Annotated in this window: 56 protein-coding genes, 1 tRNA gene and 1 pseudogene (2 of these 58 running past the window's edge); 24 read left to right on the forward strand and 34 right to left on the reverse strand. The window is 38.0% G+C overall.

Annotation, left to right across the window (positions count from 1 at the left end):
* Positions 1–473, reverse strand: the 5' portion of a protein-coding gene (locus tag LDM93_RS02520) for a M14 family metallopeptidase (protein WP_223890447.1). It extends 559 nt beyond the left edge of the window; only the first 473 of its 1,032 coding nucleotides appear in the window; its start codon is at positions 471–473; its stop codon lies off the left edge, out of view.
* Positions 474–1,895, reverse strand: a complete 1,422-nt coding sequence (locus LDM93_RS02525) for a hypothetical protein (protein ID WP_223890448.1) — start codon at positions 1,893–1,895, stop codon at positions 474–476.
* A gap of 426 nt (positions 1,896–2,321) precedes the next feature.
* Here LDM93_RS02525 and LDM93_RS02530 point away from each other — a divergent pair, with 426 nt between their 5' ends.
* The 3 genes from LDM93_RS02530 (at position 2,322) to LDM93_RS02540 (ending at position 5,276) form a co-directional block, all read left to right on the forward strand.
* Positions 2,322–3,881, forward strand: coding sequence for an EAL domain-containing protein (locus LDM93_RS02530; RefSeq protein ID WP_223890449.1), 1,560 nt, complete (start codon positions 2,322–2,324; stop codon positions 3,879–3,881).
* Positions 3,874–4,626 (forward strand): diguanylate cyclase domain-containing protein, encoded by a 753-nt coding sequence (locus LDM93_RS02535; protein ID WP_223890450.1) that lies wholly within the window; start codon positions 3,874–3,876, stop codon positions 4,624–4,626. The genes LDM93_RS02530 and LDM93_RS02535 overlap by 8 nt, the downstream gene beginning before the upstream one ends.
* A gap of 221 nt (positions 4,627–4,847) precedes the next feature.
* Entirely contained in the window at positions 4,848–5,276 is a 429-nt protein-coding gene (locus tag LDM93_RS02540) for a globin domain-containing protein (protein ID WP_223890452.1), read from the forward strand.
* 113 nt (positions 5,277–5,389) lie between these two features.
* Here LDM93_RS02540 and LDM93_RS02545 read toward each other — a convergent pair whose 3' ends face one another.
* From LDM93_RS02545 to LDM93_RS02565, 5 genes and pseudogenes are all read right to left on the reverse strand, one after another.
* Positions 5,390–6,130: a DUF4395 domain-containing protein gene (locus LDM93_RS02545; protein ID WP_223890453.1), complete on the reverse strand. Its 741-nt coding sequence runs from the start codon at positions 6,128–6,130 to the stop codon at positions 5,390–5,392.
* Positions 6,131–6,194: 64 nt separating this feature from the next.
* Positions 6,195–7,448: an arsenic transporter gene (locus LDM93_RS02550; RefSeq protein ID WP_223890454.1), complete on the reverse strand. Its 1,254-nt coding sequence runs from the start codon at positions 7,446–7,448 to the stop codon at positions 6,195–6,197.
* Positions 7,439–7,705, reverse strand: coding sequence for a hypothetical protein (locus LDM93_RS02555; RefSeq protein ID WP_223890455.1), 267 nt, complete (start codon positions 7,703–7,705; stop codon positions 7,439–7,441). The genes LDM93_RS02550 and LDM93_RS02555 overlap by 10 nt, the downstream gene beginning before the upstream one ends.
* Positions 7,702–8,103, reverse strand: coding sequence for an arsenate reductase ArsC (locus tag LDM93_RS02560; RefSeq protein WP_223891021.1), 402 nt, complete (start codon positions 8,101–8,103; stop codon positions 7,702–7,704). Before LDM93_RS02560 ends, LDM93_RS02555 begins: the two co-directional genes overlap by 4 nt.
* A pseudogene (locus LDM93_RS02565) lies at positions 8,101–8,409 on the reverse strand (ArsR/SmtB family transcription factor); the annotation flags it as partial. The pseudogene LDM93_RS02565 and the gene LDM93_RS02560, both read right to left, overlap by 3 nt.
* Before the next feature lie 132 nt (positions 8,410–8,541).
* Between LDM93_RS02565 and LDM93_RS02570 the strand changes: the two are divergent.
* The 3 genes from LDM93_RS02570 to LDM93_RS02580 all read left to right on the forward strand — a co-directional run bounded on the left by LDM93_RS02570 (position 8,542) and on the right by LDM93_RS02580 (position 12,586).
* Positions 8,542–9,627, forward strand: a complete 1,086-nt coding sequence (locus tag LDM93_RS02570) for an SO_0444 family Cu/Zn efflux transporter (protein WP_223890456.1) — start codon at positions 8,542–8,544, stop codon at positions 9,625–9,627.
* 219 nt (positions 9,628–9,846) lie between these two features.
* On the forward strand, positions 9,847–10,611 hold the full coding sequence (locus LDM93_RS02575) for a hypothetical protein (RefSeq protein ID WP_223890457.1): 765 nt from the start codon (positions 9,847–9,849) through the stop codon (positions 10,609–10,611).
* Positions 10,601–12,586, forward strand: a complete 1,986-nt coding sequence (locus LDM93_RS02580; RefSeq protein WP_223890459.1) for a bifunctional diguanylate cyclase/phosphodiesterase — start codon at positions 10,601–10,603, stop codon at positions 12,584–12,586. The genes LDM93_RS02575 and LDM93_RS02580 overlap by 11 nt, the downstream gene beginning before the upstream one ends.
* 19 nt (positions 12,587–12,605) lie before the next feature.
* On the opposite strand, the gene LDM93_RS02585 is transcribed toward LDM93_RS02580, so the two are convergent.
* The 4 genes from LDM93_RS02585 to LDM93_RS02600 are packed head-to-tail and all read right to left on the reverse strand — an operon-like array spanning position 12,606 to position 15,249.
* Positions 12,606–12,791: a hypothetical protein gene (locus tag LDM93_RS02585; protein WP_223890461.1), complete on the reverse strand. Its 186-nt coding sequence runs from the start codon at positions 12,789–12,791 to the stop codon at positions 12,606–12,608.
* Between the two features lies 1 nt (position 12,792).
* Entirely contained in the window at positions 12,793–13,593 is an 801-nt protein-coding gene (locus tag LDM93_RS02590; protein WP_223890463.1) for a metal ABC transporter permease, read from the reverse strand.
* On the reverse strand, positions 13,590–14,378 hold the full coding sequence (locus tag LDM93_RS02595; protein WP_223890464.1) for a metal ABC transporter ATP-binding protein: 789 nt from the start codon (positions 14,376–14,378) through the stop codon (positions 13,590–13,592). Before LDM93_RS02595 ends, LDM93_RS02590 begins: the two co-directional genes overlap by 4 nt.
* A gap of 1 nt (position 14,379) precedes the next feature.
* The gene (locus LDM93_RS02600; RefSeq protein ID WP_223890465.1) at positions 14,380–15,249 is read right to left on the reverse strand and encodes a metal ABC transporter solute-binding protein, Zn/Mn family; all 870 of its coding nucleotides are present in this window, start codon (positions 15,247–15,249) and stop codon (positions 14,380–14,382) included.
* A gap of 119 nt (positions 15,250–15,368) precedes the next feature.
* On the opposite strand from LDM93_RS02600, the gene LDM93_RS02605 reads away from it, so the two are divergent.
* Positions 15,369–15,860 (forward strand): hypothetical protein, encoded by a 492-nt coding sequence (locus tag LDM93_RS02605; protein WP_223890466.1) that lies wholly within the window; start codon positions 15,369–15,371, stop codon positions 15,858–15,860.
* Between the two features lie 147 nt (positions 15,861–16,007).
* On the opposite strand, the gene LDM93_RS02610 is transcribed toward LDM93_RS02605, so the two are convergent.
* Positions 16,008–17,075 (reverse strand): dipeptide epimerase, encoded by a 1,068-nt coding sequence (locus tag LDM93_RS02610; protein ID WP_223890467.1) that lies wholly within the window; start codon positions 17,073–17,075, stop codon positions 16,008–16,010.
* Positions 17,076–17,130: 55 nt separating this feature from the next.
* A complete protein-coding gene (locus LDM93_RS02615; RefSeq protein ID WP_223890468.1) occupies positions 17,131–18,294 on the reverse strand; it encodes a DUF819 domain-containing protein in 1,164 nt (387 codons plus the stop codon).
* A gap of 170 nt (positions 18,295–18,464) precedes the next feature.
* On the opposite strand from LDM93_RS02615, the gene LDM93_RS02620 reads away from it, so the two are divergent.
* Positions 18,465–19,115, forward strand: coding sequence for an Hsp20/alpha crystallin family protein (locus tag LDM93_RS02620; RefSeq protein ID WP_223890469.1), 651 nt, complete (start codon positions 18,465–18,467; stop codon positions 19,113–19,115).
* Positions 19,116–19,119: 4 nt separating this feature from the next.
* On the opposite strand, the gene LDM93_RS02625 is transcribed toward LDM93_RS02620, so the two are convergent.
* The gene (locus LDM93_RS02625) at positions 19,120–19,899 is read right to left on the reverse strand and encodes a patatin-like phospholipase family protein (RefSeq protein ID WP_223890470.1); all 780 of its coding nucleotides are present in this window, start codon (positions 19,897–19,899) and stop codon (positions 19,120–19,122) included.
* Positions 19,900–20,096: 197 nt separating this feature from the next.
* On the opposite strand from LDM93_RS02625, the gene LDM93_RS02630 reads away from it, so the two are divergent.
* Positions 20,097–21,446, forward strand: a complete 1,350-nt coding sequence (locus tag LDM93_RS02630) for a phospholipase D-like domain-containing protein (protein ID WP_223891022.1) — start codon at positions 20,097–20,099, stop codon at positions 21,444–21,446.
* Positions 21,447–21,482: 36 nt separating this feature from the next.
* On the opposite strand, the gene LDM93_RS02635 is transcribed toward LDM93_RS02630, so the two are convergent.
* From LDM93_RS02635 to LDM93_RS02685, 11 genes are all read right to left on the reverse strand, one after another.
* A complete protein-coding gene (locus tag LDM93_RS02635) occupies positions 21,483–22,781 on the reverse strand; it encodes a DEAD/DEAH box helicase (RefSeq protein ID WP_223890472.1) in 1,299 nt (432 codons plus the stop codon).
* A 178-nt stretch (positions 22,782–22,959) separates the two neighbouring features.
* Positions 22,960–23,154, reverse strand: coding sequence for a lipopolysaccharide assembly protein LapA domain-containing protein (locus LDM93_RS02640; RefSeq protein ID WP_223890473.1), 195 nt, complete (start codon positions 23,152–23,154; stop codon positions 22,960–22,962).
* 210 nt (positions 23,155–23,364) lie between these two features.
* Positions 23,365–24,225 carry an RluA family pseudouridine synthase gene (locus LDM93_RS02645; RefSeq protein ID WP_223890474.1) on the reverse strand — a complete coding sequence of 287 codons (861 nt, stop codon included), beginning with the start codon at positions 24,223–24,225 and terminating at the stop codon, positions 23,365–23,367.
* Between the two features lie 14 nt (positions 24,226–24,239).
* Entirely contained in the window at positions 24,240–25,223 is a 984-nt protein-coding gene (locus LDM93_RS02650) for a hypothetical protein (RefSeq protein WP_223890475.1), read from the reverse strand.
* Between the two features lie 66 nt (positions 25,224–25,289).
* Positions 25,290–25,778: a GNAT family N-acetyltransferase gene (locus LDM93_RS02655; protein ID WP_223890476.1), complete on the reverse strand. Its 489-nt coding sequence runs from the start codon at positions 25,776–25,778 to the stop codon at positions 25,290–25,292.
* 44 nt (positions 25,779–25,822) lie between these two features.
* A complete protein-coding gene (locus tag LDM93_RS02660; RefSeq protein ID WP_223890477.1) occupies positions 25,823–28,639 on the reverse strand; it encodes a helicase-related protein in 2,817 nt (938 codons plus the stop codon).
* Positions 28,640–28,721: 82 nt separating this feature from the next.
* Positions 28,722–29,039, reverse strand: coding sequence for a hypothetical protein (locus LDM93_RS02665; RefSeq protein ID WP_223890478.1), 318 nt, complete (start codon positions 29,037–29,039; stop codon positions 28,722–28,724).
* A gap of 153 nt (positions 29,040–29,192) precedes the next feature.
* Complete coding sequence (locus LDM93_RS02670; RefSeq protein WP_223890479.1) at positions 29,193–29,807, reverse strand: hypothetical protein; 615 nt, start codon at positions 29,805–29,807, stop codon at positions 29,193–29,195.
* A 114-nt stretch (positions 29,808–29,921) separates the two neighbouring features.
* Positions 29,922–29,997: transfer RNA gene (locus LDM93_RS02675), tRNA-Arg, on the reverse strand.
* Positions 29,998–30,194: 197 nt separating this feature from the next.
* A complete protein-coding gene (locus tag LDM93_RS02680; protein WP_223890480.1) occupies positions 30,195–31,109 on the reverse strand; it encodes a cation diffusion facilitator family transporter in 915 nt (304 codons plus the stop codon).
* A 9-nt stretch (positions 31,110–31,118) separates the two neighbouring features.
* Positions 31,119–31,493, reverse strand: a complete 375-nt coding sequence (locus tag LDM93_RS02685; protein WP_223890481.1) for an ankyrin repeat domain-containing protein — start codon at positions 31,491–31,493, stop codon at positions 31,119–31,121.
* Positions 31,494–31,776: 283 nt separating this feature from the next.
* Here LDM93_RS02685 and LDM93_RS02690 point away from each other — a divergent pair, with 283 nt between their 5' ends.
* From LDM93_RS02690 to LDM93_RS02700, 3 genes are read left to right on the forward strand one after another with little or no spacing between them, the layout of a single operon-like run.
* Positions 31,777–33,096 carry a DEAD/DEAH box helicase gene (locus tag LDM93_RS02690; protein WP_223890482.1) on the forward strand — a complete coding sequence of 440 codons (1,320 nt, stop codon included), beginning with the start codon at positions 31,777–31,779 and terminating at the stop codon, positions 33,094–33,096.
* Between the two features lie 5 nt (positions 33,097–33,101).
* Entirely contained in the window at positions 33,102–33,422 is a 321-nt protein-coding gene (locus LDM93_RS02695; protein WP_223890483.1) for a DUF6172 family protein, read from the forward strand.
* Positions 33,423–33,470: 48 nt separating this feature from the next.
* Positions 33,471–33,614, forward strand: a complete 144-nt coding sequence (locus tag LDM93_RS02700) for an entericidin EcnAB (RefSeq protein ID WP_223890484.1) — start codon at positions 33,471–33,473, stop codon at positions 33,612–33,614.
* A 51-nt stretch (positions 33,615–33,665) separates the two neighbouring features.
* Here the strand turns inward: LDM93_RS02700 and LDM93_RS02705 are convergent, their stop codons facing one another.
* Positions 33,666–35,360, reverse strand: a complete 1,695-nt coding sequence (locus tag LDM93_RS02705) for a cytochrome c family protein (RefSeq protein WP_223890486.1) — start codon at positions 35,358–35,360, stop codon at positions 33,666–33,668.
* 185 nt (positions 35,361–35,545) lie between these two features.
* On the reverse strand, positions 35,546–36,688 hold the full coding sequence (locus LDM93_RS02710) for a type IV pilus twitching motility protein PilT (protein ID WP_223890487.1): 1,143 nt from the start codon (positions 36,686–36,688) through the stop codon (positions 35,546–35,548).
* A gap of 134 nt (positions 36,689–36,822) precedes the next feature.
* Between LDM93_RS02710 and LDM93_RS02715 the strand changes: the two genes are divergently transcribed.
* A complete protein-coding gene (locus LDM93_RS02715; RefSeq protein WP_223890488.1) occupies positions 36,823–37,248 on the forward strand; it encodes a hypothetical protein in 426 nt (141 codons plus the stop codon).
* Between the two features lie 33 nt (positions 37,249–37,281).
* On the opposite strand, the gene LDM93_RS02720 is transcribed toward LDM93_RS02715, so the two are convergent.
* Entirely contained in the window at positions 37,282–38,307 is a 1,026-nt protein-coding gene (locus LDM93_RS02720) for an aldo/keto reductase (RefSeq protein WP_223890489.1), read from the reverse strand.
* A 185-nt stretch (positions 38,308–38,492) separates the two neighbouring features.
* On the opposite strand from LDM93_RS02720, the gene LDM93_RS02725 reads away from it, so the two are divergent.
* From LDM93_RS02725 to LDM93_RS02745, 5 genes are all read left to right on the forward strand, one after another.
* Positions 38,493–41,501 (forward strand): hypothetical protein, encoded by a 3,009-nt coding sequence (locus LDM93_RS02725; protein ID WP_223890490.1) that lies wholly within the window; start codon positions 38,493–38,495, stop codon positions 41,499–41,501.
* Positions 41,502–42,197: 696 nt separating this feature from the next.
* Positions 42,198–42,467, forward strand: coding sequence for a hypothetical protein (locus tag LDM93_RS02730; protein WP_223890491.1), 270 nt, complete (start codon positions 42,198–42,200; stop codon positions 42,465–42,467).
* Between the two features lie 115 nt (positions 42,468–42,582).
* Positions 42,583–43,725: a hypothetical protein gene (locus LDM93_RS02735; protein WP_223890492.1), complete on the forward strand. Its 1,143-nt coding sequence runs from the start codon at positions 42,583–42,585 to the stop codon at positions 43,723–43,725.
* Complete coding sequence (locus LDM93_RS02740; RefSeq protein WP_223890493.1) at positions 43,725–44,840, forward strand: nucleotidyltransferase family protein; 1,116 nt, start codon at positions 43,725–43,727, stop codon at positions 44,838–44,840. The genes LDM93_RS02735 and LDM93_RS02740 overlap by 1 nt, the downstream gene beginning before the upstream one ends.
* 191 nt (positions 44,841–45,031) lie before the next feature.
* A complete protein-coding gene (locus LDM93_RS02745; protein ID WP_223890494.1) occupies positions 45,032–45,799 on the forward strand; it encodes a hypothetical protein in 768 nt (255 codons plus the stop codon).
* Here LDM93_RS02745 and LDM93_RS02750 read toward each other — a convergent pair.
* Positions 45,792–46,931, reverse strand: coding sequence for a diguanylate cyclase (locus tag LDM93_RS02750; protein ID WP_223890495.1), 1,140 nt, complete (start codon positions 46,929–46,931; stop codon positions 45,792–45,794). The two genes, LDM93_RS02745 and LDM93_RS02750, sit on opposite strands and share 8 nt — an antisense overlap.
* A gap of 125 nt (positions 46,932–47,056) precedes the next feature.
* Between LDM93_RS02750 and LDM93_RS02755 the strand changes: the two genes are divergently transcribed.
* The 4 genes from LDM93_RS02755 to LDM93_RS02770 all read left to right on the forward strand — a co-directional run bounded on the left by LDM93_RS02755 (position 47,057) and on the right by LDM93_RS02770 (position 50,156).
* Positions 47,057–47,497 (forward strand): hypothetical protein, encoded by a 441-nt coding sequence (locus LDM93_RS02755; RefSeq protein WP_223890496.1) that lies wholly within the window; start codon positions 47,057–47,059, stop codon positions 47,495–47,497.
* A 739-nt stretch (positions 47,498–48,236) separates the two neighbouring features.
* Positions 48,237–48,890: a TetR/AcrR family transcriptional regulator gene (locus tag LDM93_RS02760; protein ID WP_223890497.1), complete on the forward strand. Its 654-nt coding sequence runs from the start codon at positions 48,237–48,239 to the stop codon at positions 48,888–48,890.
* Between the two features lie 29 nt (positions 48,891–48,919).
* A complete protein-coding gene (locus LDM93_RS02765; RefSeq protein WP_223890498.1) occupies positions 48,920–49,528 on the forward strand; it encodes a class I SAM-dependent methyltransferase in 609 nt (202 codons plus the stop codon).
* 16 nt (positions 49,529–49,544) lie between these two features.
* A complete protein-coding gene (locus LDM93_RS02770) occupies positions 49,545–50,156 on the forward strand; it encodes a DUF2238 domain-containing protein (RefSeq protein WP_223890499.1) in 612 nt (203 codons plus the stop codon).
* A 38-nt stretch (positions 50,157–50,194) separates the two neighbouring features.
* Here LDM93_RS02770 and LDM93_RS02775 read toward each other — a convergent pair whose 3' ends face one another.
* The 5 genes from LDM93_RS02775 to LDM93_RS02795 form a co-directional block, all read right to left on the reverse strand.
* Complete coding sequence (locus tag LDM93_RS02775) at positions 50,195–51,706, reverse strand: cache domain-containing protein (RefSeq protein ID WP_223890500.1); 1,512 nt, start codon at positions 51,704–51,706, stop codon at positions 50,195–50,197.
* 608 nt (positions 51,707–52,314) lie between these two features.
* On the reverse strand, positions 52,315–52,890 hold the full coding sequence (locus tag LDM93_RS02780) for a DUF3365 domain-containing protein (RefSeq protein ID WP_223890501.1): 576 nt from the start codon (positions 52,888–52,890) through the stop codon (positions 52,315–52,317).
* 38 nt (positions 52,891–52,928) lie between these two features.
* Positions 52,929–53,864 (reverse strand): methyltransferase domain-containing protein, encoded by a 936-nt coding sequence (locus tag LDM93_RS02785; RefSeq protein WP_223890502.1) that lies wholly within the window; start codon positions 53,862–53,864, stop codon positions 52,929–52,931.
* A 228-nt stretch (positions 53,865–54,092) separates the two neighbouring features.
* The gene (locus tag LDM93_RS02790; RefSeq protein WP_223890503.1) at positions 54,093–54,386 is read right to left on the reverse strand and encodes an EF-hand domain-containing protein; all 294 of its coding nucleotides are present in this window, start codon (positions 54,384–54,386) and stop codon (positions 54,093–54,095) included.
* A gap of 205 nt (positions 54,387–54,591) precedes the next feature.
* Positions 54,592–55,263, reverse strand: a complete 672-nt coding sequence (locus LDM93_RS02795) for an EF-hand domain-containing protein (RefSeq protein ID WP_223890504.1) — start codon at positions 55,261–55,263, stop codon at positions 54,592–54,594.
* Positions 55,264–55,594: 331 nt separating this feature from the next.
* On the opposite strand from LDM93_RS02795, the gene LDM93_RS02800 reads away from it, so the two are divergent.
* Both LDM93_RS02800 and LDM93_RS02805 read left to right on the forward strand, forming a co-directional pair.
* Positions 55,595–56,827, forward strand: a complete 1,233-nt coding sequence (locus tag LDM93_RS02800; protein ID WP_223890505.1) for an NAD(P)/FAD-dependent oxidoreductase — start codon at positions 55,595–55,597, stop codon at positions 56,825–56,827.
* 78 nt (positions 56,828–56,905) lie between these two features.
* Positions 56,906–57,671, forward strand: the beginning of a protein-coding gene (locus LDM93_RS02805; RefSeq protein ID WP_223890506.1) for a SulP family inorganic anion transporter. 818 nt of this gene lie beyond the right edge of the window; only the first 766 of its 1,584 coding nucleotides appear in the window; it begins with the start codon at positions 56,906–56,908; its stop codon lies off the right edge, out of view.

Genomic DNA, 57,671 nt, shown 5'->3' on the forward strand with positions numbered 1-57,671 from the left:
TTGTTTTTCTCATTGACTACAGAAATACAGCCGTAAGGTGGATTTTTTCCTGTATTATTGTGCAGATCAAGGGCTGCGAAGAGTTCATCTTCTGTGATCTTCTGCATCACTTGTGCAATAAGTTTTGATGTAGGTGCACCTGGTTCCGGTGTGCCCGGCCATGCACGGTTAAAGTCCAGTTCATGGTCAAGTCTTCGAAGACCTTGTGACGCGGCTTCGACATTTCCCACAAAAAGCCAGATCGATCTTGGAAGTGCAAATCCCTGTGTATCTTTGTACTTTTTGAGTATCTCCTGCATGATCATCAGTCCACTGAACTCATTTCCATGAAGCAGTATAGATATGAACAGTGCAGGACCTTTATCACCTTTAAGATGTACAAGTGTCGGTCGATCAAACACCTTTTTGATATCTCGATAGGAGATATCCAAAAATGCATCGGGTAGTTCATTCACAATGTCCAAATGGTTCATCTATAGACTCCACTCATGTACAGGGATATTTTGCACAGAATTTTTCATATAATCCTCCATAAGTTTTGGTATGCTGTTAAATCTTTTAAAGTGTGCTAGCTGCCATGAAGCACCATTTTGTCCGCTCAAAGTTCTCTGTTTTATGATATTCAGATAGGTATCGACGTTCTCTATGCCTAAAGCATCAAGCCCCATTGTAGTGATCGCCAGTCCCTCATTTAATATCCACTCTTTTAAAGAGACTTTCTGAGCATTTTCAGGTTCATGAAATAGCGTTTGTAATCCGTATTTTGCTACAGTGTAGAAATCATTTTTGAGTGTTTCAAAAGGTATTTTTTGAAGGTTGATCTTTGACTTAACCAAGCCATGGATGAGACCAGTAAAAAACCATAGATTTGCTTCTGTATCTATCAGTGTGGGGCCAGAAGGGAGTACACGCAGTTCAAGTCTGAGTGTATGTTTACCATCCTTGTCCTTCCCTAAAATAGGACGGATCCATCTCCATATCGTACCGTTGTGAAGATTGAAATGGTGCAGGTCACTTTCAGGTTGGTTCTTTACATCGGCAAAAATAATTTTAAACATTTTATTTTGTTCAAACAGGTCCAGCCAAGAGTTTATGTAACCATGTGCAAAATGGACTCTTCTCTCTTCACCATGTTCTCTTCGCTCTTTGTCTCTTGTATCGACAGATTGTTCAAAGATAGTGATACGAGATTCATGCCAGGCCCTTTTCCCCAGTACCAAAGGAGAATTCGCTCCAAATCCAACCAGTATCACAGAGGCAAGCAGTGCAGCATGATAATATTCGACTGATTGCTCAAAAGGAACCTGTAAGTGGATCTGCAGAGAGGTCCCGAGTGCTTCGAACATCACATCATCTTTCTGTAAAGAGACTTCATCCTCTCCATGAAAGAGAACCTTGACACTTTCATGTCTTAACTCTTTCATACGCTGGGACACCAGTGTATAGCGATGCATATCAGACTGGTAGAGTTCTTTGTTGAAATGCTCAAGTTTTAGACTGGGGAGTACCCCAAAAAGTCCGATTTTCGCATCGAACTTTTTGGCAGAGTGTTGGGCTTGTTTCAAAAGTGAGAGAAGATCACTGTTCAATGCTTCAGGTGCTTCAGCATCAAGCTTAAAAACATGTCCATTGATCTCCATGTCATACTTTGCAAGCTCATTGGTGAAAAGAGGGGAATCTATATCTTCAAGTATTTTTTTATTGATCGGATTGGGTTGATTGTCATTGGTGAGTATGCATATTTCAAGTTCATACCCTATGCGGTACGCATTTGAAAAAACTTCGCAGCCTTTTTCAAAGAGTTTTTTTACATATGCAAACTCAGCATCCAGTGCTTTTTGAAAGGCTATAAAATCTTTCTCCGTAAATTCTCTTTCGCTTATCTCACTACCCATCGGAAACCTTGTGGTGGATTAACTACTATAAGTATAACAGAAACAATTCGAATGGAGTAGGGAAGGATGAAAAATACTTTTCTCTTTCATTCTTTTTCCGACACTTGAAAATGAAAACTTCAATAAATAGTAAGCAGCTGTGACTACAAAAAAATAACATACAATCGATATGATACACAGAGTGAATATTTATTAATATAAAATAAATTTAATTTGTAGTAACTTTACTAATATTCTTGAATATTTATAAATATTAAATATGATATATCTCCCGTATATAGGGGAATATATAAGAGTTATACAAAAGTTACTACAAATGCTTGACATATGTAGTAACTTTTGTGTACAATAGATGTATAAGGTTTAGATATTCCAGTTTGGAAAACGCTCTAAGAAGAAAAAGTTTGATGGAGATCGGAGGAAAAGATGCCAATCAGAACTATCACTGACAAGCACTATAAAGGTGTCAGTGAACTCTATCGTAAATCCGATGGTCAGGTTACAGGTTACTACGTGACCTATAGAGATACTGATGGCAAACCGATCAAGAAAAGAGTAGAGGCTCAGACCAGAGATGAAGCTTTACAGAAACTGATGGAAATTAAACATCAAGTGGACTTAGACAAAAAAGGAAAGAATATGGGTGCAACTCTTCCTCAACCAGAACATAAAATATTGGCCAATGAAAATAATAAAAAGCCATTGTCTCTTAAATCATCAAGAAAAACAATGCAGGATCACCAAAAAATGATCTCTACCTACAATGATGTGGCTATCGTTTCACTGATAGACATCGTTGCATTCGATGATATTAATATCCTCTACGGCTATGAAACAGGTACACGGATTGTCACTGAAATGCAAACGATGCTAGAAGATACGCTGCAAGAGATGGACACTCAAGGTGTATTTAGAAAACACGGTGTTGAAGTATTTTCTTATGAAATGTATCATGTCTATGCAGATAAACTCTGTTTATTCATAAAACATGACTTGAATCATCGTCTGCTTGAATTTGTTGTAAAAGCGTTATCACAACGCATTGCAAATCATAAGTTCTTTATGGCTGATGACAGCCATATTCATTTGAATGCGACGTTTGGTGCCACCAAAGCAGATAGTTCTGTGAGTTTACTCTATGCGGAAAAAGCATTGCAGGAAGCAAAAAAATCACGCAAGAACTATGTTTTTTATGACACGTATTCGATCAATAAGAATGAACATATCGTCAATAAAGTCTATGAGACATTGCTTAATAATATTAAACAAGAGACCGTCACCCCATACTTTCAGGGGATCTTTGATGCGGATAATGATACCCTGCCAAACAAGTTTGAAAGCCTCATGAGACTGATGGACAGTGAAGGGCATGTATTATCCCCAGCGGCATTTATGGAAAAATCAAAAGAGTACCGTTTATATACACAGTTGATGTCTCAAATGATAGAAAAAGTGTTTGATGTTATGGATAAACACGATGTTGCTATAACCTTGAACCTTTCGTATCTGGATATCAATAACGCTGAACTTTGTCATACTTTGATGCGTCAAATTAAACAAAGGAAGATTGGGAATCGTTTAACGGTTGAGATCGTGGAGAGTGAGCAGATAGAAGATATTGAACAGGTCAATGAATTTATATTTTCACTTAAAAAACAAGGGGTACTGATCGCGATAGATGATTTTGGCAGCGGATTTTCCAATTTTGACAATATCGTCAATCTTGATATCGACTATGTCAAACTTGATGGTTCGCTGGTCTCGAAAATAGATGATGAAAAATACAGGATCATCCTGGAGAATATGGTGAAGATATGCCATGACCTTGGGATCCAAACCATTGCTGAATATATCAGTGATGAGAGAATTATGAGTCTGGCAAAAAGTATCGGTGTAGACTATCTTCAAGGGTATCATTTGCATAAGCCGGAGCATTGGGACCGTGTTAGCGCAACATTTGGCCCGAAAGGGGGCAACATTGTATAACAATAACGATAAACTGGTACAGATCACCGAAAAAACAAAGCGTAGGGCGTTAAAGCATGAGATCATCCTACCTTCTACGTATCTTGAGATATTTATGGAAGAGATGAAAAAAATAGATGATCAAGAGCAAGAAAAAAGTATTCACAATGTTGCAGCAGATGAGGATGAGATCATAAACACTATGAAGTCGCTGAAACAAATGGAGCAACATTGGTTTGATTCAGGTAGAGACTATGTGACTGAGCTGAAAGTTCTGCGGTCTGCTATGGACACTCTGCGTACACAACTCTTTTCAGATGATATTTCGAAGAGTAAAAACCGATTATGGATCTTTAAAGATAAGCTCAATAATAATGAAACATTTAATGATCGCGGATTTTTGATCAGTATCAAGATAATCGATTATGACAGGATCAATAGTGAGTATGATACGAATATAGGGAATAGACTCTTAAAACAGGTTAGTGACTATATGATCGGTTATTTGGACCAGAAGCATTGCCATTATGAGATCGTGCGTTATTCGGATGATAACTTTCTGATTTTTTTGCATGAGTTGAATGAGAAGGAAGTAGAAGAATATCTACACAATATGCAAAATGAGATGTCAAATTATAGCTTCAAACACCGTAATAGGGTATTTAACCTGACATTTAACGCTGCGCTTATGCACTATATAGAAAATGAATCCTTTGCATCAGTACTGGGTCAGTTAGACGACAAACTTTTTGAAAATAGGTTGTAACCATCTTTGATGGTTACAATATACCATAGAAACATACAAGTAAATAAAAATCACTCCTACTCATTTCCCATATTTTATTCTTTAAATTAGTCTAATGTATTACTTTAATCACTCTTTTTTATAGTTTGTATTGATTAATAATTATACAATTTATTGTATATATAATATTCATAATAGTAATATAATAGTATATATTCAAACAATAAAATAAAGGAAAAGCAATGGTACTCTCAGAAAAAACAGTTGAGATATGTAAAAAAACAGCACCGTTACTAGTAGAATATGGGGAAGCTATTACTACGAGAATGTATGAGATCTTGTTTATGAATTATCCTGAGACAAGAGCTCTTTTCCCTGAAGCACTTGAAGCGCAGTACAAAAAACTTGCAGGGGCTATCGTTGCATACGCAGCCAATATCGATAAGCTTCATGTGTTAAGTCATACGGTAGATGACATTGCAAAAAGGCATGTAACTACAAATGTGAAGCCAGAACACTATCCCATGGTGGGTGCTTCTTTACTACAAGCCATTAAAGATGTGCTGGGTGATGTAGCAAGTAAAGATGTCATTGATGCCTGGAAAGAGGCGTATTTCTTCTTGGGAGATATACTCATAGGAAGAGAAAAAGAGCTCTATGCTGCTAGATAGACTGTCTTTGTCTGTTACGTACCTCAATTGAGCTAATTTTCAACGTATAATGAGTTTTGGCATTTCTAAAGACCATACCAATGCAGATATATTTGACGATGATATCGATAGAACTAGAGATCCTCATCGTCATTGAAGAATGCATCCTCTTCAGCTTTCTCTTTTGCTGCTTGTATCGCATCAAGTTCGGCCTGACTCATCATCATCGTTTTCATCTTTTGGACAAAAACGGTTCTGTCGGGTAGTTTGGTAAAGTAGGCATAGATACCGTACCCCATGACCAGTACCGTGGAGATAAGGATGACCTTCTGAGCTGTTGAAAAGGTTTGTATAGGCTCTTTTATGTTCATTTCACACACACCGCCCGGACAGTACTTCGGATCTTTTCTCTTGACCCATTCGAAGATCTTGCATCCCAGGCAGATAGAGAAGGCCGCTTCGAAAAAGAGCAGTGCCATACAGACCAAACACACCATTGCTTTAAGCGGATTGGGCTGAAAATCGATGACCAGATAGTAGAACATCGGCCATGCAAGTACAAATCCCAGTACCCATGCAAAACGTTTCTGTGCAGCTCCGACATACTCAGGTCTCTGGTTCTGTACAAAAAAACGCCCCAGCATCAAACTGGGTGCATAGCGCGGCTGAATGATACGCATCGTAAAGTCGATGGCAAAAAACGTTACAAAATATTTTGAAAAGACTGCCGTATGCAGCATGATCCCGTTCATCAGTCCGAGAAATGCACCGACAAACAGTATGGCTGCTGCCGCACGCGCTTCTCTTTCATTGAGTACCCCTATTTCATATCCTGGCACCTTTTCACCATAGGTAAAAAACGCTTGTAGATTCATCTTATTTTCCTTTTCATTATTTTACTTCTCTCTATTTATTTAACATCAGCATGCATAAAAAAATTTATACTAAACCGAGTAAGGCTATCAGTAGTACCGGTGGAGTGATCACAAGTCCCACTTTCATATATTCTCCCCAGCCAATTTTTACACCTTTTTGTGCCAGTACATGTAACCAAAGCAGGGTGGCCAGTGAACCGATAGGGGTCATTTTAGGTCCCAGGTTGGAGCCTAGTATATTTGCGTAAGCCAAAGCATGATGGCCGGCTTCATCGATGGCAATGTCCATGATCATAATGGTAGGCATATTGTTCATGATGGAACTGAGCCCTGCTGCAAGGAAACCTGTACCTATTACAGCCGTGGCGTGGCCCATTTCCTGTAAGTCACTGATCATAACAGCCAGGTAAGAAGTAAGGCCTGCATTTTTAAGGCCATAAACAACGACATAAAGCCCTATAGAGAACCAGACCACTTGCCATGGAGCCGTTTTGATGGTCATGATGGGGTTTGTTGCTTTGTAATGTGTTGCAATGGCAAGAAAGACCAGTGCTCCACCCAATGCAAAGAGTGAGACAGGCAGGTTGAAGTAGTCACCTATGAAGTACCCCATCATTAAAAGTCCCAGGAACCACCAGCTGAGTTTGAACATCGTTTGGTTTTTAATGACAGATTCCGGTGTGGCAAGGTTTTCTATATCTAAATGCTTGGGGATGTCTTTTCTAAAATAGATCCACAGTACTGTAAGTGATGCAAGGATAGAGAGTAAGTTAGGCAAGAACATGGTTTTGGCATATTCCCAGAAGCCTATGTCAAAGTAGCCGGCTGTCACGATATTTGTCAGATTGGAGATCACTAAGGGGTTAGATGCACTGTCACCTATGAATCCGCCCGCCATCAGAAAAGCAAAGATGGCCAGAGGTTTCATGTTCAAGTGTTTCATCTTGGCTAAAAGAATAGGGGTCAGAATGAGTGCTGCACCATCGTTGGCAAAGAAAGCAGCCACTAATGCACCTAAAAGCAGGATATAAATAAAAAGAAGATTACCATTGCCACGGCTAAGTCTTGCCATTTTGAGTGCTGCCCATTCGAAAAAACCTATCTGATCGAGTACCATGGAGAGGATGATGATACCTATGAAAGCCAGGGTCGCATCCCAGACGATATTTGTGACGGTAATAACATCGTCAAAGCTTACGACACCAAGGATCAATGCAACCACAGCACCAATGATGGCAGTCGTACCTATCTGCAGACCTTTTGGCTGCCAGATGACAAAGATGAGAGTGATAAGAAAGAGGGTAGAGGCTAACAGCATGTGTCACTCAGTACTTTTGATTGCGCCAGTGCAGCTTCTATCTCTTCTTTACTGATCTCACCGGAAAGATCCAATGCTACATCACCGTCTTTACCGCTTACTTGCATGTTTGTGATCTTTTTTTTCGTTTCATCACTCATACAGTCACACTGTCCTGTAGCACAGTTCTCTACCATTTTGACAATGTTCTGTTTTTCCACTTCACCCGTAAAGGATATTTTTACGCCATCATTTGTTTTGAATACATTTTTATTCATGTGAGTTCCTTTTTAACTTGAGGTAATAATTCATTTTTGATCTCTTTGTATGTCTCTTCAAACGCTTCAAACCCTTTACCGTCAGGATCTTCAAATCCTATATGGATCGTTTTCACCGGTTTGGGAAACATAGGGCAGGTTTCATGCGCATGATCGCAGACCGTGACCACAAGGTCATACTCGTTATTTATCACAGTGTCCAGTGTTTTAGAGTGATATTCGTCTCTCCAAATCCCTTTTTGTTCCAATAGTTTTTGAGCATTGGGATTCACTTTTCCTGAAGCTTTGACTCCTGAACTTTCAGCATCTATACCTTCGAGTTCAGCATTAATAAGTGCTTCAGCGATGATACTTCTGCAACTGTTTCCTGTACAGAGTATAAGAACTTTTTTGTTCAATTTACATCCTTTGTTTTTTAGTATGGGAAGTTCCAAATTGAGATAGCTTATCTCTTCAAGTATAGAAGTTCTAAATGCATCCAGTGGACTTCTTATACTATAATAAGCCCATCGTCCACGTCTTTCAACCCTTAGAAATCCACCTTCTTTGAGTATTTTAAGGTGCCTTGATACACGTGACTGGATCATATCAAAAGCATTTTCAATGTCACAGACACAGACTTCACCGGTCTGATTGATGAAATTAAGTATTTTAAGTCGGGTCTCATCATTGATGGAGCCGATCGTTTTCAAAAAAATATCCATCCATACCTCATGATTTTTCGAAAGTATAGCCCAATCTATCTTATATATCAAGATATATTGATATATAATAATTTTCAGTTGTAATTTATATAAATATAGTTATATAGTTGTAATTCATTTTAAGGAATCCCCATGGAATATGTAATGGAATTTTGGACCGCACTCATAGAGCTTAGTAATGCAATGGCTCCCTATATATTATTTGGTTTGCTTTTTGCAGGCTTATTGCATGAGTTCGTCCCCGATACCATAGTTACAAAACATTTAGGTAAAGACAACATATTCTCTGTCATCAAAGCCACACTTTTTGGTGTACCGTTGCCTGTATGTTCCTGTGGTGTGATCCCCTTGGCCACAAGTATCAAAAAAAGTGGTGCAAGTAAAGGATCGACACTTTCATTTCTGATCTCAACTCCTATTACAGGAGTAGATTCCATTTTGGCAACCTATGGGATATTTGGATGGATATTTACCATTTATCGTGTGATCACTTCTATGATCATCGCTATGGCAGCCGGTATTTTGGCAAACATTTTTGATAAAAAAGAAGAGCAGGTAGCAGCCAAACCTGCTTTTTCAGCGGTCAAGGCTCCAAATACTTTTTCTCCAACGTTTTCCATGCCAAAAAAAGAAGAGGCCAGTTGTTGCAGTACCGCTTCTTCATGTTGTGCTACCGAAGAAAAAAGTTTTTGGCTTACCAGTGCTTTACGCTACGCCTTTGTGACACTTTTAGGTGACATTGCTAAACCGCTTGTATGGGGTTTGCTACTGGGAGCATTGATCACTGTGGCGATACCTCAAAGCATCAGTGATATCCTGATGGAGTATTCGTGGTTTTCCTATCTTATTGTTATTGCTATTGCAGTACCGATGTATGTGTGTGCTACAGCATCTTTACCTATTGCTGCAGGATTAATGCTCTCAGGTGTAAATGCAGGAGCAGCCTTTGTTTTTCTTTCTGCGGGTCCAGCGACCAATACAGTGACCATTGGTGTCGTCAAAAAAATGCTTGGAACACGTTCACTTGCTATTTATCTGGGAAGTATCGTTGTAGGAAGTATCGTATTTGGATTAGGATTGGATTATCTGTTTTCAGCTTCAGATATCAACCCGGCTTCTTTGATCCATATGGAGGAAGAGGCAGGAGTGGTTGCAATAGCGAGTTCTATCCTATTATGGGGGCTTATAGGGTACCTTTTAGTAAAGAAAAAAGCCTGACTGACTTAAAGAGAAAATAGATACAATGATACATATTATATTTATTATTGTATCTACTAATACTTTATTTGAAAAAGGTCATAAATCTTGAAAAAGAGCTTCATAGTATTTTGTTTTCTCATAGTATCTCTCATAACTACAATTGCTTGTTCGCTATCCACGCCTCAGCCATTACGTATATCTACCAACTTATGGATCGGATATTCCCCATTGTTTTATATGCAACAAAAAGGGTGGTTGGAAGAGCATAATATCGAGATAGTTAATCTTGTTTCTCTCTCTGAGAATATGCAAATGTATGATTCTGGATTTGTCCATGCCTTTACCGGAACACAATATGAATTTGAACAAATGAGGAAGAAAACTCCGGATTTGGATGCAACGATACTTCTAGATCGCTCTTTGGGCGGTGATATTGTGATGGGAAACCGTGATATAGAAACACTTCAAAAAGCACAAAATATCACTGTCTATTTAGAAATTGACAGTGTCAATAAAGCATTGCTTGATAGTTTCATAGCATTATACGGAATAAAACCCTCAGTTCTTCACTTGATCAACAAAGATTCAGATGATAGTTCAATGCTTGAAATGAAAGATGAGCCAACGCTTATCATTACTTATACACCTTATGACATCATTTTGAAAAAAAATGGGTATAAAGTAGTGGATACAACAAAAAATCTCTCTCTTTTTGTGATGGATGCACTTTATACCGATTCGGAAACAAGGAAAAAATATGCTGAAGAGCTAGCAGTGCTCAATCAATTGATCTCTAAAGCATTGTATCATTTAAAAAAAGACCCGGAAGAATATTTTTCCACTGTTCAAATCTTCTTTAAATATAAAGATCAAAAGGCATTTCTACAGGCTCTTGATTCTATACAGTGGATCTATGCTGACCGATCATTGTCACTCATAAAGCAGCTGGAATTACATCATATTCCAACCAAAAATATTCTGGAACCGGTACATGAGTTTTAAAAAATTAAATCTTGCACTGATGGTAATGTTTGTTGGCTTTTTTGCCCTGACGATGTTTTTACATTATACCCAGACCTTAAGACATATTCATACTATTATGATTGATAATTTACGAGCATCAATAACGGATATGAAGTTTGATATAGAAGCAATAGTGAATAATCATGAAACGATTAATCTAAAGGCTTATTTAGATCGACAAAAAGCTGGATCACAGATGGTGAAGGATATCTATGTGGTTAAAAAGGATGGCCCACTTTTACGTACATCGGATTATCTCTATGACAAGAGTTATTTTAAAGAGGACAATGTTGTCTATTTGCGTCAATTATCTACTGAAAATATATCGGATATAGAGTTCATATGTGCAGATCTCAATGTAATTGCGCATGATAGAATCATACATTATATGATGTATGTTAAGATAGATAATCAATATATTGTAGATAGTGTGGTAGAGCGTATTGTGGCACAGATCATATATCCAGTACTTTTTTTTCTTGGGATCGTGATCTTTTATTTTCTCTATATTAAAAGAATGATCATGAAACCGATCATGATTCTTGATGATTTTTTACGTGGTATTGTCCAAAAAATCCCAAAATTTTATATATTCGAGTTTAATAATCTCTCACAAAATTTACAAAATAACCTCAAAGAGTTAAAGGAACTTGCCTATTTTGATACTTTAATAGGGGTATACAACCGAAAAGCTATTGAAGAGATCTTGGAAAAAAAGATCATTGAGACCAAAAGAGATAAAGGTTCCTTTGCTGTAGCAATGATCGATCTTGATCATTTTAAAAAGGTGAATGACAGTCATGGTCATCATATAGGTGATCTACTGCTAAAAGAGATAGCAGAAGTGTTACAATCTGAGATACGTATCATAGATGAAATCGGAAGATTGGGTGGTGATGAGTTCTTGATCATTATTGATTGTATGGATACTGCTGATATTTCAATAAAACTTCAGCAGATCATTGAAAAAGTAAAAGAGCCGTTCATCATAGACGGACATCACATTCGTATCGGTATGAGTATCGGTGCAGTGATGTGTCCTGAAGATGGCAGTGATATGACAACCTTAAGAAGGCATGTAGATATGGCCATGTATCAGGCAAAACATGAAGGACGTAACAGGGTCGTGTTCTTCTCTAAAGAACTTGGCATGAAAGTTGAATCAGAGATACAACTTGAAAAAGATATCAGGTATGCACTTGAACGTAATGAATTCCATTTGAACTATCAGCCTATTATTGAGATCAATAGTGGAAAAGTAGTAGCTTCGGAAGCCCTGATACGTTGGGAACATCCCGAAAGAGGAACGATCTTCCCTACTGAATTTATTCCTTTTATTGAAAAAGGTTGTTGTGTGAAAGACATAGGGGTATGGGTATTTGATCAAGCATGTAATCAACAGAAAGAATGGATAAAGAAGGGGATTGATATCAATATGTCCATTAATCTCTCTGTCAAGCATATGCATGCATCTGATTTTTATGATGTGATACATGCCATTATAAAGAAACATGATACAGATATAAAAAAAATAAGTTTGGAGATCACAGAATATACATTGATGGAATACAGGGAAACTACAATGAATGTACTGAATAAAATGCAGCATGATGGTATGAATTTCCGTCTGGATGATTTTGGAACAGGGTATTCATCTTTAACGTATTTAAAAGATACACCCATTTCTTCGATCAAGATAGACAAAAGTTTTATAGATGAGATCACGCCAGATAAAAAACCCGTTCATTTACTCAATGCGATCATAAATCTATCTCATGCCATAGATGTGACTACTATAGCAGAAGGCGTGGAAGAAGAGTATCAAGTAGAGTATCTTAGGGAAATAGGATGTGATATGATACAGGGATTTTATTATTCAAAAGCTCTGGATAGTGATGCATTTGAATCTTATTATTGGTTTAGAGAATCTGTTTATGAGAGAAGTATTTTATGACTCATTTTTGATAAAAATTTTAAAGTCCCATATCTGTACCCATGGAAATGCTTCCATGGACACCGTGTTCACTGTCTGCAACTACTTCTGAAGCAGCGATACTGTCTCCTGAAGCCACGATTCCTCCTACTCCTACACCAATACGCGGTGAGCATGCGGTTAAACATACAATCAGTAAAAATGCCAAATTAATTATTTTTAGCATTTTATTTTCCTTTACGAAAGAGTAAAAAGGCCCCCAAAGAAACAGCGGATACGATAATAATAGAAGCGCCGGAAGTCAGATCATACGTATAGGAGAACCACAGCCCTGTAAGGGTAAAGAGTGTCGCAATGGCTCCGGAGAGGAACATCATAGAAAAGAGAGAGCTTGAGAGCTTTTCTGCGATATATACAGGGATGGTAAGCATAGCTATGACCAAGATGAGTCCCACTACTTTAATGGCGATGACTACAGTAAGCGCTGAGAGTATCAGTATGAGTGTGTAGAAAAATCTGACATTGACCCCGCGTAACCCAGCATATTCACTGTCATAAGAGACGGCTAAGATATCTCTGTAGCAGAATGTCACCACTAAAAGTATAAGTGACAGTAAAGCACCCATGAAATAAAGGTCCTCAGAACTTACTGCCAGGATGGAACCAAAAAGATAGCTCATAAGATCTACATTATACCCGGGAGTCAGGTCAACAAATATCACACCGATCGCCATACCAACCGCCCAGATGAGCCCGATAAAGGTATCCATACGATGACGTTTTTTCAGTGTGAGTCCTGCGATAAGCAGGGCAGCGCCCACTGCAAAGAAGGATGCACCCAGAAAAATAGGTAATCCGAAATATACAGCAAGACCGATACCACCATAAGAGGTATGAGCAATACCTCCTGCTAAAAACACCATACGATTCACTACGATGAGAGACCCTATGATACCTGCAGCAAAACTTACAAGTAATCCTGCTAAAAGTGCATGCTGCATAAATTCAAATTGGAGCGCTTCTATCATTTTTCTGTTCTCCACTTCGACGTAGATTCTGGTTCGCAGGTATCGCAGTTTTCACTACCTAGCATTTGCAGTAGCTCCACTTCACAGAAATGTTCCTCATCACCATGGGTATGGAAAGTCCGTGTTTTGTCTGAAATATCGTGATAGGAGAGGCTTTTATTGACATGAGCTGCTTTGTTCGCATATTCTAAGATCACAGAGATATCATGGCTTACCACTACTACAGTAATGCTTTCATTGAGTGTTTTGATCAACTCATAGATCTCTTTTTGTCCTGTGATATCTATGCTTGATGTGGGCTCGTCAAGTATAAGTATTTGCGGATGTGCACAGAGGGCACGAGCGATCATCACTCTTTGACGTTGTCCGCCGGAGAGTGCACCTATCTTAGTTTGTGCAAAATTTTCCATACCTACTTGAGCCAAGGCACCCATAGCACATAGTATTTCCTCTTTACTGTAACCAAAAAGAGGTCTTTTGCCTCCCACATGCCCCATCATGACTACTTCAATGACCTTTATGGGAAAGTCAGTATTCACATTGGTGTTTTGTGGAACGTAGCCTATTTGAGTAAGACTCTTCGAAGGTGCTTTACCCAATACGGAGACAGAACCTTTTTGAGGGTTAAGAATACCCAAAATGAGTTTGAGTAGGGTAGACTTACCTCCGCCATTTGGACCAATGATGGCTAAGAAATCTTTCTCTTCTACACTCAGGTTAATGTTTTCTAAGATCATCTGCTTGTCATAAGCAAAAGAAACATTTTTGATATCAATGACAGACATTTTAGTTCTTACCTGCAATGACTTTGGCGATGCTTATAAGGTTTTCAGACCAGTTCGGTGCTAAGGGACTTACCTTCACTACAGGTATCTGTAATTCTTTGGCAATGATCTGTGCTACTGTATCTGAAAATTCCGGTTGGGTAAAGATCGCTTTGACCTTCTCTTCTTTTGCTTCTTTGAGAAGGTGTATGAGTTCTTTAGGTTTAGGCTCTTTACCTTCTACTTCTACAGCTATTTGCTCTAGATTATATGCTTGCGCAAAGTAACCCCATGAAGGGTGAAACACCATAAATTTACGTGTGTCTTCTAAAGATGAAAGCAAATGTATGATCTGTCTGTCTGTTTCATCTATAGATGCTACAAAAAGATCGAGGTTTTTTTTATAGTAGTTTTTATTTTCAGGGTCTTCTTTCTTTAAAGCATTATAAATGTTCTGTGCGATGCTCTTTACATTGGCAGGAGCGGTCCAGATATGCGGGTCTTCTCCTTCATGATCATGTTTTTCTTCATGTTCGCTATGATGTTCTTCTTCATCACATTGATGCTTGTGCATCTCTATTTTTTTGATGTTGTCTGCAAGATCGATGACTTGCATTTGAGGATTCAGGTTTTGAAATTTAGGGAGCCAAACATCTTCAAATTCTACGTCTATAGCAAAGTAAAGATCTGCTTTGGAGATCTCAACCATCTGTGAAGGCTTCGGCTCGTATGTGTGAGGTGAGTTTCCGGGTTGTACCATGAGTGATACATCCACCTTATCTCCTCCTATGGCTTTGACAAATGTCTGTACCGGCAAGATACTGACCACAGCGTTAATATTAGAAAATATGTAAGTGGTTGATAATAAAAATAGTAGAGTGATTTTTTTCATAAAAATATTATAGCGAAAGTGTGATGATATCTCATTGTATTGCTTGTTGAAAATTTTATATTAATTAGTTATAATAGAAAATAATGCGATTTTATTATCTTAATTAAGAAGGGGCTTTGATGCTTACGTTTGAAAGAAGAAATAAAAATGACTTGTCATTTCCTGAAGATGAAATTAAATTAGCGCAAAGATTGATGGATAAGCTAAGAAGTACCATGGAATTTCTTTATTATCTTATGGATCGTAAAGAGGAGTTGTCCTTTGCGATGATCCTGTTTTCATCAGATGATCTGAAGCTCGAAAACCTCATTGATAAATGGAAGCGTCAAACTGATATTTTGTATGAGATCGATAAAGAGAATAATATCTATGTACTTTTATGTCAGTCTACTGACAGTGAGGGTGGAGTGGAATTTGGAGAGATCCTCATGTCCAATGTACGTATACATGGTGGTAAATCTAGCTACTGCGTGGAAACAGAAATTAAAACAACAGCATACACGATCCAGGAAGTTATTTTTACCATGGTAGAAAAATACATTGACATTAGACAAGAGAAAGCATTCAATAAAGTATTCTTTACCAGGCTTGGAGAGATTGAATACTTATAGCATTGAAAGTACAGAAAGTACTTTAATGGTATATGCTAGGTAGAGTTTACGCATCAATGCATTAGAATCCTTATCACGCAACTCTTGAGTACTTCTCTTTTGTCAGGGGTAAAGCGTACATCCTTTTGAAGAGTTCATTGACCCTGTCTAGTACAATACACCTAAGCCGATATCTTCAGAAAGCCCGATCTCACTCTCATTAAAAACGATAGATGTCTTCACCGGATGAGAAGCCAATAAACTTACGGCATCCAGATCAAGCATGGTAATAATATCTGCCTTGGCAGAAGCTACGTGTACTCCTGCAGATACAGAGATGGGACCTTCCAGCATACATCCTATCATACATTTGACGCCAAATTCTTTAGAGAGGTCTGCCAATGCTAATGCTTGTGTGATACCTGCTGTCTTGGCCAGTTTGATGTTCACATAGTCTATTGCCTCCATTTCAAGTAGTCTTCTCGCATCTTTCACGGAAAATATGGACTCATCTGCCAGAAGGGGAGTTTGGACTCTCTCTTTGATGTATCGCAGTCCGTTTATATCATCTGCTGCAACTGGCTGCTCTATGAACTCAGCGATAATGTCTTGTTTCTCCAAAGCAAGTAGGAGATCTACGCTTTCCTGTGCTGTCCATCCCTGGTTTGCATCAAGTCTTAGAGTGATGTTGTCACCTAATGCCTCATGTATAGCGATGATACGGTCAACATCTTTTTGTGGATTATCACCTATCTTTATCTTCAGTGTATCATAGCCCAGATGCACAGCATCAAGACTGTCTGATATCATTTTTTCAATCTCACCCATACTGATCGTAATATCAGTTTTGAAAGTGGTCTTTGTGCCTCCAAGCATCTTATAGAGAGGTTGTTTGACCAACTTTGCTTTTAAATCGTAGAGTGCTATCTCTAGAGCAGATTTAGCAGTAGTGTTTTTAAGTATTGATGTATGTATATTATTTAATATGGTATTGAAATCTTCTATCTCCAATCCTATGATGAAAGGCTTGATATACTCGATAGCTGCGACCATAGAACCCATCGTCTCGCCTGTAATGACAGGTGTAGGGGCACCTTCACCATAGCCTATGGTTCCATCATTACATTCAATGAGAACCACAAGATCTTCAAGGGTATCTACGCGACGCAAAGAGGTGACAAAAGGTTTTTTAAGCGGGGCTTTGAGTGTAGTCGTTCGTATATTGGTTATTTTCATAGTATATTGTATCTAAAGATTTTTATGTCATTTGAACGAGAAATATATTCTAGGCTTATCCGGCGATCATCTCAAGAATTTTTCCCACCATAAGTCCTCCAAATGTCCCTACGATGTACCCCATCATTGCCATAAGTACACCTATGGGAATGAGTGCTTTTGAGTAGGCAGATGCCAAGATAGGTGCAGAAGCAACACCACCGATATTGGCCAATGAAGCGACACCCAAAGAGAAGAGGTCAAGCTTGAAAAGTTTGGCAAAAAGTATCATAATCCCCACATGTATCATAATGATGACAAACCCAGCCATGATATACAGAGGTGCTTCAGTCAGTTCAGAAAAGTTAGCCCGTGAGGCAATGAGAGCTACTATAAGGTAGAGCATGATATGTCCAAGTTCTGATCCGCCTGATATTTTCGCCAAAGGAGTCATGGCAAAGAGTATACCCACAAGTGTAGCGATGATGACGACCCAGGTGGTTGTGGTCAGAAATGAAGTCGTAGGAAGGAAATCTGCTCCATTTTGTGCCGATACAGATACGAGAAGGGCAGTACCCAGTAAAAGAAAAAGAGATGCAAAGCTGATGGGATTTTTATGCTTCTCTTTAAGGGACAATCTTTCTCCCACTTCATCTATGACAGAGGTATCGGCTTGGCTCCAGATGTTAAACTTTTTTGCAAAAGGTACCAGTGCAAGGAGTATCATGACCCAGATGGCATAGTCTATGGAGTCTATGAGCAGGGTGTAGCCCATAGCAGAGTCAGGCAGGTCAAGGGCACCTTGTATGGCTACCATATTCCCTGTTCCTCCCATCCAGGAGCCTGAAAGTGCAGCAAAAGCTTTCCATGCATCAGACTCAAAGTAAGTATGGAAAAGTGAAAAAGTACCTATGAAACCTATGGCGATACTGACTGAGGCTAAAAAGAAAGTCAGCAGCATTTTCTTGCCAAGTTTAAAGATCTCTCTCATATCTGCAGAGAGCAGCATCAAAAAGATCATGGCTGGAAGCAGGTTGGACTTTAGAAGTGTGTATGCAGCTGTTACAGATTCAGATTTTTGCCATAGACCAAAGGTGGAAAAAAGCATAACTACAAAGTAGAGTATGACGATAGAAGGGAGATACTTAAAGAGCTTATGCCGGCTCTTCCTCTCAGTATATACGATGGCAGAACCTATCATTACCAGTAGCGCTACGTATATAAATCCATCTACGATCATAGACACCCTTCCTACAAACTATCAATCATTTGATCTGTATTATAGCGTATGCCTTAATGATAATAGATATGTGTAGTAGTGTGTTTTACTTTTGGAATGATGATTAAAAAACGATTAACCTACATTTTTTATACTTTTATTATCACTATTTTATAAATAAGGAGCACAACATGTTCAGTAAAAAATTTTCACTTTTTGTTTTGCCTTTTGTGACACTGGTCTCACTTCAGGCCAATGATCCTTTTTTCGATGATCCGTTTGGAGATGACATCTTTAAAGAGATGTACCAGATGCAAAAAGAGATGGACAAAGTCTTTGAACGCATGCATGAACGTATGAATCAACGTACAAAATTATGGAATTATCCGAGCAGACAAACGTTCACACCTGGCAATCGTATGAGAACAGAAAGTTTACTGGAAGACAAAGGTACACATTATGAGTACAATACACACATACCTGAAAATCAAAACAATCAGATAGATATTTCTATCAATGACGGTGTTCTACATTTAAAAGCAACGGTAGATACGGTAAAGAAGACTAATGAACCAAATATGAAAATGCAACAGCATTACGTGAGTATGATACAACGTAGTGAAACATTGCCTAAGGATGCGGATGCTAGAAGTTTAAAGAGTGAATATAAAAATGGTTTGCTTGTTTTAACACTTCAGAAAAAAAAGAGTCTTACTCAGACAGTAGTGAAAGAAAAAGAGGAGAAAAAGCCACAAGGGACATCAAAAACAGAAAAAGTCAAAGAGAAAGTCGAGCACAATTCAACAAAGATCAAAGTACCACATACAAGTTCACATGTCTAAAGGATCATAAAAGATCCAATCCTAAGACTCGAATCTCTTGATGTTTGTGGAATTGATATGTTTTGTACCCTTGTGTTTTGGGTTCTATGAGGTAGACATGTTTGGTTGAATGTTCTAACTGTGTTTTACTTTGGTTGTAGATAAGAAGTCTTATCGATCTCTCAAACATTTCTAAAACATTCGCCGTTTTAAAAAAGTTGTCAGGCATAGTCTCCTCAAAAGCATTTTTTCCAAGAACATCTACTGCAAGCACAGTATCAAAAGAAGCTTCGCTGATTCCCAGATTTTTACAGAGAAAGCCATCACCATACGTTTTTCCCTCTATGATATGCTCTTCAAAAATACCGGGTATAGCCATCGTACACAGCACAGCATCTTTAATATATACATCATCAGAAGCATCAAATACTTTTTTTTCGCCCTTAAGCAGATCTGTTGCAATGAGTTTGAGAGGTATGGATGTGTCTTTCATCTTCTTGTCTTTAAAGAGTTGCTCAAAAATCTTAGCCAGTTTGTCATTATGTACAATGGCATTACCGGAAAAAGAGAACTTGATCCAGTTAAAGATGCCGGCAAAACTTTGAATGTGTTTATAGATTTCTTCTTCTCTCATTTCTAAAGCCAAGCAGGCCCCTATAATGCCTCCCATACTGGTTCCGACTATTTCGTTGGGTACTATATGTTGTTTCTCCATATCATGTAAGATACCCAAATGCGCTATGCCCAAAGCCCCGCCACCAGAAAGTACCAGAGTGAAGTGATTGTTTTGTAGATTTTTTATCATGAATATATTATAGCGTAAGTCATTGTTTGTGATACGTATAATAGAGCAGTTTTATACTTAATAAGACTTTTCTTTATGTTATAATCAATGCATAAATATACTTAGGATTGTAGAGATGTCTTAAGTAAGAGGAGTTTCCCATCGACGTTACACCTTTACAGTTTATCAGCACGTATTTTCTAGTCATACTTGCCGGTATTTTTGTTTTCTCTGCACTCAGTCATATTCTTTATCAAAAACGGTCTCCCACCAGTATGATCTCATGGATGTTGTCTATTTTCTTTTTACCCTACATTGTTGTACCGCTCTATTTTCTTATCGGTATACGAAAGCGCGAAGGAAAAAATAAAAAAGAGTATGTTAAATTTGATTATGTATGTGAACATGCTCCTTATGAATTAGATGATCCTCGTCATGCATTTCAAAACCTTTTGCAAAAAAACGGTATGCCTCCTGCAACAAAAGGAAATACCTTTGAACTTATCACCAGTGGTACAGAAGCATATGAACGTATGCTCAAAGAGATCGATCAGGCACAGCAGAGTATCGATATCTGTACCTATGTTTTTGAATTTGATAAGATGACTAAAACAATCTTAGATACACTCACCCTAAAAGCCAAAGAGGGCATTAAAGTACGATTACTTATGGACCTGGTAGGATCTCTTGGGGCAAGCTTCAATCAAAAAGGTTTTAAAGCATTAAAAGAAGCGGGAGGAGAAGTGGCATTTTTTACACCTATCTTGAAAAGACCGTTTCAAAACTACATTAATCTCCGAAATCATCGTAAAATTTATCTCTTTGATCAAACAACACTGCTCAGCGGTGGTATGAACCTCAGTAATGAATATATGGGAGAAGCGGATGGCACTAAACGCTGGGAAGATCTTCTTTACTGCTTGAACGGACCTTCTGTTTACCATTTTTATCATATTTTTCAGAATGACTGGATCTATGCGACAAAAGAAGAGAAAAATATAGATCTGAAGGTAGAAGAGTCATGCGAGGGGGAGAGTAGGGTCCAAGTGGTTCCATCTGGTCCAGATATTCCAACTGATGCACTTTATGAGGCACTGTTAAATGCCATCTATAATGCGAAAAAACGTATCTGGATCGTTACTCCTTACTTTGTGCCGGATGAAAATATGATACAGGCATTGGTCATAGCTCATCACAAAGGGGTTGATATTAAGTTGATCACTCCTAAAAATTCTGATCATCTCTTGGCAGATATGGGAAGAAGTGCCTATATGCGTGAACTGGATGAAATAGGTGCTGATGTCGTCTTGTATGAAGGAGAAATGCTTCATGCCAAAGCCATACTGTTTGATGATGTCGGTGGAATGGTAGGGTCTGTCAATTTTGACAATCGCAGTCTTTTCCTGAATTATGAAGTGGTCACATTTGTCTACTCTCCACAATTTATAGAGAGTATTGAAGGTTGGATGAACGGATTGATAGACAAATCAACTAGAGGAATGGAAAAACCGTCCAAATTACGTGAAGCTCTTGAAAATGTTATGAAAGTGTTTGCGCCATTACTCTAATGTTTGTACCTTGCATAAAGTTAAGGTACAAATCTTTTATTTTTTTCGTCCTGTCTGCTTCTTCTTTGATTGAGTATTTTTCTTTTGAGCATTCTTCTTTTGCATTTTTTGTTTATGAAAGTCAAATTTTCCTTTTCTCTCAACCAATGACTTTTTCTTTGGTTGTTTTTGTCTTGGCTGCTTGTCTGTCAGTTCAAAACCAGGATAGATCTCTCTTTTGATGTTGAGGCGTAAGTTTCTCTCCATCTTGGAGAAGACATCATAGTCTCTTGTGGTTAAAATAGAGATCACAGAGCCTTTATGGTTTGCTCTACCGGTTCTTCCTACACGATGTGTAAAGTCATCCGTTCCCTCAGGCATGTCATAGTTTATCACCATAGAAAGTTCTTTGATGTCTATACCCCTTGCGGCTATATCCGTGGCTACCAAAACCTGTGTTTTACCACTTTTCAACAGGGCCAGTGACTTTGCTCTGGCACCTCTTGTAAGATCCCCATGTATAATGGAAGTCCGTATATTCTGACTTCTCAGGTATTCATAGATCTTGTTGGCAGACTCTTTGGTGCTGGCAAAGAGTAAGACTTGATCCAAATGCATATCATGGATAAGCTTAGCTGTCAATTCTGATTTTCGGGCTTTGTCTACCTTGTACGCCCTATGTGCGATAAAATCAACTATATCCCTTCTTTGACTCACTTCCACTATCACAGGATCACGTAAAAATTCTTTTGCAAGTTTTTTAATATTTTGTGAAATGGTTGCAGAAAACATCATCGTCTGTCTTGGCTGCGCACAATGCTTGAGTATACCTTGTATTTCACCTAGAAAGCCAAGATCCAACATGGTATCTGCTTCATCCAAGATCACAGTATTGATATAAGAGAGATTGATCTTTTTATCTTCTATGAAGCTTTGTAATCTCCCTGGTGTGGCGACAATAATGTCTGCACCCTTAGAGAGTCTTTCCAATTGAGTACTTTTGGGTATGCCCCCTTGAATTTTTACATTCTTGATATCAAGATATTTGCTAAAGTCGTTGATCGTACGAGAGACTTGGTCTACAAGTTCGATCGTAGGAACAATGATCAGTGCTCTTACCACTTTTTGGTCATGTTTTACAATTTTCTGCAGTTTATTGAGTAGGGGCAGAACATAGGCGGCTGTTTTCCCTGTACCGGATTTTGATGCACCCAGTATGTCTGTACCTTTAAGTGCCGGAGGTATGACTTGGTTCTGTATGGCAGTGGTTTGTTCATATTTTGCATGAGCAATGGCTTTTAAAATATCGGGATGTAAATTTAGTTTTTCAAATGATTTGATGATGTTTCCTTTCAAATCTATAGAGTGGTTATATTTAAAAATTAAATATAGTTGTTGGCATTATAGCAAAAATGGGATTGTATTGAATATGTATTCTTCTTCATTGGCAAACTTGTGCATTGATATGCAAGCATTTAGATGAGATGTTTCTCCTGATTTACGATTTCTGTGTATTTTCAAGTCCTTAGGCCTATCAGTCACCTTTAAAGTGCGCATGTAAAAGCCAACCTATAGCGATACCGATCGCAAGCAGAAAAAAAATGAGTAAGGCACGAGACATCTGAAGAGACCAAAATAAAAATGTAATTTCTACTATAGAAATATTTTGAACAATAAACAAAACAACAAGAACGATAAGTGCAATGATAGAAAAAATTTTAATATTCATAAAAGATCCTCTTTAGTTGATGGACAGCTTAATATGTATGTCTGAGATCAAGACTTTTTGTAAGTTCTTCGACTTTGTAAGTTTTTTGACCCTGAAACTATCTTAAGTATACCACAATTTAAAGAAGAAGCATAAAAAATTTGAAGCTTCTATAGTACCTGGATAAAGACAAGCTTTACGGATGTAGTTTTCGTTAGCTTATGTTTTTTGTCAATCATTTAAAAGTGCATAAAAATCTCTGGGAGCATCTATTTCAAAGCTCATGGGCTTTTTCTTTACCGGATGGATAATTGTCAGTTTTTTCGCATGAAGTCCCATCTTCTCACCTTTTGTTCCATAACGTTCATCACCGATGATACTGTGTCCCAACCAAGCCAAATGTGCCCGTATCTGGTGCTGTCTTCCTGTTTCTATTTTGACTTCCAGTAAAGATCGTTCAGGGGTGGTTTGTTTCACTTCATAGTGGGTAATGGCCGGTTTGGCATCGGGATGTTTGCCTACATGCATACGGTACTCTTTTTCATCCGCCCTTAAGGGCTGGTTTATAGTCCCTTTTTTTTCTTTTGGACAACCCTCCACGATAGCTAAATAGACCTTTTCAGATACACCCCATTTGTCCATCACTGTTTCTCTCATCTCTTTGGATGTTGCAAAGAGCAGTATGCCTGAGGTATCTCGGTCCAATCTATGTACAGGCCAGAGCTTTACCTGTTTTTTACCTCGTGAGAGTTGATCTCTCAGTATGGCAAGGGCATGCTGTTTGCTTTCTGTTGTGTTTCCGACAGACAAAAGCCCCGCAGGTTTATTGATGGCGATGATATCTTGATCTTGATAGAGGATCTCTAATCTCTGTAGTGTCTGTGCCTGTGTCGAAGCTTTTTTTACCACACCCACTTCTACCACATCACCTACATTTAACGGACAATCATGTTTGGTAGTAATGTCACCATTTACAGCCACACTTGAACCTTGTAAGCGCTGTTTGATAGTCTTTTTGGACCAGCCGGTAAGATGGTTAAAAAGAAAATCTAAGAGTTTGGATCTTTCTTCTACTATGAATTTTTCTGCCATATGTGAGTGCCTTTTTATTGTTTCAATATTGCTTTGCGTTGGGCACGGTTAAATGCTTTTTCATAGTTTATGACCCATTGAAGGTAAGCTTTTTGTTTTCTTTGCGCCTCTGCAAAATATTTTTCTGCACAGGCATTCGCAGCCGTAGATATGGTCAATGCTTTCATACCACATATGGCATTTCTTGTACCCATAAATACTACGGTTTCAGTTCCACTTATATTGTTACAGGAATTTACAGTTTTTACCATAAATTCATTGTTACACTCCTTAGAAGTCATTCCTACTGTATAGTAACATCGGTCGTGTTCATTACATGCTTCTTGAAGCCATTTATCATCATTAAAGAATTCATTAGCAAGATCATAGACATCTTGAAGACCTTCAGCACTACAACCGTCAGGACGGGATGCATAAGGATAATAAGCATCGGGAAAATTAGGGTTAAACGGTAGAACTATACCATTTTCAGTGATACCTCTTGCTTCTTCATCATTTTCTTTTAAGTACAGTAAAGGTTCTTTGGGATCTTTATTTGCACTATATATAAAGGTATCCGGATCACACACTTCCTCTTCCCAGGTCTCATCAGTGATACGCGATAGATCCTGCGCATGATAATACATCGTACTTAATAGCATGTTGTATGCATCATTCGCCAATATTTTAGGAATCTGTTCTGTTTGAGCATCAAACTTCTCATCAATTCTATTGTTAATAACCTTTTTTGTCGCTAAAATATTTTCATCAGGCATCATCATATCCATAGAGTAGATCAACATATTTTCGGCCCAATCATCATCATAATCCGAAAAGAGGTCTTCAAATTTTTTATAGAGACTTTTGGATCTTTTTCTTGGTTTCTCTAGAATGATATGACTTGTATTAGTATCTTGTTCTGACATATTTTTATCTATCACATAAGAGGAGAGATCATAGGCGTAAAGGGTAGAAAAAAATATGAAAAAAATGATAGCAAATAGTTGCAATTGTTTCATTTCTTTCTCCTCCTATAAGTTTAATTAGTTTTTCTTATTATATCCTACTGAGAGGAAATCAGAAAGCTATAGTATTTTTTCCATCTGATAGTCATCCATGATAAAACCTTCACCAATCTCTTTAACCACACTACCGGAGATAACAAAGCCAACTTTTTCATACATTTTAATGCTCCCGGTATTATACTTATTGACTGTGAGTGATATTTTGTTGAGATCTTTTTCTTTAGCCAACGCTTCCAGATAAGTTATCATTGTTCTTCCATATCCTTTGCCACGCTCAGCCTCTGTCACATAAAATTTACTTAGGAATAAGGTCTTTGAGAGAATATCTACACTCATGTATCCTACAGGTACATTGTCATCCAGAGTTAAAAAGTATAAGAAACCGTTTTTGATCTGTTCCGTCATGGCTTTAACCGATTGAAACTTTTTCAACATATAGTCCACCTGATGCTTTCCTATGATAGGTATGTAATGTTGATACCATATCTCATAAGCAAGGTTTTCAATGGTGTCTATTTGATCTTTATTTGATACTCTCTTTATAATCATGTTTTATCACTGTGAATGTATTTTTAAATCAATTATATAGTGGTTTACCTTCGTCTGCGACCACGATAGCCACCATAGTTTGAAGACCCTGAACCTCTTTTATTTTGACTATGACACTGATCGCAAATGGAGAACCTGTAGGAAAAATCAAGTACCTTTCCACACTTACGGCATTGTTTGGTGAAGTGTCCTTGTCTAAGAGAATTTTCAATGAAGTTGTTCAATCGTACTCTGGCTGCCATAGCTTTGTCAGTATCTTCAAAAATATCCGGGAATTTGAAGGAGAGCCACAGATAGAGTGAGATCTCTCTTACCCTGTCTTCTGCATTAAGCAGCATATCATTGGTCTGTGCAAAAGCAGGAAGGTCTCGTGGTGGAATATAGAGTACTTTTCCTCCTGCTTCGATCTGACGGATATAACGGTGGAAGACTGATTCTATATAGGGTGACGAGATACTTGCAGGTGCACAAGAAAGATAAAAACGTGTTTTTAGATCCAGATCATATTCGCTGACAATGGCAGCTATCTCGAGCATAGAATCAATGTTAGCAGCTACAAAAGGACCTTCAAACTCCATATTTTCAGCAAAAAATGCAAGAATATCTAAAATGTTATCGGTTTCCAGTATCTCACCTATGAGCATGACATGTTCCAAACTTGCCATGACAGAGACCGGCAATTTAAGGTCTGGAAGCGGCATATGAAAAGCTGAAGTGATGGTGGTCAGTGCATTTTCATCCAAAGCTCCTACATATCCTTTCTCTTCAAAACCGTAACGTCCTGCCCGTCCAGCGATCTGTAGTACTTCTGTAGGAAGAAGTTCACGTCTTCGTAAGCCGTCAAATTTGTTGTCTTTGGAAAAGAGCAGGGTCTTTATAGGAAGGTTAAGGCCCATAGCTATGGCATCTGTGGCAACGAGTATTTGGCTTTCACCTTCTCTAAAACGTCTGGCTTCTTCCCGTCTGACCTCAGGAGAAAGATTGCCGTATACGACAGAGACAGAATATTTTTCGCTGAGTTGTTGTTTGAGTGAAAGGACATCACGTCTTGAAAAGGCTACGACTGCAGTTTGAGGTTCTATACGTTTCATGGAAGTAGGCTGGGGTAGCATGGCCAGTTCATTTTTTCGCTCAAAGTGGACCACTTCCAACTCTTCATCAAGGTAGTCACAGAGTTCTTTGACCGCGTGAAGTGCATTACTTGAACCTGTAAGTATGACTTTTTTGGCAGGGATACCTATAAGAGCATTTGCCCATGCCCATCCTCTGTCACGATCTGCGATCATTTGGATCTCATCTATGACACATACATCCACATCTACTGCACCATTCATCATCTCTATGGTTGAAGAGATATGTGTAGATTCTTCGTCTATGATCTCTTCTTCACCTGTGATAAGTGAGACAGCTACACCTTCTTTTTTGAGGTTTTCATATCCCTCAAGAGCAAGAAGTCGTAGAGGTGCAAGATAGTAACCTGTTGTTGCAGCTTCCAGTTCTTTCAGCGCCGCATAGGTTTTACCTGAGTTTGTTGGTCCTACATGAAAGATGATCTTCCTTTTTAGTTCACGTGCAAGAGGGAAAAGATGTTTGAAGTCACGGATCGTTTTGGCCAGTAACTCTTCACGCTTTTGTTTCTCAAGTAAAGGCTTGATGTATTCTCCAAAATGAAAGAGTATGCGTCTTTTGCTTTTTTCTTTGAACTTTAGCACGTTGGAGGAACGTATCTGCGGTTCTACAAAACGTACGATAAACTCATGAAGTTTTTCTTCTTCTATATCCAGTTTATCGCTCTCTTCTCTCATATCTTGCATAACATCATCTATAGCAACCCTGAAGTGCGCAAGCAGATCATCATTGACTCTGTTTATATCTTCTTTGACAGGGAGTTCTTTACTTCTCCAAATGAGATTATAAATAAAAGGCTTTTCATAGGAAACAGAGGTACTGTAAAAGAGTGTCGTACCAAATAGATCATGGTTTTTCTCTTTCTCTATAATGATATGATCCGTACTTTCAAACACTTCATATTTATCACTGATGTCCATCAAGATTTTTTCAATACTTTCAAATGCTATCGGCGCATGATAGAGTAATGATTCTGGTGACATGCTTTTGAGTGCAGTATTCATCTCTTGTTCTGTCAGATAGGGATGTTTAGAACCTTGAACATGTTTCAGAAACTCTTCTATCTCTATAGTTTTTTTGTTGATGGTTTCTTCTTTTAGCGCTTCAAGTTTAGTGATCATCTCTTCATCATTCAAATTCCATAGTGCATCCATATCCAGTGTTGCAGTCGTACATAAAAGCAGTTTATTAAAGTCAAAGTTTTGCAGGACAAAAGTGAAGCTATGGTAAAACTCCATTTCATTAAGAGAATTAAACACGACCTCCAAAGATTTTTCTAGTGTATGAAGTCGGCTTCTCATGCGTAAGTAAGTGAGTTTATTGAGCACTTTTTCTTCAGTGATCTTGCTACTCTTCACGTCGATGAATGCATCAAGAATCAGGTTCTCTTCATGTTTGGTGTAAGAGGTATCTCCTAAGAGTTGGAGGATCTTCTCTACTTTGTCTAATGGACGTTTATGACTATCGGAATAGGGAACAGATTTGTAACTCTGAGTAAGGTAAGAGACTATCTTTTCTCTAGGTACTGCTTCTCCTTCACTCCAAACACGTCTGAGTGCACGTATCATCTCTTCTTTAGTGTGTGAGGGAAGTCTGAGGTCGAGCAGCATAATAAGCTCTATCAGTTTATCTTCATCCAGTGTAGCTACACCTTCATCAAAAGGGAGTCCATTAAAATAGTTTCGTATTTTATTGTTAAGTTTTATAAAGTATTTTTTCTTTTTCTTTGCCATAGTGTCTTTTTATTAGATCCTACCATATTAGGGTAAGATGATTTATTTGACTAAGTATAACATGAAAAAGTAACCCTTGGGTCTAGTCGATGGTTAAAATATCAACTAATTCCACTCCATCACACTCTTTTTTGAGACGTTTATGTTTACGGGCATCTTCTTCTGCCAGTTCAAGTAAGTCTGCAAAGTCGTTTTTACTTACAGTCATTTCATACACCTTTTTTTGTGTTTTTAAAAAGACTTCTGACTCTTCTGTATAGGAGAGTTCAAGGTTTCTAAGCCCTTTGGCAAATTCACTTTTGATGGCTTTTTCTATCTTTTCATTGGCCAATATCTCTGACAAGCTTACTGCTTTGCTTACATCGTTTTTACACATTACCGTGTAACTTACTTTTATCATGCCTTCCACCTTTTGCTCCTTTTATAGATATGGTTCAATGATAGTATATTTTTTTGAATCGTAGAAAAAACATGTCATATTGTCATATTTTAGGCATCATTGGCTAAAGAATGATGCTGAAAACATCCGATAACTTTTGAAAACCGTTAACTATTATTTCGTTGCAAAATCCATGATCTTTGATACAAGTATCATACCCTCGATACTCATATCCTCTTCCATTTCGAGTTTTGAAGGGAATATTCCTTCAAGTGCATCAAGGACATATTTAGCATCTTTTTTGGGTAGTGATTTGAGATATTTTTTTATATTGAGCTGTGTGTACATTCTGTCTCGCTTTTCTTTGGAAACATGAAAACGTACTTTTTGGGTTTGGCTCTCATCTACCTCGTGACAGGTTCCATAGTATTGACTTGCCAATAGTTTTCCCCCTGTAAGGATATTTCTACTGTGAACTGCTTTTTGATCTTTGTCAAACGGAGGTAGATAGGTGATAGTGGTTGTAGTGATATTCCCAAGATTGGTCACTTTAATAAAAGAGAGCCCCTTGTCACCTCTAATGATATTTCCCCTGGATTGTCCTTTTGTTCCCTTTAAGGTATACGTATCATTTGCATCGTTTGACACTATGGTAAATCTTACGGGATCACCTTTGAAAGTACCTTTTTCTGTAGCATAGGTAGTAAATTCACAAGCAAAAGTAGTGTGTTTTGTATCTGCAGCAAAACTAAACAGACTTAAGAGCACTATCAATAAAACATTTTTCATACTAATCCCCCAACAAAATCATTACTCATACATAAATCATTAGTACATTCTACCATATTAGGTCTATATCTTAGAAAGGTAAGTGCTAATGAGGTATTTGGGTGTGGATATGAATGGTATCCCCACGAGGACTCGAACCTCGAGCTAGGCCTTAGGAGGGCCCTGCTTTATCCAGTTAAGCGATGAGGACAAAATGTTTGATATGAAACATGGAAGTGTATCGTGATGTATATAAAAATATGAAATACAATGAGTTCTATGGTGTTGATACTTCATCTGTAGATGAGAGTGATATCGGTGCATTTGAACCACCCAGATACCTGCGAGACAGTCATTTACACAGCTGCATAAAAATGATGACTCCTGCTTTGCATGGTGTATTAAGGTTTAAAATTTACATTCATCACGATTTAACACACAGGTATAATCGTCCGCTTCATTTTCGATCTGTATAGTGGCATGGGTAATGCCACAGTGATGATGAAGATGTTCTTGTATCTTTTCCAAAAAACAATTGTCAATCAGCTCATGGGTCGTTACAAGATGCACTGTCAGGGCTATCTCCGTGGTACTGAGTGCCCAAATATGCAGGTCATGTATCTCAGTTACATTTTTGAGACCAGTGAGATAGTTTTTGATATGCAGAACATCTATCCCCTGCGGTACGGCATCTATGGAGAGATCTATGGAATCTTTAAGTAAATTCCATGTTCCAATCAAGATAAATAACACAATGAAAAGACTGATGACAGGGTCAAGCCAAAGCCAGCTTGTGATCATAATAGCAATACCGGCAACAACTACACCTAATGAGATAGCTGCATCCGCTGCCATATGTAAGTATGCCGCTCGGATGTTAAGATCATGTTTTTGACCTTTTACAAAAAGTAATGCTGTTGCGGTGTTGATAACCACACCAATCCCGGCAACAATAATAATGATCATTCCATTCACGGGTTTTGGAGAAGAGAGTCGTTCCACGGATTCCCACGCGATACCACCAAGGGCTACGAGAAGTAATACAGCCGAAACCAAAGATGCCATAATAGTGACTTTGCGTAAGCCATAGGTTCTTTTATGGGTCGGGAGTCTTGTTGCCAAATAGCTTGCACCCCATGCAAGCATAAGGCTTAATACATCACTGAAATTATGTCCGGCATCTGCGATAAGTGCCAGGGAATCAGCAACCAGTCCATATCCTGCCTCAATGATCACAAAAATAACATTAAGGGTAATACCTATGGCAAAAGAACGGTTATAGTTGTTTATTTCATGGTGATGATGAGAATGGCTGTCTGACATGTATCTATACTATTGAAAATATTTAAGCATTGACTCACGGCCAAATTTTTGAGCAATCATTCCAGCTGTTCCACCCCTTTCATTGGCAATGGTAACGTCAGCACCTTTTTCTATAAGAAAAGCACAAATTTCTGGCATATCATCCATCACTGCTTCCATCAGTGGTGTCCATCCAACGCCATCTACCTTATCAATATCAGCACCTTGTTCCAAAAGATACTCAACCATATCTCTTCTGTCACGCCTGATGGCAATGTGAAGCGGAGTCCATCCGTATTTATTTTGAATGTTAACATCCATGCCGTTCTCAAATGCTTTTTTAAATGCCTCTAAGTCATTGTCATAGACAATTTTTTCAAGTCTCATAAAATCTTCATCTGCCATAGTCGTCTCCTTATAATTTCATACTTAATATATTGTATCAAATAAACTGATAATTTTTGATGGATAATTCAAATGTTGATTATTATTAAATATAAAATTATAATAACTATAAAATTACGCTATAATGTCACACAATTTAAGCGTACATCGGTCAACGACTTCTATTTACCCTGACTTATAGGGAAAAATGCCCTTGGGGTACTACAATAAAATTAAACAACTAACTTAGCCTAAGACCGACCTCTCACATTAGATGGTAGGCTCGTTCATAAGGTATACATAAATGTCATTTACAAATTTGGGGTTATCTGAACCTCTTTTAAAAGCGATCAAAGAGCAGGGCTATGATACGCCTACACCCATACAGCAAAAAGCTATTCCTGTCGTGATAGAAGGAAAAGATGTCTTGGCTGCAGCACAAACCGGTACAGGTAAAACTGCAGGATTTACACTTCCGTTACTCGAGAAACTCTCCAAAACAAAACCAAAGATGCAGAAAAAACAGATCCGTGCTTTGGTACTTACCCCTACACGAGAACTGGCTGCACAAGTGGCTGAAAGCATCAAGACATATGGGAAACATATGCCTTACACATCTACGGTTATTTTCGGTGGTGTAGGTATTAACCCTCAATTGGCAACTATACGTAAAGGGGTGGATATCGTCATCGCAACACCAGGTAGACTGCTCGATATCGCAGGACAAAAAGGCATCGATTTTTCTGCCCTTGAGTGTCTCATCCTCGATGAAGCTGACCGTATGCTTGACATGGGATTTATCCATGACATCAAGAAACTGATGAAGCTTATGCCTCAAAAGAGACAAACTCTTCTCTTCTCAGCAACATTCTCACCGGAGATCAAAACGTTGGCATCAGGACTTTTAAAGAACCCTGTACTTGTAGAAGTGGCACGTCAAAATACCACGGCGGATCAGATATCGCAAGTGGTACACTTCGTAGATAAAAGGCGAAAGAGAGAATTGCTTTCTCAGCTTATCAAGATAAAAGACTGGAGACAGGTCTTAGTCTTTACACGTACAAAACACGGGGCAAACAAACTGACCAAAGAGCTTGAAGAGTATGGAATCTCTGCAGCGGCTATACATGGAAACAAAAGCCAGGGGGCTAGAACCAAAGCTTTGGCTGCTTTCAAGGCAAATGAGATCCGTGTACTTGTAGCTACAGATATCGCAGCAAGAGGGATAGACATAGACCAGCTTCCTCATGTAGTAAATTATGAACTGCCTAATGTACCCGAAGATTACGTTCACCGTATAGGTAGAACAGGCCGTGCAGGACAGAGTGGTGAGGCAGTTTCACTGGTCTGTATAGATGAACATAAATTGCTTAAAGATATTGAAAAATTCATCAAGTCGGAGATCAAAAAAGTAGAGATTGAAGCATTTAGACCAGATCCGAACATAAAGGCTGAGCCTATTCAAAATGGTAGAGGCGGAGGAAGAGGCCGTAATAACAGTGGTGGAAACTCACGCAATAAACCTCGCAGCAACAGCTCACATGCGAACAACGGTGGTAGCCGTGATGGCGCTAGAAGCAATAACAGAAATAGAAACCGTAATAGAAATCAATCACAAGGATAATATAGATGAAAAAAATATTTAAACTCACAGATGAGAAAAAACATGAAGACCGTGTACTCGAAGCCGTAAAACATGAGATACGCAAATATGTTAAACGCGAAAAGAAGAAGAAACTTGAAGATTCACAGAACACATACTGGGACTTTGATTGTAAAATAGGGCCTACTTCAGAGTCAGCAAAAGTAGTAGAGTATGATGATCTCATTAAAGCACTTGATGCAGTAAAAGCAACGGGTGCTACAGAGTGTTATGTAGAGATACTTGCAAAAGTGGTTGATAAACCACTGAAAGAAGAAGTTGAATCTATGGAAGATGCAAACAACTAATAAAGTATTAGCAAAAATTTAGTAAAATACTCAAAAAAGGATTTAAATATGAAAAAAACAACTATATTGGCAGTATTTATGACTTTGAGTATGATCATGTCTGGATGTAGTAAAACATGGAGTGGCGTCAAAGAAGATACTAGCAAAGCATGGGATTCATCTAAAAAGGCAGTGCATAACGCAACTGCATAATAAATTTGATACTACGTATCTCTAGGTAGTATATTCGATTCCCTTTTCTTTCTAGGGAATCTTGATTGAGATTGAATCTGTTGAGATAGTCTCATAGCGATTCGTCGTACTAGCGTCAAGAGCTTTCATCAGAGCTACTTCAGGTAACTCAGCATTTTTGTATAGATCTTGAGCGAAACCAAAAGATAGTGTTTGGTAGTGTAATGTAGCAGTGACAGTATAAGTACCTGCCGGCAGATCTTTTATCTCGTATCTTACTGTATCACTTCCCCCAATAAAGTCATCATCCGTTTCAGCATACCCATGTGGATTGATTGTCTCAGGTAAATTTACCTCTTTTTTATCAAGTCCCTTTGGCAAGATACGGTTGTCTTTAAGATAATGCAGTGCATGCAGGAGTATATAGGTCATATTATCATCTGTATCCTGTAAGATCGTTTCATAGACCTGTACCTGTGAAGGATCAGTGATCTTATCATAGTGCGGTTCATATTCATTGGTTGTTATGTTGTATACTACACCGTTGATCTGTCCATTATCATTCATTGCCCCTGATTCAAAAACAATTTGATCTGCACTGTTTTTGACTGTTACATGAAGCCAGGCACGGCGTGACGGAAAGCCTGTCGGGAACTTGTGACCACTTTTATTCGTAACGTTTACATCAAAACTAAGCGTAGTACCATTTAAAAATCTTGTATTTTTAATGTCTACAACGGCTGCGGCTTTAAGAAACTCTCTGGTATCCGTAATGCTTTCATTAAATCTTGCTTCATCTGCCAAAACCCCTAGTTTTTGACGGTTGTTCTTGAGGATCTCGAGCATATAAGTGTTGGCACCAAGGAATTTATGTTGATAAAATGGAAACCTTTCTCCTACATTACCTTTTGTAGAAATTTTAAAACTGCCCTCTGCTTGTGGCATATGGCAGTATTGGCAACTGTATTCTGTTCCATTAAAGTCACTGTATTCCCATTCGGTATAGGCTGCCTGCTCGGGGAAAGTTAAACCAGTATCTTGTCCGTCTGTAGAGATAACAGGAGTCTCTAGGTTATGGCAGCTGGCACAGAGTTTGGACTCATTGATATGGGGACTGTATTCGGGGGTAAACTGAACACTATTCTGCATTGGGTTAGGGTTAGGATCTATAAAGGGACCATAAATTTTACGTTCTATTCCGGTGTTATTGGTATCGATAACAAATTTACCTGAAAAGCCTTCAGTAGTACCCAGTTGGGGGGTGTTTTCTATTTGATGACAGAGTGTACAGCTGACTCCTTGCATAGCAGCATCATAATAGTAGTTTTGATCGTTAAAAAATCCATCGCCAGAAAGTGAAACCGTATCACCATTATATGTTGCTTCTACATTAGCCATAGGAGTGTGGCATCGGCTACATTTCGCTTCGATCACTTCTTTGAACTCAGGGTGTTCTTTGACTTCAGTGGCAACTTTTGCCTTCCAGAATGGATCGGTTGCTGCATTGGCCATCATCGTACCTTGCCATGCTTTCACAAGAGAGACATCTGTACCATTGGCATCCTTGATGCCATCATGACACTGTGCACAGTTTTGTGAACCGCTGAAGTGTGTTGTGGTAAAAGAGGGATCATGTAAGACTACATCAGGAAAGGTAGTATTATCATCAGGCAGAGTCGAAGGGGTATCACTGATGGACCCACCGCCACAAGCATTTAAAAAAAGTAGAAAAATGATACCTAATGTTAGAGTGAAGACAGTTTTCATGATGAATCCTTCTTTAGGGTGTTACTCTATATATGATTTAATTATAATTTAAAATTATTAACAAATGGTTTCATCTGGAATGATAATCACAGTTATTTTTCTTTATGAAAGAAGGAGATATTTTATGAGGAATCGACACATGAGTACTTTTAGTATCTCATGGTCATTTTTATAATGTGATGCAACTATTCGTCTTTAAGTGAAAGTGCCTCGCCTTTTGACTCTGGGTGGAATTTTTCTTCATACTCTGTACTCACGGTAAACATGAGCTTAAGGTCATCCGGACTGCTTGCATACTGGTATGCTTGTTCTTCAGTGATCTTATCTGCCAATGTAAGATCAAAAAGCGCACGATTAAAGCTAATAGAATCAAAACTGGTATGTTCTTTTTCAAGAGCATCTGGAATTTCATGATCACGTTTACTTCGGATCAGTTCTTGAATTTGAGGACTTTTAAACATCAATTCTACAGCAGGGATCATGTCTCCGGATGTACCTCTGATCAGACGTTGTGAAACAACGGCTTCCAAGGTTGAAGCAAGCGTTTCACGTACACGGTTTTGCTCTTCGTTCGGGAAAATAGCGATAATACGGTCAACGGTTTCTCTAGCATCTAATGTATGAACTGTAGAGAAGACTAGGTGCCCTGTATTTACAGCTTGTAAAATACTTTCAGCTGTTGCAATGTCACGCATTTCACCCACCACAATAATATCCGGGTCTTCACGCATTGCTGCACGCAATGCACGAGAAAAGCTAGTCGTATGCAATCCCAGTTCTCGTTGCTCTACGATAGATTTTATATCATTATGTACATACTCTATAGGATCTTCAATAGTGATGATATGATGCGGGTATTTTTTATTTATCTCCTCTATAACACTTGAAAGGGTTGTAGATTTACCACTTCCTGTTGTACCGGTAATGAGAACAAGACCACGTCTAAGATGAGTGAGCTTGTGTAAAGCTAGCGGGAGGTTTAGCTCTTCTATGGTTTTAATATAAGAAGGTATAAGACGGAAGGCCAGTGCGAAACCACCAAGATGCATAGAAATGTTGATACGGAAACGGTAGTTTTCATCAAGAGCATAGGCACCATCATATTCTTTAGTTTCTATAAATTCTTCATAGGCATTACCCGTTAACATTTGAACAAGTTCTTCAATGGTCTTTGCATCTAATTTTTCATTTGACAAAAGAACGATTTCACTTTTTATACGTGCATGAATTTGGCTATTTGATTTAATATGCAGATCGGCTCCATTTGCTTCAATCAGCATATGTAACCAAGCATCCAATCTCTCTTTTATATTTTGTGTTAAAGACATAGTTTCCTCCCTTTTTATAATGTATTTATATTATACTACAGCTTATTTGCTTATATTATAGAGAGATGAAAAAAAGATAAATCAAAGAATAGATGCTAAAATACTATATTTATTGAAAACACAAGGATAAGACGATGTCAATAATGAAATATATACTTTTTGCACTACTTTTGTTTGGTTTATGGGTAACTGAACCAATGTGGAGGCACACCGATACAGCTACATCTGCATCACCCGTGAATGAGCATATCGTAGAACAGAAAAAAACTACAACTGAAGAAGTTAGTGCTGAGACTAGATTTTTGAAAAAGTTAGAACTAAAATTTGGTTCAAGACCGTCTGTCAAAGAGAACACAGGCGTACCTTCATCAGTGTATACATATTGGCGTAAAACACTTCAATATCCTGATTCCCTTCAAGATGAAACATGCAGTCCTATACGAGGTAGTGAGGAAGGATGGACAACTGTGTGCAGATATAGAACAAAGAAGAGTTTCGATACTTTGGAATTAAGAGAGGATAGATTTCTTATCAAGAACGGTACTGTATATAAGAAGTAGTATTATACTCAGACCGTAATTTACAAGAATAGGTTAGCCCATAGGGTAGAGTATCTCTTCGTGTACTTTGTCACAAGCGCTTAAAATTTCATCACTGAGTGTAAGATTCATAGCTGCAAGCGAAGCATCAAGCTGATCGGTGTGGGTTGCACCTATGATGGTTGAAGCCACAAAATCAAACTGTTTTGACCAGGCTGTAGCCAATGTTACCGGATGAAGTCCTGCATCTGCTGCTATTTTTAGGTATTGTTGGGTGGATGCCAAAGTTTTGTCATTCATGAAACGTTGCGCCATGATACGTTGCCGTTGGTTAGGTGACTTCAAATAAGTTGCAAATCTTCCATTGGCATCTTCGGGTTTTAATCCCTGGTTGTATTTTCCGGATAACACACCACCTGCTAACGGTGAGTAGGGGAGCAGTGAGATTTGTTCCTTTTGAGAAAGGGTAGAGAGCTCATCTAAAAATCTACGGTTGAGCAGTGAGAAATTGTTCTGTATGGATTCAAATCGTGCCAATCCTTTATAATAGGAGGTCATTAGAGCCTTACTTGTACCATAGGCAGTGTCATTAGATGTCCCTATATGACGAACTTTCCCTGCTTTCACCAATCTGTCAAAGGCTTCAAGTGACTCTTCTATCGGCACGATGGTATCGGGCCAATGCATTTGGTAAAGGTCTATGTAGTCGGTTTTGAGCCGTTTCAAACTTCCTTCTATAGCACGTTCTATATGAAATCTGTCTATGGCTGTCAACCCGTGGCGAATAGGAGGAACAAACCAGCCGCTTGCAGCTCCTGCAACTTTGGTAGCTAGAATGATAGAATCCCGTTCTTTTGTTTTCATCCATTCACCTACCCACTCTTCCGTGATACCTGCAAGTTTTGCATCGGGTGGAACAGGGTAGAGCTCTGCTGTATCGTAAAAGTTAATGCCATAGTCATAGGCTTTGTCCATGATGGCAAATGCTTCTTTCTTGTCACACTGTGTTCCAAATGTCATGGTTCCCATACAGATGGGTGAAACACGAAGTCCGGTTTTTCCTATGTATCGATATTCCATTGTGATCCTTGTAAAATTTGCTTTTATATAATAACTTAAGTTTTCTAAGGTTTTACTCTCTTATTATGATTCTTCTTTGAACGTGTTTTGTATGAGATACATTAACCGTTTATTAACAAAGTAGGAATAGAATATTTATATGGAGATATACTTTTTCATAATCTAATAGTAATGGGGGAATAACAATGAAAAAACATATGAATAAAAAGAATGCAGTACGGGTAGGAGTCGTAGGGATAGGATTGACAGTGGCAAGTATGTTCTATACGACTGGCTGCGGCGGAGGTGGCGGCGGTGATGGTGGAGGTGGGGGTGGTACATCCAGTATGTGTTCAGTACCTTTAGAAGCTTCTTTAAATACACAAGTTCGTATAGGTGGTGCTACGACAGCTGTAGAACAATTCAGCACTGATAGTGGTGAGTGGACACTCTTTAATATAGCAAATGAATTGCGTGCAACTAAGACTGGTACAACAAAATATACAGAATATCATCTGGAAGTCGAAGGCATGATTCGGGATATAGAGATTGTTAAGGGTAATGATAACAATAGTTATGCTCTATTGGCTATGGGGGCTGAAGGAATTGCTACAGTTAACATCACAGATCCTACGGCAATGATACTGGTTAGCAGTGTAAAAGTTAACTATTATCATGAAGGCATTTGGTGGACAGAAGGTGGTGGTGATATAGTGCCGGATAATAGTATTTCCAGCACTCGAGGGCCTGTTAGTTCACTCGCTGTCTATAATGAGGGAAATGCTACCGTACCTTCAATGCAGCTACTGATTGGGGATGAAGGGTATGGTGTACACAAGACAGCACTTGAGAATCTTTTCGATGGTATTAATGGTAGAGAAGCAGATGGTACGCTTAAGATCGACCAAGAAGTTTATACCCTGCAGTATGCTGGTGAAAATCCATGGGGGGGTCCAAAAAGTTTGACATTGTACGGTGAAGGCAATAACACAAGGCTCTTTGTTGCACAGGGCTTCCTAGGAATGGGAATCTATAATCCTAAAACTCTTGAGCAGGTCGGTCATTATAACCTTTATACCGATGCGACTGAGGACAATGGTGGTGAAGATTGGTTTATTAATATGGATGTTTCTACTGAGGTTCAATCTGGTAATATCGACGTGTGTACAGGAATGCCAGATTACAATCAGGCAAATTATGAAATTCAGCAGGTTTGGCATAACAAAGTTGATGCTCCAACACCGTGGGCTGATTTTGATAGGTATGGAAAGTTCTATTATGATGCACGAAAGATAGACGTAGCAACCTTTGGGAGTAAAACTACAGCTTACATCGCTTATGGATTGGGTGGTATGGTCGCGGTGGATGTAACCGGTTATGATACAGCAACAGCTCGTAGCGCAGACTGTACTACCAAGAATAATTTTCTTGAAGGTATGTATCTTGGATATGTTCCAGGCTTGCCGGCACATGGACCGGATGCTGAGACTGGTCAACAATCGCAAAGCCTTTTTCCTTATTTCGGGGTAGGTATGTTGAAAGAAGCAGGGGTGGTCGACGTTAAGGTGGATACTGCAACAAAGAATGTCTATTTTTCTGATCACTTTGCAGGATTGATGGTGATCGGCAATGCGGATAATCCTTCTACTTGGCATGGAAATAAAGGGGCGGGTTCATATGACAATGATACTATGGGTACACTGGGTGATCATTGGCCAGATTATGAGTTTGTCACATCCTATGATATGACTCCGTTTATCCCTACAGGGAAAGAAGAAGAGATACCGACATTTATTACCGAAACACCAATTCTTCTAGCAACAGGTGAGGTGAGTGGTCATGGAAATGTCTTTGGCTTTACCAGTACATTTGATTCAGCTAACAACGTAGCTATAGATATAGCACTTGCAGCCGGAGGGGGCGGTCTTAACTTTATGGATGTTCTCATTACCGGTGCACAGTCGAGCAACTCATTTGAGGTACCAGTTCATTTTGCAACTACTGATGAGATTGGTGCAGCAGCAGATGGTTCACCTACGCAAGAGATCAATATAGGTCATGCTGAGGGACTAACCGCTTATGACAATTTACTGTTCCTTGGTGATGGACCTCATGGTATGTCAGTATGGCAGATAGCGGATGAAGAGTGTAATCCGACAGATGATGTTCATTTGGTAGCCAATACACTACAGAGTGAATATCCAGTAGGTGATATTAACCCCGCACCACATGCACATGATGTAGTATTAGACCATGCTACAAATTCAGCTCTTGTAATGTCACAAAGTCGTGGGGTACGTCGTATTGAGAACGTAGCAGTGGGTACAGTCGGTGCCCCAGTTCTACTGTACCCAAAAAATACGGATATATATGAGCATAATGTCGATGCCGGTAATGTCGCTGATTTCCTCAGTATGCAAGACCATGCATATAGTGCAGCACTGAAAGGGCCACTTGCATTTACTGCTGATGGCAGTAACGGTTTAACGGTGTATGATTTAAGTAAAGATCCGACTGATTCAACCAACAGTAATGGTTTTGTAGTTGCCAATATCGGTGGAGATACCAACTCTCAACCAGATCTCGGCCGTGCATCTGATGTGGCACTTTGGGATGATACAAGTACAGGTACATCGTATGCTTTTGTTGCTGCAGGAAGCAGAGGTATCGCTGTAGTTGATATTACCAATGCGCAAGAAAACAATATGAGATTAGTTAAAATTTTCGAACCAATTAAATGGGAAGATACAAAGGCTGGTAAAGCCGATGGTAAAAGTGTGGCAGTTAAGGTAGTGGGTAATCATGCATTCTTTACCTATGATAGTTTTGGAGTCGTATGTTACAGTATCGCTGATCTGATCGCACCACTGCCTGCGGGAGTAGATCCACAGGATATCTGGACACCGGGCACTGTCGGTTATCGTCCAGAAGCTACTGCACGCTTTAAGCTCCAAAACCGCGAAATGTTTGGTCGTGCTGAATTGGCAGAATGGAGTGGAGGTGCTGCAGGTATGGATGTTGTTAGTGTCAACGGTAGATATATTTTCTATATTGCCTATGGTGATGCTGGTGTTATCAAGATAAACTGGACAAATCCAGCCACACCAGTGCTTATGGAACATGCTGATACGGTAGGATTTGCAAGTGATGTGACTGTAATTAACGGGCATGCTTATGTTGCAGATGGTGGCGGTGGATTGGTACTGCTTAAATAGAGTACTTAATACTTCTCTTTTTGGAGAAAAAGATGGTACCTTCTCTCTTCTGAAGGTACCCCTTATACAATCTTAATGATTTATAGATATATAAACACTTCTCTATAATATAATTACTCATACTTCTTTTCTTTAAAAACATTCACTTTACTTGTTTATATTACAAAATAACAAATCTTCATACTACATGGAAATGATAAGAAGAAGCAAGTAGTGGCAAACTTTATTAATGATAAACTACACAAAAAAAGGATCCTCTATATGCAAGATAAATATGTAGCAGATATAGGGATTTTGGTAAATTTCAGCTTTTTCGATATCTGTTCAACCATGACAGATAAGAGGAACAATCTAACCACTTGCAGCTCCTCCAACTTTGGCAGCTAGAATGATAGAATCACGTTCTTTTGTATTCATCCACTCTTCCGTGATACCTACAAGTTTTGCATCGGTGGAATAGGGTAGAGTTCTTCATTGTCATAGAAGTTCACTCCATGATTAATAGATATTTCCCATGATAGTAAATGCTTCCTTCATGTCACTAACATATCATAATATGGTAATTAGATTAACTACTTAATAAGAGACTTATTTTACTTTAAGTAATAATATGAGATTATATAAAAGTATAAATATAAATCCCGCTATTCAATTAGTCTGTTCTAATTTATACAAATTTTGTATAAGGGGTATATTATGTCTAATAAATTAAACAAAAAGACAGAAACCGATGTAACTATTGATTTAGAAAAACGTAAGTTTATCGGTAAGTGTGGAAAGTACGCAGTAGGTGCAGGTATGGCAACATTAATGATGCCAACAGTTTCTTCTGCCATATCTTCATGTAATAATGGTTGGGGTAACGGTGATCAATGTGCGCCTGGTAATTCTCTTCCAAACAATAATGCAGAGAATAATACTTTTGGGACTACTCAGCAAAATTTTGGTGATCCAAACCCGAACTAAAATATCTAAAAACCATATCAGTCCAAGACTGACTATGGTTTTTTACGCAACATAAATCAAGTAAAATTGATAAATATTTTTCTCCTTCTTAATTTTCTGAAAATATGGATAATGTATGATTAAAAAGCATGATACTACAAAACTGCTACTGAATTCTAAAAAACTACATGCATTTGCCATAGAGGAGAGCCTGTTTGTATATTCTGATGAGACTCAAAATGTTTATGGATTTGAAAAAGGTAGCGCTGCACTGTTTCTACAGATAGATGAACTGATACCTCATTATACGGTAGAAGAAATCGCTAAGAAGTTTCTGGATGTAGATACTGATTTAGTGCAACAAATGTGTGATCTTACTTCAGGAAAAGAAACAGCTGTTGAAGTAGAGTATGAATCCGATATTGAATTTGGAACATATATTAATGATGATTTGATTAGAAAACATTATCAGGTAGATGACATTGTATATGCTATACATTACCCTAATGATATGTTTTATAAGCGACTACACCCTGTGTTTGAATACCTTTATGTAGATAACCCTGAGGGGAAGCATATTGTATCAGTTGACTTTTGCAAATCCGATGACCTGTGGGAAGTCCACTGGAACAATACTCCTCTAGGGATGGCCATGCCTGAAAAGAAGTTAGCTACTTTTCTTCAGGAAAAGATGATGATATGTACTTACCAGTCAAAACGCTATCTTATTGCTTTGCATGCAGGGGCTGTAGAAAAAAATGGCAATGTAATCATCATGCCAGCAGTGTCAGAATCAGGTAAAACAACATTAACTGCGACATTGCTTTACCATGGATTCCACCTTTTTAGTGATGAAGTTACTACACTGGATTATAATGGCTTTGTTCTTCCTCTGCCTTTTTGCATGAATATCAAAGAAGGCAGTTGGAAGATACTCTCAGAGATGTATCCTTACCTTATAGATGGTGATAAATACAGTCGATTTGATGGGCAGAATATCCGTTTCATTCCTCCTGTAAATATGTACTTGGGGCGGCAAAAAGCCAGTCACATTATTTTTCCAAAATACATACCTAATTCAGAAACTACCCTTACAGAAATTGGTGCAAAAGATGCTCTTGAAAAAATTAAAGATGCTGGTTATCAGGTTCAGGAAAATATGGATAGAGAGAAATTTGAATTGATCTTAAAGTATCTTGTTTCTCTACCAAAGTATACGTTAGTTTATTCAAATTTAGATGAAGCCATAGACATGATTAATACATTGCTGGAAATGTAATGTTAGCTAATACAAATATTAGAATAGAAAGTCTGATTACACTATGTGAAATTATCTCACTGTCTGGGGATAAAGAAAAAATCAAGCAAAAAATCCTCTCTGATTCTATAGACTGGCTATGTGTTATTGAAATTGCCAATAGATATTTTCTTACCGCAGCACTTTATTACAGTCTCTTGGATCAAGATATGTTAAAATTTATAAATGATGAAGAGTTGTTAGCCTATTTGGAACAAATATATACCATTAACTTACATAGAAATCAAAGTATTATCGAACAATCAAAAGAGATTACGCAAATTTTATTGAAAAAAGGTATTAAACCCGTATTTTTAAAAGGTACTGCCTCTCTATTACAAAAAGATTATAAAGATGAGGGAATGCGATTTTTATCAGATATTGACTTTTGTGTTTTTGAAAAAGACTTTCTACAGACAAAAAAGCAGTTACTTTCTTTTGGATATATACCTAATATGAATGATCCAGGAATTAAAGATATTGAAAAACATCATCACTGGTGGCCTATGTATCATCCAAATTGGGAAGTGAGTATAGAAACACATAGGTCTATTTTGACATATCCTTACTCTCACTTAATTGAGTGTAAGGATGACAATTGTCAAAATGCTACTTATTATCCTAATATGACTATTCTTTCACCGACTTTTCGTTTGATCCATACATATATACATAGTGATATAGTTGATAGAAGTTATGCATTTAAGACAATGGATCTACGCCAATTGTATGAAATGTCTAGAGTCATTGATAAGTATAGATCAGAAATAGATTGGAGATATATAGAAGAATTTTTTAAAACACATAATATTTTGAGTAGATTTAATAATAGACTTTATCTTATTAAAATACTTTTCAAAGTGCATTCACCTATATTAATAGAGAATAGAAAGTGTAAATTACATTTATCTGTACTCTTTATATTTTTTAAATATCCCCATACATTTATAATCAATAAATATAGGAATTTTCAACTTTTGCGTTTTAAGCTATCTTATAGGAAAATACGTCAGCGATATGGTGTATCAACCAAAACGGAATATATTTATTATGCATCTAAGATATTGAGAAATCATATTTTTGCAAAATTAAGGTAATAGAGAAATCTATTTATTCTATTTTTAAATAATAAAAAATCTAGAAACTACTTTTACTTTTTAGTTTATGCATAAATACATTAGAGATGAACAGGTCAGTAATACAACGTTTTTTATAAAAAGTATCTAAAGTATTCCAAGTCGCAGTCAATTTTAATCATGATAAACTACGCTTAAAAAGGACCCTCTGTATGCAAGATAAATATGTAGCAGATGTTGGGGACTTTGGAAAGTTCCAGCTTTTTCGTTATCTTTTCAACCATAATGAGAGTCCTATGCATGGAAAAGCACTTGCGCAGATATGGTATATGCATGAAGGTGAGGGTGAAGAGAACAACGATGGACGTCATATCGACTATTTTGAACGGGTTATGGGCAGTGATGTATATCTGGAAGAATCACTACAAAGCCTCATCATGGGAGAGAAACGTAAAGTGACATCACTAGAATCGTTAAAACTTCTTCAAAATGCAAAGTTTTTTTATGAAAAAGTACCTGGCTCTTTAGAAGAGCGTTATCATTGGTTCAAGAGGGCCCTCACATTTTCACACAAAGCGCAAGTCGTTGCTGTGGCACCGGATAATGGCATGGCACTCAAGTGTAATAGGGGAGCACAATGTTTTGATTTTCTTACACTGGAACAGGACTACACACAAAAACACTATCCGCATAAATATATTTTTGCCGAGGAAGTAAGTCATTTTTATCGGTTACCGCATTTGGAAGTGTGTATCGTCTACCAGCATTTGAACCGCTGTTTTGCACATAATGGGCAGATAGAGTCACTCTTAAGTGATTTGAAAAAAGAGTATTTTCATGTGATAGCGATAAAACACAAGCCATACTCACCACGTGCTTTTTTCTTCTTATGCAAATCAGAAGTGATCAAAGAGAGTCTAGCAATGAGACTTGAGAGGTTTGTAAAGGATTTTACTGAATTTTGGGAACTCTTTAGATAGAGTAATTCGGTACATTATTGTCTATTATTGAATTTGGACAATGTAGGTCATCGTTTGAGGATCCAACATAACAAGTTTTATTCCGTCCTTCTTCTTTCGCTTTATAAAGTGCCATATCGGCACGTGAAAAAATATTCTCAAATGCGGTATCTGTTTTTCTATTTTCACTGATACCAATGGAGATTGTCACACGAATATCCTGTCCTTCATACGTCATAAAATCGTTTTCGATCTCTTTACGAATTTGTTCAGCCAGGATATACGCATCTGCACTGCTGACCTGAGATAAAAGTATTCCGAACTCTTCACCACCAATACGGGCAAAAATATCACTTTTGTTTAAGATCCTTTCCAGTGTTTCAACAAAACGCTTCAATAATTGATCACCCGCCTGATGACCATACGTATCATTGACCTTTTTAAAGTGGTCTAGATCAAGCAGCAAAAGAGTTAAACAGAATTCATTTTTCTGTGCAGTTTGGAAATAGCGTTCAGAGATCTCATTGAACATACGTCTATTCATGATCCCTGTTAAATAATCGGTCGATGCCAAGAGACTTAAACTACTGTTTTGCTGCTTTAAACTGTTTTCGTAATCAGTGATCTTATTGGTATAGATAGAAGATAAAAAGCTTCCTATGATAAGACCTAAGATACCAGAGTTTATGGCTACTTGTGAAAGCTGCATGTCAACAAAGAAATTGACGGTGAGTATAACGACTATAGAAGCAAGTGTGAAAAATAAACCACTCATTTTACCACTGATCATATAAGCAACAAAAACCAAAAGATAAAACCAGATCATTCTAAATTCATCCTGCGGTACAAAAATAAGTGAGGAGGTAAAAGTGATCAATGAGATGATCAGTAGGGCATATGCTGTCAGGTTATAATTTGTTTTAGATGATCGTAGAAAAAAGATGAGCATGATCGTCAGGAAACTGTAAACATAATTCACTTTAGAGTGTATAGGTCCTATATCATTAATACTTAGATCACTGAGTAAACCAAAAAGTGCAGAAAAAAAAGCAACAATAATAAAAATAGAATTCAGCATTTTAAATTTAAACTGAAGAAGATTTTCATCATCGGTAAACTTAAATCCACTATGTAAAAAATTGTTTATATTCATATATTTTTCTCTTCCCTTATGAATCATAGCATATTTGATATAAAGTTATCTACCAGTCTAACTCTTTCATCGTTTAGCTATAAACCATTAACCTTATTAGACTATGATATATAAAAGGATATTTAATGCATAAACAAAACTTTATAACACTTACACTTATCATTTCAGGACTGGCTTTAAATCCAGTAATGGCAAATGCTGTACTTACGACAGTTTCACAGAGTCAAAACATAAATGACTCTGTGTCGTCTGGTATTTCTTCTTTATTATATAGTAGGGGGTTAGAGAAAGATGCAGCAGATGAAATCTCTGAAAACTTTGTGAGTGAAGAAGATGAAGAGTTGCTTGCAAGACTGATACAAGATCTTGACAGGGCAAATATTGTAAGTAGAAAAGAAGTTTTGGAGTACTTAAGTACAAAAGCGCTGCATAAACAAAATGTAGATTTTGATTCATATGATCATCTCGTAGGTATGGTTTCAAAGATCAAACAAAAATCTTTAGACAGTAAGACATTAAAACAACTTCAGATTATTGCATCAAGTAATAAACAGTTATTTGTGTAGAGATACACAAATAATGTAGTAAAAGTATGAATAATAACTTACCGGTTAACATAATATAAATTCTATTAAAAAAGTCAATCTCTTCTCTTTTGTGTATTTGTATCTACGTTCAAACCATTTTGAAAAACAAAAAATAGCAAAAAATCCCCCTTTGATAAAAACGGCATAACATTCTATAGTTATTGTCTTGTTGTAAAAAATGAAAAAAATACACAAATCATAATTGAACAAAAAACGTCTTGTTGAAATTTTTAGTTTACTGTGAACGTTTTCAAAACTGATTTGGAATCTATAAAAAACAATTGATTGTTTTTTGTTTGATCTGCATTAAAAACATTTTTGCTGCATAAGTAAAAATCAAATATTGGTTTCAAATGGAGAAAAAATATATCTGTCTATTGTTTTCATGATTTGGTTTTCCTGCATAAGATCAAAAAAGATAAGAAACAGAGAGAATAATTATATTTATTAGTATTAAATTAGACTTTTCGTACATTACCCTATCACATGAAAAACAAACAATGACTTAAATTTAATGTAGAGCCCGTCAGAACGTGTGTATAGTGATATCATGTGAACATTTGTTCATTCGTTATATTCTAATACTCTAAATAAATGAACATATGTTCTTAAAACAAATTTCATAAAATAAAATAAAAGAACAAGTGTTCATAATATTGAAAAAGAGTCACTTGACAAATGAACACTTGTTCACTATAATGTCACTAAAGGAGCAACTATGAACGACCAGAGCGTTAGTTCTTCCCCTACTAAAGGAAGTAAAACTAAAGATAAAATACTCAAAATATCCCTTAAACTCTTTTCAACTAAAGGATATAAGGCAACCACTGTAAGAGATATAGCTGGTGCTATGGATATGAAACAAAGTGCGCTTTATAACCACTTTAAGAATAAAGATGAGATACTTGAGACATTGGTAAGCGAACTTACCTCTTCTGCTATAGTCACTATATTTAACGATAAAGAGGCCTCAGAGCTTCATAAACAAGGAAAGTCTCTGTTAATGTCTATTGCCACCACTTTTAAGCTTATAGGCTTTGATGGACAAAATGAAGCACTTTTAAAGCTGCTGATGCAAGAGATCTATAGAAATGAGAGAATTAGAGAGATCTATAATGAGTATTTCTACCAGGAGAACGTGAAAAAGCTTTCAAGTCTCTTTTTTATGATGATGCAGGATGAGATGATACAGTCCTCAGACCCACTTTTACTGGCAAATGAGTTCTTTTCTCCCCTATTTTTCTACCAAATGCAGGTTTCTTTGTTAAAATTAGATAAAAAATCGACCTCTTCAGTCGTTTCTATGTTTGAAAAGCATGTAGATTTCTTCTGGGATAATATAAAGTTGGAAAAACAAGAGACGCTGTTTTAGGAACATACTAAATAATATTAAGGAATATAATGGAAACAAAAAAAGATCATTTTGCTGAAAAATCAAAATCTTGGGACATGAACAGCAAACGCGTACAAAATGCAAAAGGTATAGCAGAATTAATAGTAAATAATATAAAACTAGATAAATCTATGGAACTGATGGATTTTGGTGCAGGTACCGGGCTTTTAAGCTACTTTGTTGCACCTTATGTAGAGAAAATAGTAGCGGTTGACAATTCACCTTCTATGCTTCGTGAATTTCAAAATAAGTGTGGGCAATTTTCATGCAATACTGAAGTGATAGAGAAAGATTTGAGTATTGATATACTTGAAAGAAAGTTTGATGGCATCATTTCATCTATGACGATTCATCATTTGGAAGATATACCTGCCCTTTTTTCAAAATTTTACACGATGCTTGATGATCACGGGTTTATTGCTATTGCTGATCTGGACAGTGAAGATGGCACTTTCCACAGTGACAATGAAGGGGTATTTCATTACGGTTTTGATCGACATTTACTGGCTGAATATGCGCAAGAGGCAGGATTCAAGGATGTGACCTTCAGTTTAGCCAATAAAATAGCTAAACCTCATGCCGAATTCACCGTTTTTTTAATGACAGCGAAAAAATAATATTAGAGAATATGAAATGAAATATCTTTGGTTAAGTATCTTTATACCTACTTTAATATGGTCTGCAACTTTACCTAAAGATTCATTTACATGGTTTTTAGAAGTATTACCGGTTTTCATAGGTTTATTCATTTTGCTTCTAACTTATAAAAAGTTTCCGTTGACTTCCCTGCTCTATACTCTTATCTTGATCCATATGATCATTTTGATGGTGGGAGGACATTATACGTATGCAGAAGTACCCCTGTTTGACTGGATCAAAGAGACTTTTGATCAAAATCGGAACAATTATGATAAATTAGGTCATTTTGCACAAGGCTTAATTCCTGCCATACTAGCCAGGGAGATATTAATACGAAAAAATATCGTACAAGGTGGAAAAATATGGCTAAACTACATCATTTTAAGTCTTGTTTTGGCATTTTCTGCATTGTATGAACTTATAGAATGGTGGGTGGCTCTTGCTGTCGGTGAAAATGCAGAAGATTTTCTGGGCACTCAAGGGTATATGTGGGATACACAGTCAGATATGGGATATGCACTACTTGGAGCTATCGTGGCACTTATGATGCTTTCAAAAATTCATGATAAACAGTTAAACTTGTTGCAGGACAGCTCGACTACCTGAGTTCGGGTGCACTCAGGCAGTCGGAACTGTGGCAGTGGCTACCTTTTCTCATAAGGGCGATAGGCTAGAATGACCCGCCATTCACGGTTGTGGAGTCTGATACTCTGCCAGATAGCGTTTTTGATAGCCTTTTCGTTGGACTCGGGTGCAAGATAGATGTAGCTTCCTTCACCGGTAGGAGCAGAGACAATCCTTTTGCTCAGTTTCAGTAGGTTTCCGTAGCCCGCATAGATAGGATCGCTGAAGAGCATCCTACCTATCTCATCCTTGTCCTCGTCGTAGATAATCATGCCGTCAGGCTGCATGATCCAGAGTTCATAGTCATCGGGGATGGTGGTTTTTTTAAGCAGGGAGTTGACCAGCAGTTCGGGGCGGATCAACAGATTGATAGAGCCTACAAATGTCTTTTTATTGTCGTAAATTGGACGGGATATGACTACCGCTGTAAAATGTTCGACTGCTGTAAATCCGCTGCTAAGCAGCGGTGCAGGTTTTTTCAGCATGGCCTTGACATGCTCCTGGGAGCTAATGTCCGAATTCTCGAAGTTCTTATATTCTTGTGGCTCTACCTTACGCATCACTCCCTTCGCATCGATAAAAGAGGCTTCGACAATATCGGAGTTTTTATCAAGGAGGGCGTTGAGAAGTCTCCTGACTTCACTCTCTTTTTTGACATCTACCCTACTTTGTTCGATCAATGCCGCCAGTGATTCGTCAATGCGGTTCAAACGGCTTTGCAGATCGGGTACAAAGCGATCGAGCGAAAGTTTCAGCTGTGGCGGTGGTGCTGCCTTTGACCCTTCGATCTTAGCAAGGAACATCCACCACTCCATATTTGGCAACTTCTGATAATATCCGTGGCGAAGACTGTCGAGTTCATACTGCACAGGGCCGCTTTCGCTTTTAAGGGCTTCTGAAACGGCATCATGCAGAGACTCGCTCCCCTGTTTGAGCGCATTCATGAAGATAAAATCACTGTCGTTGTCAAGCATGCTTATCCCTTCGGAGTTCAGGACAAACCAGGTGTACTCATCGGGAAGAGCAAATTCGTGGTTGAGTTTATCATGCAGCTCGTCCAGGAAGATCGAGGCGCCGAGCGCACCAGGTACCTTGCCATCTATTGTGATGGGAGCAGCCATCAGAGCTGATTTCTTCCCGGAGGAGCGGCTGTAGATCGTGAAACCCATGACTGGGTTACCGGCAAACAGCGATTTGAAATAACCCCGGTTGCTCAGATTGAGATTGGTGTAATCGAGTGTTACGGAGTAGTAGTTACCATCGGGCAGAACATAGAAATAGACCCCCGGCGTAACCGCTTTTAGCTGTTTCAGGTAGCGCTTGATCCCTTTCCAGTCGCCATTTTTGGCCTCTGGGGTAGAGGCGATCAGTTCAAGGGATGCTAGCGTATTCATCAACACATTATCGAGATAGTTAGATGCCGCGTTGAGCGTGGTCTTGGGAACTGCTGTCTGCAGGTTTTGGGTAGCTTCTGCTGCCCACGCTGAGCTTGCCAAGATGAAAACAAACATTGCTGAAATGATCTTTTTCATTTTTTTCTCCTTCATTCACATTTGATTTTACGATAACGTACAGCTTTTACGACGTGCATTTTATTAGATAGAGACATAAATTAACGATTTAATGTATACATATTTATTCTATCATATTTTTGAATGACTGGCGTGAAATAATATAATGGTGGTGGCTCTTTCTATTGGTGAAAATGCAGAGGTTTTTCTTGGAATATAGGGATATATGTGAGATACACAGTCAGATATGGGATATACACTATTGGGAGCTATTGTATCGTTTGTACTTCTTATCGCTTACATGATACACAGTTGAACATATGCTGCATAGAGATAAATATACAGATTAATTGGCTACAAGAAGCAATGCACTTCTAACTTAGTAATTATGTAGCATAAAAGTAACAATACATAAGTTGAATAGACCCATTAACATCATAGAGATTACAAATGATTTTTCATGTTTTTTCCAATGACCGATATTCATGACTGTTAATAGTGCTTTTTTCATTTAGACCCTTCTCCCCAGAAACGTAATTAGAAATATAACATGTTGATGTCATATTTATGTCACATAAAGAAAGAAAAGTCTGGGGGGGATAAAGAATAAATCCCTAGTTAGATTTGATTTAACGTTTTTTGATCTCTGAGACGATCACTCCTCTAAATGAACCTAAAGTGTAATCACTGGCATTCTCATCAGGGTATGAATCCTTGATCACTGCCTGTATCTCAGGAGAGATGTTCTCACCGTGACATTTTAGACATGCTGCTTCTACAATCAATGGTTTATAGTAACGTGTGGCCTCTTTAGTGTTCACCTTTGTTATCATCATAGCTGTAGCTGTTTTATTTTTGATCGATTCCTCAATCTTTTTCATAATTTCAACATCTTTTGTATCAGGCTTATTCATACTGTTTCTCGTCCTAAGAGAAGTTCTTCTTACCTTTGCATGGTCAGGAAGCTGTGCATTGACCTCGTCGGTAATAAGCTGTGCTTTTGCTGTACAAAAACCAATGGCACTCAAACCACTTGGATCCGCTTGAAGTTGCTCTTTTAGTTGACTTTTAAGTGTACCGCCAAGCATCTTGATGTATTTGATACCTTCTTGTGTTTCACTGAGTGCATGTGTTGAACTATGGACCTGTGATGCATGTATACCTGCTGTACAGAGTAAAGATGCAATCAATAGTTGTAATTTCATCGAGATACCTTTTGTTTTGGGATATTTTTAAATTCTACTCAAATAATCTTTGTGGCAGTTAAAAAAATGTATTGTTTTCCTGTAAGCGTGACCCTGAACTTCTTCTGCTGCAAATATTTTTTACAGAACATGACATCATTAAAAAGAAGTGACATTTCACTCATAGCATAATTGGGTGCTTTAGCCCCATAGATCATCTCTCCACCTATCCATCTACTGTTTGGAAACCCCAAGATAATGGCAGCATCTCTTTCCAGATAGTTTTGCACCAAAGACATAAAAAAAGGTTTGAAATTGATATTTGGACTTTGGAGTGTACCTATACTGATGAGCAGATCAAATCTTCCAAGGTTTAAACTCGCTAAGTCATTGATGTCGTGTGCGTAAAATGTCACATTTTCTTCAGGAAAACAGCTTTCAGCATAGCTTATAGCAGATTTTGAATGGTCAACACCTGCAAGCTTCATTGTTTTATAAGTGTCTGTATCTAACGTGCTTTTGATGACATTGAATTCATCACCTGTATTGATACCTAGGTTTAAGATCGATCTTCTTTGACATAGCCTGGCATTTTGTAAGGCTTGAGTGTAATAGTAAAGAAATGCTGGTTCTTCCATTTTGTGTATCTGCGAAAAATGGGAGTCTACACCATATTTTTCCTCTTTTGTGCTTGAGGATTCTATATGAAAAGAGCTTTGTGTCTCCAGTTTTTTAAAATGAAGTTTTACAAGAGGATAGGTAGTTTTTTCAGGGGTCATCATTTTACACATTAAAAGTTCTGCCAGGTCTGACCATGATTTGTATCCTCGGTAGATATAGTTTTCTCCTTCTATCTCTACTATTTCACCAGCATACCCTTCTACAAGATCAGGGTCAAGTATTTCAAAGCTGAAGTATTTTCCTGTTGCACATGTGTTTGCCTGTGCACTCAGAGCGATGATGATATCTTGCATAGGCTGGGTAGTAAATGTCAAAAGAGTACTCCGTATTTCTATATAATATTATTTAGTATTATACTGGTATTGGGTTTGTAATGACATATTTTATCATAGATGTTTAATATGAGAGTTTGTATTGCATTTTAAGTGATCATCCATTCCCATATTTTGTGGAAATGGATTAGACAGGGGTTAGTGACAGATTTTATCTGTACTTTTACTCTCTACTGCTCATGATTTCCTTCTAGCTATAGATCTCGATATTTAGCCAAAGGTTATACAAGCTTGCGGATGATGTATCGTTTTATGAAACATAAACTCTTTTTCACTAATGGATCCATCTTTGTTAGTATCGATCGTTGAGAAGGAATGGGTTTCTCCTGCATTTTTCAGCATTTTGCCTTCTGCGGCTCTCTGCTTCATACGTTTAGTACGGGCTTCTTCCAATTCACTTTTAGTGATCTTACCATCACTGTTAAGATCGAATTCGGAGAACCTAGGTTGATCTATTGCCCAAGCACCCGAAGTTAACAGTGCCAAAATGATTAACTTTTTCATGGTTTCCTCCTTTTGTATTGGATTTATTATCTATGATCAGTTAATTGTTTTATTATATAAGTTCTGTGTGCAAAGTATGTGGAACGAAAAAATAAAGGTTTAACGAAGAGGCCAAAACCAGGGCCACAGGCAAATGAACCTTTTAGCCATAGCAATACTCTGCCTTTTGTGCAGTATGAATCTACAACACTATTGGTTTTATCGTTTAAGGGCAATTGCCTCCTGGACAATTTCCTTTGTTTTGCATTCTCTGGGTTTGGTGTATACGGAATTCCTCTTTACTTATGGTTCCGTCATTGTTAGTATCAATATCTGCAAATGTAGGGGCATTCCCGGAATTTTTTCCAAGTCCTGTACCTTTCCCCATACCTTTTCTAGGACAATTACCTACACAGATACCTTTGTTTTTCATTTTCATCTGCTCTTTTTGATGTATACGGAATTCATTTTTATCGATGATCCCATCATGGTTGATATCCATTGTGGCAAAAGCAGGAGCCTTTGCTGCATTTCTTAGCATTTTGCCCTCTTTAGCCTTATTACTCATACGTTTTGCCCGTGCTTCTTCCAATTCACTTTGGGTGATCTTTCCGTCATTATTGAGATCATACTGCTCAAACATAGGCATCTGCTTCATACAGTTTTTTCCACCAGCCATCATGCCTTTTCCCATGCCCATGCCATTTGTCTGCATATATTTTTGTCGTTCTTCCATACTCATACTCTGCATACGTTTTTGCATCTCTTCACGAAATGCAGGACGATCATCTGCAGGAACACTTCCTCGCATCTTCATCATCTCTTCTGTACTCATATGGGCAAAATCAGTAGCCCATGCCGCAGAAGCTAACAGTCCTATTATGATCAATCTTTTCATTGTTTATTCCTCTAATTTATTGAATTCATTTCTTTAGCAAGAAGTGTTATAGTATACTACTTTTTATATGTGTAATGTATGTGGAACTTGATGAGGGGTACAAAATAGTTGTAGTTTAATAATAGATATATTTTGAAGAAAATATCCTTTCTAAATACACTAAAAAATTAAAAAAGATTAGAAGACAAATTTGACGATTACGTACATAACGACTACTAATTCTTATTTAGAAAGGATTTTGTAGTATATCTATCTATTGTAAATTAAATGTAAAATATTTAACTTTTTGATATTATTTCAATACTAATTATTTTTACAGAAGGGATCTTTAGTGTCAAGATATGATCTCATAGTAGTGGGTTCGGGAGCAGCGGGTATGATGGCTGCCATTACTGCTGCTCGTACAGGAAAGTCTGTACTTCTTTTAGAAAAACTCTCCAAGATAGGTTCAAAACTTAAAGCCACAGGTGGTGGACGCTGTAACTTGACCAATACACTTTCAAATGAAGACTTTATGGCTCGTTTTGGCCGTGACGGACGTTTTATGACGCCGGCATTGGAAACCTTAGACCATAAAGCACTTATGGATTTTTTTGAAGAGATCGGTGTAGAGAGCCATGCTCCGGATGGCTACCGGGTTTTTCCCATTACACACAGTTCGTCAACCATTATCAATGCCATGGAACAAGAGATGCATAATCTCGGTGTCATAGTAAAATGTTCTCAAAAAGTTGAAACGTTAGACCATGATGGTGTAAAAGTTACGGGGGTACATACGCAAACCGACACATTTCAAAGTGATGCCGTAGTCATCGCTACTGGAGGGTTGGGTTACCCTGTACTGGGTGCAGAGGGTGACGGATACCCTATAGCAGAGTCTGTAGGGCACAAGGTAACAGATCTCTACCCTGCTATGATGCCGCTTAAAACCAAGGAGACCTGGGTTGGTAACTGCAGGGCAGATACCATTGCAAAGGTTGATATGCACGTTGATATGAAAAAATATAAAAAACTCTCTGCCAAAGGAGATCTTATCTTCACCAAAGGCGGTATACGTGGTCCGGTGGTCTTAGATTTTTCCAGGGAGATCACCCCGCTTTTGAGTAAATTTGATGAAGTACCCATTCTCGCAAACTTTACCAAAGGCATGAATGAAGAGCAGATACGTCAACACTTTAAAGAGGAATTGGCAAAAGATCCTCACCGTAATACATTAGAATTACTACAGACTCTGCTTCCCAAGTCTGTAAGTAGGGAACTCTGTAAACTTGCCGAAGTTGACCCTACTCTCTCTTTGGGTAAGCAAGTAGGGTCAGCACGAGACAAACTCATCAAACTTCTGGTATGGACACCGCTTACGATCAACGGACATGACGGCTTTAAAATGGCTATGATCACACGCGGAGGCATACATCTCAAAGAGATAGATCCCTACACCATGCAAAGTAAGAAACTCAAGAGGCTTTACTTCTGCGGAGAGATCATGAACCTGGATGGACCTTGCGGCGGGTATAACTTGCAGTGGTCTTTTGCCAGCGGATATTTAGCAGGCAAATTAAGATAACCACTGTGCTGAATAGAAGAAGTCACTTGTAAAACTATTATGGTAAAATTCCGACCATAAACAAAGTAAGGAATTGATGTGTTTAACATTCAAAACTATTCAAAACAAAACATTAAAAATGACATTCTATCGGGTGCATTGGTCGCTGTTGCCCTTGTACCTGAAGCGATTGCCTTTTCATTTATCGCAGGGGTTTCGCCGGTTGTAGGACTCTACGGTGCCTTTATTATCGGGCTTATTACAGCACTTCTTGGAGGTAAACCGGGAATGATCTCCGGTGCTACAGGGTCTGTTGCAGTGGTATTTGTAAGTCTTGGTCTTTCTGTCAAGTCTATGTATCCTGAGCTTGGTACCGAAGCATTAAGCATGATGGTACTGCACTATATCTTACTGACCTCCATTATAGCAGGACTCATACAGGTAGCGATCGGAGTGCTGAAGATGGGTAAGTTTATCCGTCTTGTGCCTCAACCTGCCCTCTTTGGTTTTGTGAATGGTCTTGCTATTGTGATAGCAATGGCACAGCTTCCTTTCTTGGCACCTAAAAATATGGAACAATACAGTGGCTGGATGGAGATCATCTCTGAGAGTTTTACAGAAAACTATGTGATGTATGTAATTGTAGCTATTACCATGGCTACGATGCATTTTTTACCCAAGTACAGTAAAGCTGTTCCTGCAGGGCTTGTAGCCATTGTAGTACTTACACTGCTAACCTATTTCATGCACATTGATACCAAAGTGGTCGGTGACATGGCAGATCTTTCAAATGTTTCTTTGCCATCGTTTGTGATGCCTCTAGCTGAACTCTTTAATTGGGCATCCATGGCAATTATTTTACCCA

This window comes from Sulfurovum sp. TSL6, from assembly GCF_019972115.1.
Lineage (GTDB): Bacteria > Campylobacterota > Campylobacteria > Campylobacterales > Sulfurovaceae > Sulfurovum.

Excerpts from the sequence above, each read along its gene's own strand:
- LDM93_RS02525 (WP_223890448.1), bottom strand. The coding sequence starts at position 1,895 with ATGGGTAGTGAGATAAGCGAAAGAGAATTTACGGAGAAAGATTTTATA.
- LDM93_RS02530 (WP_223890449.1), top strand. The coding sequence starts at position 2,322 with ATGCCAATCAGAACTATCACTGACAAGCACTATAAAGGTGTCAGTGAA.
- LDM93_RS02540 (WP_223890452.1), top strand. The coding sequence starts at position 4,848 with ATGGTACTCTCAGAAAAAACAGTTGAGATATGTAAAAAAACAGCACCG.
- LDM93_RS02545 (WP_223890453.1), bottom strand. The coding sequence starts at position 6,130 with ATGAATCTACAAGCGTTTTTTACCTATGGTGAAAAGGTGCCAGGATAT.
- LDM93_RS02550 (WP_223890454.1), bottom strand. The coding sequence starts at position 7,448 with ATGCTGTTAGCCTCTACCCTCTTTCTTATCACTCTCATCTTTGTCATC.
- LDM93_RS02555 (WP_223890455.1), bottom strand. The coding sequence starts at position 7,705 with ATGAATAAAAATGTATTCAAAACAAATGATGGCGTAAAAATATCCTTT.
- LDM93_RS02570 (WP_223890456.1), top strand. The coding sequence starts at position 8,542 with ATGGAATATGTAATGGAATTTTGGACCGCACTCATAGAGCTTAGTAAT.
- LDM93_RS02575 (WP_223890457.1), top strand. The coding sequence starts at position 9,847 with ATGCAACAAAAAGGGTGGTTGGAAGAGCATAATATCGAGATAGTTAAT.
- LDM93_RS02580 (WP_223890459.1), top strand. The coding sequence starts at position 10,601 with ATGAGTTTTAAAAAATTAAATCTTGCACTGATGGTAATGTTTGTTGGC.
- LDM93_RS02585 (WP_223890461.1), bottom strand. The coding sequence starts at position 12,791 with ATGCTAAAAATAATTAATTTGGCATTTTTACTGATTGTATGTTTAACC.
- LDM93_RS02590 (WP_223890463.1), bottom strand. The coding sequence starts at position 13,593 with ATGATAGAAGCGCTCCAATTTGAATTTATGCAGCATGCACTTTTAGCA.
- LDM93_RS02595 (WP_223890464.1), bottom strand. The coding sequence starts at position 14,378 with ATGTCTGTCATTGATATCAAAAATGTTTCTTTTGCTTATGACAAGCAG.
- LDM93_RS02600 (WP_223890465.1), bottom strand. The coding sequence starts at position 15,249 with ATGAAAAAAATCACTCTACTATTTTTATTATCAACCACTTACATATTT.
- LDM93_RS02605 (WP_223890466.1), top strand. The coding sequence starts at position 15,369 with ATGCTTACGTTTGAAAGAAGAAATAAAAATGACTTGTCATTTCCTGAA.
- LDM93_RS02610 (WP_223890467.1), bottom strand. The coding sequence starts at position 17,075 with ATGAAAATAACCAATATACGAACGACTACACTCAAAGCCCCGCTTAAA.
- LDM93_RS02615 (WP_223890468.1), bottom strand. The coding sequence starts at position 18,294 with ATGATCGTAGATGGATTTATATACGTAGCGCTACTGGTAATGATAGGT.
- LDM93_RS02620 (WP_223890469.1), top strand. The coding sequence starts at position 18,465 with ATGTTCAGTAAAAAATTTTCACTTTTTGTTTTGCCTTTTGTGACACTG.
- LDM93_RS02625 (WP_223890470.1), bottom strand. The coding sequence starts at position 19,899 with ATGATAAAAAATCTACAAAACAATCACTTCACTCTGGTACTTTCTGGT.
- LDM93_RS02640 (WP_223890473.1), bottom strand. The coding sequence starts at position 23,154 with ATGAATATTAAAATTTTTTCTATCATTGCACTTATCGTTCTTGTTGTT.
- LDM93_RS02645 (WP_223890474.1), bottom strand. The coding sequence starts at position 24,225 with ATGGCAGAAAAATTCATAGTAGAAGAAAGATCCAAACTCTTAGATTTT.
- LDM93_RS02650 (WP_223890475.1), bottom strand. The coding sequence starts at position 25,223 with ATGAAACAATTGCAACTATTTGCTATCATTTTTTTCATATTTTTTTCT.
- LDM93_RS02655 (WP_223890476.1), bottom strand. The coding sequence starts at position 25,778 with ATGATTATAAAGAGAGTATCAAATAAAGATCAAATAGACACCATTGAA.
- LDM93_RS02660 (WP_223890477.1), bottom strand. The coding sequence starts at position 28,639 with ATGGCAAAGAAAAAGAAAAAATACTTTATAAAACTTAACAATAAAATA.
- LDM93_RS02665 (WP_223890478.1), bottom strand. The coding sequence starts at position 29,039 with ATGATAAAAGTAAGTTACACGGTAATGTGTAAAAACGATGTAAGCAAA.
- LDM93_RS02670 (WP_223890479.1), bottom strand. The coding sequence starts at position 29,807 with ATGAAAAATGTTTTATTGATAGTGCTCTTAAGTCTGTTTAGTTTTGCT.
- LDM93_RS02680 (WP_223890480.1), bottom strand. The coding sequence starts at position 31,109 with ATGTCAGACAGCCATTCTCATCATCACCATGAAATAAACAACTATAAC.
- LDM93_RS02685 (WP_223890481.1), bottom strand. The coding sequence starts at position 31,493 with ATGGCAGATGAAGATTTTATGAGACTTGAAAAAATTGTCTATGACAAT.
- LDM93_RS02690 (WP_223890482.1), top strand. The coding sequence starts at position 31,777 with ATGTCATTTACAAATTTGGGGTTATCTGAACCTCTTTTAAAAGCGATC.
- LDM93_RS02695 (WP_223890483.1), top strand. The coding sequence starts at position 33,102 with ATGAAAAAAATATTTAAACTCACAGATGAGAAAAAACATGAAGACCGT.
- LDM93_RS02700 (WP_223890484.1), top strand. The coding sequence starts at position 33,471 with ATGAAAAAAACAACTATATTGGCAGTATTTATGACTTTGAGTATGATC.
- LDM93_RS02705 (WP_223890486.1), bottom strand. The coding sequence starts at position 35,360 with ATGAAAACTGTCTTCACTCTAACATTAGGTATCATTTTTCTACTTTTT.
- LDM93_RS02710 (WP_223890487.1), bottom strand. The coding sequence starts at position 36,688 with ATGTCTTTAACACAAAATATAAAAGAGAGATTGGATGCTTGGTTACAT.
- LDM93_RS02715 (WP_223890488.1), top strand. The coding sequence starts at position 36,823 with ATGTCAATAATGAAATATATACTTTTTGCACTACTTTTGTTTGGTTTA.
- LDM93_RS02720 (WP_223890489.1), bottom strand. The coding sequence starts at position 38,307 with ATGGAATATCGATACATAGGAAAAACCGGACTTCGTGTTTCACCCATC.
- LDM93_RS02725 (WP_223890490.1), top strand. The coding sequence starts at position 38,493 with ATGAAAAAACATATGAATAAAAAGAATGCAGTACGGGTAGGAGTCGTA.
- LDM93_RS02730 (WP_223890491.1), top strand. The coding sequence starts at position 42,198 with ATGTCTAATAAATTAAACAAAAAGACAGAAACCGATGTAACTATTGAT.
- LDM93_RS02735 (WP_223890492.1), top strand. The coding sequence starts at position 42,583 with ATGATTAAAAAGCATGATACTACAAAACTGCTACTGAATTCTAAAAAA.
- LDM93_RS02740 (WP_223890493.1), top strand. The coding sequence starts at position 43,725 with ATGTTAGCTAATACAAATATTAGAATAGAAAGTCTGATTACACTATGT.
- LDM93_RS02745 (WP_223890494.1), top strand. The coding sequence starts at position 45,032 with ATGCAAGATAAATATGTAGCAGATGTTGGGGACTTTGGAAAGTTCCAG.
- LDM93_RS02750 (WP_223890495.1), bottom strand. The coding sequence starts at position 46,931 with ATGAATATAAACAATTTTTTACATAGTGGATTTAAGTTTACCGATGAT.
- LDM93_RS02755 (WP_223890496.1), top strand. The coding sequence starts at position 47,057 with ATGCATAAACAAAACTTTATAACACTTACACTTATCATTTCAGGACTG.
- LDM93_RS02760 (WP_223890497.1), top strand. The coding sequence starts at position 48,237 with ATGAACGACCAGAGCGTTAGTTCTTCCCCTACTAAAGGAAGTAAAACT.
- LDM93_RS02765 (WP_223890498.1), top strand. The coding sequence starts at position 48,920 with ATGGAAACAAAAAAAGATCATTTTGCTGAAAAATCAAAATCTTGGGAC.
- LDM93_RS02770 (WP_223890499.1), top strand. The coding sequence starts at position 49,545 with ATGAAATATCTTTGGTTAAGTATCTTTATACCTACTTTAATATGGTCT.
- LDM93_RS02775 (WP_223890500.1), bottom strand. The coding sequence starts at position 51,706 with ATGAAAAAGATCATTTCAGCAATGTTTGTTTTCATCTTGGCAAGCTCA.
- LDM93_RS02780 (WP_223890501.1), bottom strand. The coding sequence starts at position 52,890 with ATGAAATTACAACTATTGATTGCATCTTTACTCTGTACAGCAGGTATA.
- LDM93_RS02790 (WP_223890503.1), bottom strand. The coding sequence starts at position 54,386 with ATGAAAAAGTTAATCATTTTGGCACTGTTAACTTCGGGTGCTTGGGCA.
- LDM93_RS02795 (WP_223890504.1), bottom strand. The coding sequence starts at position 55,263 with ATGAAAAGATTGATCATAATAGGACTGTTAGCTTCTGCGGCATGGGCT.